Origin of the sequence: Salinicola aestuarinus, from assembly GCF_003206645.1 — a bacterium.
Classification (GTDB): Bacteria; Pseudomonadota; Gammaproteobacteria; order Pseudomonadales; family Halomonadaceae; genus Salinicola; species Salinicola aestuarinus.
Map to the genome: position 1 here is coordinate 575,367 of NZ_PZJP01000008.1, position 57,671 is coordinate 633,037.

Sequence of the window (57,671 nt, forward strand, 5' to 3'; positions counted from 1 at the left end):
GCAGCGCCAGTTGCAGCAACGAACCTCGTTCGATCGTGAGCGCCTGGGATGAGGCCGCCGGCGGCAGGCATTGCGCGTCGCTCTGCATCGCGAGCGCGAAATCCAGCCGATTATGCGTCACCAGAAGCGCCGGCTTGATCGGCAGCTCCAACGTGAAGCGCTCCCCCGGGTCGTGTTCCAGCATCAGGCTTCTCAGCGGTTCGCCATTGAGGGAGATATTCAGGCGTTGCCGCGCGCCCGCAGCGGAATCGGACATGCGCATTTGCAGCATCAGTGTCGCCTGCGTCGCCAGCTCATCCTCGCGCAGGGAGAACGGCACGCCAGCACGCGCGCGAGCGCCGCTCAGAACGATGTTCTTGCCGCCGGTGAGTTGGCCCAGCGTGGCGCTCTCCCACTGTTCACCGCTTATCCCGGGGCGAGAGTCCGCTTCCGTCGCGTTGGCACGGTTCGCCTCGAACGTGGCCGCCGGCGCAAAGGAGAGCTTGCCATCGGCGTCGATCGTCGGCTGCGGGAGCGGGCCTTCCTGACTCAACGCCGTGTGCGCCGTCAGCAGCAGTGCCGCCGCGAGCGCGAGCACCGCCAGTACCCGCCCGGCAACCCAGTAGGAGCCCGACGAATGGCTATCGCGCGAGGTCTCGCTCCGGCGCTGCTGCCAGGAGGTAAAGAACAGTCCGAACACCGAGCGGACGACCCACCACAGCGAACGTAGCGGATGGTCGACCTGATCCCGTCGTGGCAACCAGGCATCGGCGCGTCCCATGACGGCGTGAACCAGTTGGCGCCGCTGCCCGACATCCAGCCGACCGAAGCGCAAGCGCACCTGGCGTCCCTCGCGGTGAATCTCGCTCACCGGGTAACTGGTCAACTGACCGCCCTGATCCAGTTCGATCCACTCGATCGGCTGGCCATCGACAGCGGCCGCCAGTTCCACCAGCGCCCCCCCCATCGATAGATTTCGCGTGACCGCAGTGTCGGCATGGCCATCCGTGCGGTAGGCCACCGTCGGCAGCTCGGCACCGACGCGCACACTGGCCCGGACCTGTCGCGACTCTCTCGCCACGGCGATGGCCGCCAGCAGCATCAGTAGACTGAAACTGGCCCAGAAGAGGTTCAGCAACATCACATTGCGCTCGATGCCGAACGGCTCGTTCCAGACCAGGCGCACCGCGCCCCAGACGATGGCGACGACGAGCAGGCCAGCCACGATCAGATGAGGTCGCACGATCCTGAAATCGAAGAACCCTTCGGGAAGCAAGCCGCCCTTGTCGGTCACGTTGAACTTTCCGCGATTCGGGCTGATGAGCGTCGTCAGCGTGGTCTTGACCAGATGGAACGACAGCACCGTTTCGTAGATCTCGGCCCAGAAGCTGAATCGGTAGCGCCCCTGCAACAGCGAGTTGAGTGCCAGCGTGTGAGCCAGATGGGGCAAGGCGTAGACGAAGATCATGCCGGCGGACGCGGCGATGATGTTCTGACCCGTCAGTAGATACGCCAGCGGCGCGGTCAGAAACACGATACGCGGCAGCGCGAACTGAAAGTGCAGGATGGCGTTGAGGTAGCAGAGTCGCTGCATCAGCGACAGTCCCCGCCCGAACAATGGGTTGTCGAGCCGCAGAATCTGCGTCATGCCGCGCGCCCAGCGCATCCGCTGGCCGACATGCAGCGACAGGCGCTCGGTGGCCAGGCCAGCCGCCAACGGCACGCCCAGAAAGGCGGTATTCCATCCAAGCCGCTGCAGCTTGAGTGCCGTGTGAGCGTCTTCGGTCACCGTTTCGACCGCGAAACCACCGATCGCCTCCAGCGCCGAGCGTCGAATCACCGCACAGGAGCCGCAGAAGAATGTCGCATTCCAGTAGTCGTTGCCCTTCTGGATCAGACCGTAGAACAGCTCGTCCTCGGTGGGCATGCGATGGCCAACGCTGAGATTGCGCTCGAACGGATCGGGGGAATAGAAGTGGTGTGGCGTCTGGACCAGCGCCAGATTGTCGTCCGCGATGAAGCTACCGACGGTCATCTGCAGGAAGCCTCGCGTCGCGACATGGTCGCAGTCGAAGATGCAGATCAAGTCACCCTGGGTCAGCGTCATGGCGTGATTCAGGTTGCCGGCCTTGGCGTGCTGGTTGTCGGAACGCGTGATGTATCCCACGCCGGCTGCCGCCGCGAAGGCCGCGAATGCCTCCCGCCGCCCGTCGTCGAGCAGGTAGATATTGAGCTTGTCGCTCGGGTAGTCCAGGTTCTGCGCCGCCAGCACCGTATCCTGCACGATCTGCAGGCTTTCGTTGTACGTCGGGATATAGACATCAACGCTAGGCCAGGTGCGGGTGTCTGCCGGCATTGGCACCACCTTGCGCTCCAGCGGCCAGATGTTCTGCACGTAACCCAGAATCAAGATGACCCAGGCGTAGAGTTCCGCGGCGAAAAGCCCATACCCCAGCGCCGCTTCCAGCCAGCTCTGGAAGACCAGGGTTTCGGTCGCCCGCCAGTAGAGATAGCGGGTCGAGATCGCCGCCGACAGCAGAATCAAAAAGATGGCGATCGGCTTGGACCGCGCGCGCAGGCGCAGCAGCACCAGCATCGCTACCACCGTGATCAGCCCGAACATTCCTTGGTGGGTCAGCGACATCGGTGTGGTCACGGTGAGCGTGACGATCGCCAACGTCACCAGCACGACCACGGAGGTGATCACTGCGGTCAGACGTGATGTCGCCTTGCGATCGGTCTTTGGCGAGGCGGATTGGGCGTCAGCGTTCGAAGCCGGACGAGAGGAGCGGTTGAACATGATTAGGGCCACTTCGCATGGGTCGACGCGACACCGCCTGGCGTGAGCCCCGCTGCGGGTCTGGCCGTCGTATCGATACCGGCGAAGCGCAGCGGAAACTGCTGCGCCAGGGTACGGGCCGCTTTCTCGATATCCCGCGCGGCGGCGCTGAACGGCGCCTGTTCGAATAGACTGCGCTGTTCCGCCAGCGCTTCGGCCAGGGACTCGTCACGATGCACCGCCCCGACCACCAACGGTGCCAACCGTTTCAGCATCAACTCCACGATTTCCCGCTTCAGTCGCGAGCGGGTATCGATCTGATTGATCAGGTAACCCAGACGCCCCTGCTCGCTGGCCTGGCGAAGACTGCCCGGCTGGCTCTCCAGACGTGGCATCAACGCGACGGAGCCGGCATCCGCCATCAAGACCAACAGATTGAGGTCGGCGTCGTCGATCAAAGGCGACACCTCGCAAAGCGGAAAGACGTTCGCATCCACGACCACCAACGTATTGGGCGTCTGAGACAACGTGCGCAATCGGTGCGAGAGTTCGCCGGGTCGGCGCTGCATGTCAGCAAAACCGCTCAAGCGTGCGTCGGAGGCGTTACCGAACGGCAGAATGTCCACGCCATCCGATAGCCGTGTAACCAGCTGACGCCACTCCACGTCGGCATCGAACCGGTCGATCAGACCTTGGGGATCATTGAGAGGCAGCTGGAAATGCAGTCGAAGCGCATTCTGCGGATCCAGATCCACCAGCACGACCTGATAGCCCAGGTGCTCCAACGCCATGCCCAGGTTTGCGCACAGCGTGGTGCACCCAACGCCTCCCTTGGGAGACAGCAAATTGATCAAGGCCATGGAGACACCCTCTGCAACACGCTGGATAGCGGTAATTCAGACGATGACGTCTCCAGCGACGCATCGTCCTGTCCGGGTCGTTCAGGGGACCTCGCCCCAGGGTCTCCGGCGTGCAGCGATAACCGAAAAGGCGGCGCGTCGGGGCCACCTTCGCCCTCGATCAACGGCCGGGCACCTTCCCTCGCCAGGGCGGCGCCGGCCATCGCCGCGGCGTCGGGGGCGCCATTCATGACCGCGTGGGACTGATGGCCACGAGGTGCAAACGAGGGGACCACGAAGGCGTCGTCGCGAGCGGACCGACAGTGCGTCGCCGCGACGGCGGCTTCGACTGGATTCGGGACGGCCGAACCCGACAAGGGGGAAAGAGCGTCGTTAGCGGTCGCGACCGCCCGCAGCAGACGCCATGGGGAGGTGTGATGCGCCTCGCCAGCGCGGTCGCTGGAGAAATCCTGGTAGGTCGCACCGTCGATGCCAACAGTGGCCAGAAGCGCCGAAACATCATGGGGGAGTGTCACGAGAGAACCCTGCGTCGAATCATCGTCCTGCCGCCACGACAGCCCTATGAAACCGGATGTTTGTAGCGATTCTAAAACGGCACACTAACACACTTTGTTACTTACAGTAACAAAAAAGATGGCGGCCAACGCTGAAAACTGCTAGGCGATCTCTCATGCCGGCGCGCCCCCCCCCTAGGTTCCCCTCTCCCCGGCCGACACGGCTCCACGCCGAATGAGGGGACGAGACAGAGGTCATCGTTTTCATGAATCCGGTGTTACGGGCTTTCCTTGGCGCATTAACACGCTGGTTCTCAGTCGACTGACTGAGAGCAATGACCTCGCCGTCACAAGCCACACCATCGACGGCGCCACCGGTTTCCGAACCGGTGGCGACGCGTGTTTCAAGATCGTGTTGACACGTTGCGCGCCCGAAAGGCGCTGGGTAGGATGAATGATCTTCGCACGAGCCGGCCAAGCCGGTGCGGGCGCCACGAATGCTGAGCCTTGCCGCCGCGTTCGCGGCGCCCTTTTCGTTGGTGCTTCCTCGAATCGGACGTCTCGCGCCCTGCCCTTTCCGGCCGGTGTTCGCGTCACCCGATTCGTTTTTCCGTTCTGCCACGACGTCACAGGACTGCCGAATGAGCGCACGCCACTTTCTGACCCTGCTGGATCTCTCCGCCGACGAACTCGCCTACCTGATTCAGCGCGGCATCACGATCAAGAACCGTCTCAAGACCCAGGGTCCCACCTACACGCCGCTGGCCAACCGAACGCTGGCGATGATCTTCGAGAAATCCTCGACGCGCACCCGGGTCTCGTTCGAGACGGCGATGACTCAGTTTGGCGGCCACGCGCTGTTTCTCTCGCCGCGGGATACGCAGCTTGGCCGCGGCGAACCGATCGCTGACACGTCACGCGTACTCTCTGAGATGGTCGACGCGGTCATGATCCGCACCTTCTCGCATGAAGGATTAGAGACCTTCGCCGCGGCCAGCAGCGTGCCGGTCATCAATGCGCTCACCGACGACTACCATCCTTGCCAGCTGCTGGCCGACGTCATGACCTGGACCGAGTGCCGCGGTTCGGTGGCGGGCAAGACCGCGGTATGGATCGGTGATGGCAATAACATGTGCCACTCCTGGATCAACGCCGCGCTGCGCTTCGGCTTCAACCTGCGGATCTGCTGCCCGGAAGGCTATGACCCCCGCGCGGATATCGTTGAAGCGGCGGGCGAGCGCGTCACCATCCTGCGCGATCCGGTCGAGGCCTGCACCGGCGCGGACCTGATCACCACTGACGTCTGGGCATCGATGGGCCAGGAAGAAGAGCAGGCCAAGCGCGAGCGGGACTTCGACGGGTTTCAGGTCACCGAGGCACTGCTCGATCGAGCCAATGCCGACGCGCTCTTTCTGCACTGCCTGCCAGCGCACCGCGGCGAGGAGATCAGCGAGACGCTGCTCGAGGACCCGCGTGCCGTGGTTTGGCAGGAAGCAGGCAATCGGCTGCATGCACAGAAGGCGCTGATCGAGTTTCTACTGCTGGGCAAGGTCGACTGACGCCCAATCAGCGAGTCGTCTCACAGCGCGGCCGCTTCGGCGGCCGCCTTGTCTGGCTAGCGTCCTCGGCCAGGGTGACTCATCGGCGTGAGCGCCAAAGACCAATGCCCGCCGCCAACAGCGCCAGCCCCCCTACGACCGCGAGCACGCGCCCGACATTCCCCTCCAGCGCCGCCTCTCCCAGCGTGACGAACGCCACCGCATAGGGCAGCGTTGTCACCAGCGCCACCCCCAGATAGACACCGAGAGGCACTCCCGCGGCCCCAAGGGCATAGTGCTTGAGGAACATCGGCACCCCCGGCACGAGCTTGATCAGCAGCGTGATGCGCCAGGCGTGACGCCGATCGGTATCGAGGTGGGCCAGTCCGGGGAAGCGTCGATCGAGGGTGTCGCGAAAATAGCCTCGCAGTCGGCCGCGGGCGACCGCATAGCACAGCAGCAGATGGCAGAGAACGGCCGTCAGACCTAGCCCCAAACCGTCCCCGACGCCAAAACGTAGCCCCGCCACGACATAGAATGGCGTCATCGGCACGCCCACGGCGGGCAGCAGCGCCATCGCCAGCCAGAAGACGATCGGATCGAGGCGATCGAGTCGCGCCCAGACCGACGCATCCAGCGCAACGGCGACCGCCAGCAGTAGACAGCAGAGGACGCCACCCAACCCACCGAGAAGACAGCGTGGTAGCGGGAAGAATCGACATCGAAGCGCGCGAGTAAGGGCCATACCCGCAGGAGAACCGATCTTCGTGACCGGATGATGAAAGGACTGACTACGCCGAACAGGCGACCGCTGCCCCGGGCGCGACCGGGGCAGCGACACACGACTAGAGGTTGTCGAGCCCCTTTTCGGCCATCGCGACGGCACGGAACAGCGCGCGCCGCTTGTTGAGCGTCTCGTGCCATTCGTCGTCGGGGTCGGAGTCAGCGACGATGCCGCCGCCGGCCTGCACGTGCAGCTCGCCGTCCTTCAGCACGGCGGTGCGGATGGCGATCGCCATGTCCATGTTGCCGTGCCAGGAGAGATAGCCCACGGCCCCGGAATAGACGCCGCGCTTGACCGGCTCGAGCTCATCGATCACTTCCAGCGCGCGGATCTTCGGGGCGCCGGAGAGCGTCCCTGCCGGGAACGTCGCACGCAGCACGTCCATCGCCGACATGCCCGGCTGGAGCTTGCCGGTGACGTTGGAGACGATATGCATCACGTGAGAGTAACGCTCGATCGCCATCTGATCGGTGACGTCCACCGTCCCGGGCTGGCTGATCCGACCGATGTCGTTGCGCCCCAGGTCGATCAGCATCAGGTGCTCGGCGAGCTCCTTGGGATCGCCCAGCAGCTCCTCCTCCAGCGCCTTGTCCTGCTCGGGCGTGGCGCCGCGAACCCGGGTGCCGGCAATCGGACGAACCGTGACTTCGTCACCCTCGACCCGGGTCAGGATCTCTGGCGACGAGCCGATGACATGATGGTCGTCAAGATTCAGGAAGAACATGTAGGGCGACGGGTTGAGACTTCTCAGCGCGCGATAGAGATCCAGCGGCGGCGCCTGATACGGAATCGACATCCGCTGGGACGGCACGCACTGCATGAGATCTCCCGCCAGCACGTACTCCTTGATCCGCGCCACCGCCTCCTTGTAGCCCTGTTCGCTGAAGCTGGCATGGAAATCGTCTTCGACGACATCGCCCCGACCAGTCCCCGGACTGACCGTGTTGAGCGTCGAGCTGCGCAGCTTCACCTCAAGCGCCTCCAACCGCTCCACCGCCGTGGCATAGGCCTGTTCGGTGCTCGGGTCGGCGTGGGTCAGGAGCTGGAGCCGGCCGGAAAGATTGTCGAAAACGACCAGGTCGTCGCAGACCATCAGCAAGATGTCCGGCACCCCGATCGGATCGGGCTTGTCCGCGGCTTGCGCGGTCCGCAGGCGCGGCTCGATATAGCGGATGGTGTCATAGCCGAAATAGCCGACGAGACCGCCGTCGAAGCGTGGCTGATCGTCGAGATCCGGCACTTTGAAACGGGCATGGAAGCGCTCGATCCAGGCGAGCGGATCCTCGACTTCCGTGGCTCCCTGCTGCTCGCCGTCGACGATGTGCTGAACGGTGAATCCGCGCACCTCGATCCGCTCGCGGCACGGCAGCCCGATGATCGAGTAGCGCCCCCACTTCTCTCCACCCTGCACCGACTCCAGCAGAAAGGTCCAGGGGGCATCGGCAAGCTTGAGGTATGTCGAGAGCGGCGTGTCGAGGTCGGCCAGCACCTCGCGGGTGACCGGGATACGGTTGTAGCCGGCGTTGGCCAGCGCGTCGAACTGCTCGGAGGTCATCATGGGACCCATCTCCAGAAAGTGAACGTCAGCGGTCGAAGGTCGAAAAACTCGGGCTGAAGGTCACCATCGCCAACGCTTATCGTCGCGGTTGATTACGCGGGAGAGGAGAAAGCGCTGAATATCCGGTCGCATGTCGAGGCTCGGCTAAGGAGAGAAACGCGTGGGTAGGAAAGCGAAGCCGGCCCCGGCGGGCCGGCTCGGAAGACCCTAAACGAGTTCCCGAAGCGATTCAACCAGACAGTCCGGGCCACTCGCGGCCACCGGCTCGCCATGGTTGTAGCCATACGGCACCGCCAGCGTGCGAAAGCCGGCCCGCCGCCCCGCCTCGATATCGTGGCGCGAATCTCCCACCATCAGACAGGCTGCCGGCGCGACGTCGAAGCGCGCCGCCAGATGCAGCAGCGGCATGGGATGCGGCTTCTTTTCCGGCAGCGAGTCACCGCCGAGGGTAGCGACGAAATACTGATCGAGCCCCAGCGACTCGAGAATCGGGGCGATGAACGCCCGTGGCTTATTGGTAATGAGGCAAAGGCTGAGATTGCGCTGGGAGAGCGCCTCGAGCCCCTCCATTACACCGGGGTATAGCCGCGTCCTGTGACAGGGCGCCTCAGCGTAGTGGCTCAGAAAACGCGCGAGGGCGGCATCGATCGTCGAGGTTTCCGGGTCACGGCCCAGGGCAAATGCCAGCGCCCGTTCAACCAGCTTGCGCGACCCGTTGCCCACCCAGTCACGCACCCGCGCCTCCCCCGCCGACGAGAGACCGTGCTCCTCGAGCGTGGCATCCAGTGCGGCGGCGAGATCCGGCACCGAATCAATCAGCGTGCCGTCGAGGTCGAAGGCGACGAGGCGGATGCCGTCGAGCGAAGGGTGCATCGGTGACTCCTGGGCCGGGGATGGACAGTGGCTTCGAGGTGGGTCAAGCGCATCGACCGCGCCGCGAGCCTATCACGTCCGGGCATCGTCGGGCCGCGAGCCGGATGCCAAGCCAGCGCGAGCGGCGTATCCTAGCGCTAAGACTTTTGTCGTATCGGCAACCCTGGCGTCTCGACGCTGCCACCGCGGCGCGATTCAGCGTGCCGAGACCCTCGCCATACGACCCGCTGACAGGTTTCCCGATATCCGCTCTAACGACAACACTATCTTCGCTCTCACCAAGGACAACACCCCCCCATGACCGAACCTCGTATCGTCGTCGTCGGCGGCGGCGCCGGCGGGCTCGAACTCGCCACCCGTCTCGGAGAGAAACTCGGCAAGCGCAAACGTGCCGACGTCGTGCTGGTCGACCGCAACTCTACGCATATCTGGAAACCCCTGCTGCACGAGATCGCCACCGGCGCGCTCGATTCCGGCCTCGACGAGGTCTCCTATCAGGGGCACTCCAAGCACCACGGCTACCGCTTTCAACGCGGCAGCCTCAGCACCATCGATCGCGAGGCTCGCACGATCACGCTGGAGCCGATCCACGATAGCGAGGGTGAAGTCGTGCTGCCCGCGCGCCAGATCGACTACGACTACCTGGTGCTCTCGGTCGGCAGCGTCTCCAACGACTTCGGGACGCCGGGGGTTGCCGAGCAGTGCCATTTCATCGATAGCCCGCAGCAGGCGGAGCATTTTCGCCGCCACATGCTCGACACTTTTTTGCGCTACAGCGACCCCGAACGACGCACACATCCCAAGCTCTCGGTGGGACTGGTCGGTGCCGGCGCCACAGGCGTGGAGCTCGCCGCGGAGCTCTTCGGGGCCTCGCGCATGCTTCACAGCTATGGCTTCACTGCACTCGACAGCACCAAGCTCGAAGTGCATCTAATCGAAGCCGCGCCACGCATCCTGCCGGCCCTTCCCGAGCGCATCAGTCGCGCCGTCCACGGGGAACTCGAGCGCCTCGGCGTCAAGATCCACGTCGACACGCGGATCACCGAAGCCAACGACGATGGGTTCATCACCGCCGACGGCACGTCGCTTCATACCGATCTCAGCGTCTGGGCCGCCGGCATTCGCGCCCCCGCGTTCCTGTCGGAGCTCGGCATCACCACCGAGCGCAATCATCAGATCACCGTCTCGTCGACGCTACAGAGCGTCGACGACGAGCGCATCTTCGCCTTCGGCGACTGCGCGGCCTGCCCGCTGAGCCCGGATGATGACAAGCGAGTACCGCCGCGCGCCCAGGCGGCAAACCAGCAGGCGAGCCTCTGCTACCGCAACCTGCGGGCCGCGATGGAGAACAAGCCGCTCAAGCCGTTCACCTATCGTGACCGTGGCTCGCTGATCTCGCTGGCGCACTTCGACGCCGTCGGCAGTCTGATGCGCGGCGCCTCGGCGCGCAGCCTGTTCATCGAGGGGCGACTGGCGAGGATGTTCTACGCTTCGCTCTATCGCATGCATCAGATGGCGATTCACGGCATCTTTCGCACCGGGATGACGATGGTGGTCGACCGTCTCAACCGCTACCTGCGACCCAAGATGAAACTGCACTGAGCGAAATCCCGCAGCCGGGAGGGAGTCAGAATGGAACGTTTCTACAACGCTGCCGCCGACGTCGTCGACGACACCCTGCAGACGGCGGCGGCGACCGCCCCGCTTCGCATCGCCGATCCGCAGAGCGGACTGCGGGTCCTGATTCGCCGGGATTGGGACAGGGCCGATCACGGCGCGCGCCAGGTCGCGGTGCTCTCCGGGGGCGGGGCCGGCCACGAGCCGGCTCACGCCGGCTACATCGGTGACGGCATGCTGACCGGCGCCATCTCCGGCAATCTGTTCGCCTCCCCCAGCGTGGAGGCGGTACTGGCGGCCATCCGCGAGGTCTGCGGCACCGCGGGCTGCCTGCTGGTGGTCAAGAACTACACCGGTGATCGACTCAACTTCGGTCTGGCTGCCGAGCGTGCCCGCAGTGAAGACCTGAACGTCGCCATGGTCATCGTTGCCGACGATGTCGCCATCCACGATGCGCCGCAGCCCCGTGGCATCGCCGGGACCGTCCTGGTCCACAAACTGGCCGGCTATCTGGCCAGTCGCCAGGTCCCGCTCGACGAGATACGGACCCAGGCCGAATCCCTGTGCAAGCGCATAGGCTCCCTAGGCATGGCGCTGCGCCCCGCCACGCAACCGGGACAATCCGCGGTGATGCGATCACCGGAACTCGGGATCGGCATTCACAACGAAACCGGCACCCGTGAAGTCACCCCTGGCAGCGCCGAGGATGCCATGACCGAGGTCCTGACGCCGCTGCGCAACGCGATGCGCGACCGCGGCGGTCACGACGGGGATACGCGGTGGATCGCGATGCTCAACGATCTCGGTAGCTGTTCGACGCAGGAGATGGGCGTGCTCGCCGCCAGCCTGCTGCGCCAGCTCGGCCAGGCATCGGTGTCGCATCTCATCGGCCCCGCCCCATTGATGACCTCGCTCGACATGCACGGCTTCTCGGTGACGCTGGTGCCCGCCGACGACGCCCTCATCGAGGCGCTGGCCGCCCCGACAACGGCGCCGGGCTGGTGTGGCCTCAAACCCGTCGTTGCGCCCACCACATTCACGCCTGACACACATCGAGAAAGTGAGGCGCTGAGCGAGTCGGCACCGCAGAATCCGGCGGTTACTGCACGGGTGAAGGCGGCAATCACCGCGCTGCGCGAGGCCCGAGACACGCTCGACGCGCTCGATGCCAAAAGTGGCGATGGAGATGCCGGCACCAGCATGGCAAGCGGTGCGGACTCGATCGCCGCGGCGCTCGACGCCAGGCGACTCGACACACAGGCGCTGCCGTCGCTGTTCGCCGGTATCGGCCAGTTGCTGTCTCGTGACATGGGAGGCTCGAGTGGCGTGCTGCTGTCGATCCTCTTCACTGCCACCAGCGCCGGTCTCGCCCGCGGCGGCGACCTGCCCGACGCTCTTGTCGAGGGTGTGGCCAAGCTCCAGGCCTACGGTGGCGCAAAGCCTGGGGATCGCACCCTGCTCGACGCCCTGGTGCCCGCCGTGGAGGCGCTGGCACGTGACGAGACGCTCGCCGATGCCGCCGCCGCGGCTCGGGCCGGCGCCGACGCAACGGCCGAACTGACCCGTGCCCACGCCGGTCGCTCCGCCTACGTGCCCGAGAGCGCGTTGGCAGGTGTCATCGACCCTGGCGCCGAAGCCGTGGCCAGAGTGCTCGACGCGCTGGCGGCTGCCCCGCGCTGAGCCCCGCCGCGCGTCGGGCGATTCGCCGCGTCGAATGGCACTCAATCGAGAATCGGCGCCGGCCACCAATCCGGCAGCAGCGCCATGGCCTTCGCCTGGGTGAAGCGATCGTCGAGTAAATGGATCACGCCTTCGTCGCTGCCGGTGCGGATCACCCGGCCGGCGGCCTGTACCACCTTCTGCAGGCCCGGATAGTAGTAGGCGTAGTCGTAGCCCCTGCCGTAGAGCGCCTGCAGTCGTGCGCGCATCTGTTCGTTGACCGGGTTGACCTGGGGCAGTCCCAGGGTGGCGACGAACGCGCCGATCAGCCGATCCCCGGGCAGGTCGATGCCTTCCCCGAAAATGCCGCCCAGCACAGCGAATCCGACCCCTTCTCCACCGCACTCGAACCTCGCCAGGAAGCCCTCGCGGGCCGCATCGTCCATGCGTGCGGCCTGACACCACTGTGGCAACTCGGGATGGCGTTCAGCCAGGCGTTCGGCGACCTGCTGCAGATACGCAAAACTCGAAAAGAACGCCAGATAATTGCCCCGCCGGGCGTGAAACTGCGCCGAGATGCGATCGGCGATCGGCGTCAGCGAGGCGTCACGGTCGGCGTAGCGGGTCGACAGCCGGGAGGCCGCCCGCACTTCAAGCTGGGAGTCACAAAACGGCGATGCCAGCGGCAGCCATGGCGTGTCGTCGGGCAGGCCGAGCAGGTCGCGATAGTAGGCTTCCGGCGTCAGCGTCGCCGAGAAGAGCGTGCCCCCGTGGGCCGCCGCGAAGCGAGGCGCCAGGAACGGCGCGGGGACCACGTTGCGCAGTGTGACCCGCGCCCCGGCGTGGCGCTGCCGGCCCCGGGGCGCCTGACGCTCGACGTCGCAGAGCGAGTGATCGCCAAAGGTCTCGGCTACCCGACAAAAGTGCTGCGCCTCGAAACAGAAGGTCTGCAGATCACTCTCCAGCGCGATGGGCTGTTCCGCCTGATACTCGACAATCGCCGACACCGCCTGGGTCAGCGCGCTGATGAACTTGCCCGGCAGCGTCTCCAGCACGCGGTACGCCGCATCGCTCTCGTCGGCGAGCGCCTGCCACAGCGTGGCGACCCGTCCGAGCGGTCGCTTCAACGGCCCGGGGAGGGTCGGTTTCAGCCGCCGAAACGCTGCGTGATCCAGCGAAGCGCTGTACATCCCGCGGCCGCGCTCCACCAGATTGTGTGCCTCGTCCACCAGTATCCCGACCTGCCAGGCAAGCTCGCGGGTGAGCGCATAGAGCATGGCGTGGAAGTCGAACCAGTAGTTGACGTCGGCAATCACCACGTCTGCCCAGCGCGCCATCTCCTGGCCCAGATAATAGGGGCAGATCTCATGCGCGAGCGCGATATCGCGCAGCGCCGGACGGTCGAGCCAGCGCTGCGCTGCCGCAGCCGTCCGCGCCGCCGGCAGCCGATCGTAGAACCCCGTCGCCAGCGGACAGGACTCCCCGTGGCAGGCCTTGTCCGGATGCTCGCAGGCTTTCTCGCGCGCGCTGAGAGTGAGCACACGAAGCGGCACCGCCGCCGCGCCCTCCCCCGACTGCCTGACTGCCGCCTCGTCGACCTCGACCGGCGACGCCATCGGGTTCGGCTCGCAAGCCGGCGTCGCCCCCAGGTGTGTCAACGCCTCCAGGGCGAGGCGCTGGCCGGTGTTGCGCGCCGTGAGAAAGAAGAGCTTGTCGAGCGGCTGGCCCGGCATCGCCTTGAGCATGGGAAAGAGCGTGCCCAGCGTCTTGCCGATACCGGTGGGCGCCTGCAGCATCAGCCAGCGGCGAGTGTGCACGGCCTTGTAGACCGACTCCGCCAGCGGGCGCTGCCCTTCCCGAAACCCGGCGAAAGGAAAGCGCAACGCTGCCAGCGCCTCGTCACGTTGGCGTCGGTGGGCAAGCTCCTGCTGGGCCCAGGCGAGAAAGGCCTGACACTGACACTCGAAGGCGTCACGCAGCGCCTCGGCACTGCAGCGCTCGCTCAGCGGGGTCTCGCGCTGCGTGACGATATCGAAATAGACCAGCGTCACCGTCAATTGATCGAGTCCGCGCGCCTGGCACAGCAGGTGGCCGTAGACCTTGGCCTGCGCCCAGTGCAATGCGCGCTGGTTGCCCGGCTGGCGCGAAAGATCATCGCGGTGCGTCTTGACCTCTTCGAGCCGATTGCCGACCGGGTCGAAACCATCGGCGCGACCGCGAACGCTTAACTGGCGATACTCCCCGGTCAGCACGACCTCACTCTCGTAACTGTCCCCACGACGCGAGGCCACCACCCGGTGGCCGGCAATTCCTTCCTGGGCCGAGGGTGACGGCGTAAAACGCAGGTCGAGGTCGCCGGTCTTGGCCGCAAACTCGCAGAGCGCGCGGACGGCGATGCGATAACTCATGCCGGCCCGCCGGGACTGTTAGTCTGCGCGACGCCGGCGTCGCGTGCCGCTTCGGATACCGGCTGCCAGCGCACGTAGCAGACGCTCACCGGCATGGCGTGCTCGGCGCAGAAGGCGAGCCAGCGCTTCTGGTTGTCCTGCAGGCGATCTCCGGGGCCCTTGACCTCGATCATCCGGTACTTCTGCGCCTGCGGATCGAATTGAATGAGATCCGGCATGCCGGCACGGTTGGCGCGAACGTCGTTGAGCAACCGCTCGAACCAGTGCCGGAGGTGGTGCGGCGGGATACAGTCGAGGGCGAGTTCCAGCGTCTCGCGGCGGATGGCCTCCCAGAAGACGAACGGCGACTGCATGCCGAACTTCGTATCGAACCGCGCCAGAATCACCTCGCGGTACGCCCCCGAAGTCAGCAGCGCAAAGCAGCTTTCGAATGCCTCGGCGCGCCGGGCCCGGAAGTCGTCGTCATGCAGGTCCGCCGGCGCCGAGTGGAACGGGTGGAAGAAGGCCCCCGGCAGCGGCGCAAAGATCGCCGGCCAACAGAGCAGGCCGAAGAGCGCATTCACCAGCGCGTTCTCGACGTAGAGCACCGGGGCCTCGGCGGTGGAGAGATGCTCGGCGACCGCCCGCTCGACGCTGCGCGCCCGCGGCAGTTCGAGGTCGATGCGCTCTGGCTCGACGAAGGCTGCCTCGTCCCTCGCGGGCCGCCCCAGCTTGCGCGCCAGGCGCTGATGTAGCCGGGCCAGGCGCTGCGCCTCGGCATCGCGAAGCGGCATGGCAAGCGCCAGCTCGGCGGCATCGAAAGCGGCGTCGTACCGGGTGAGTCGCTCCAGCACCCGGACTTCACGGACGCGAGCGTAGTGCGTCGGGCTATTGGCGTAGAGCGCAAGCGATGCCTCGAGTTCGTCGTCGCGCTCCAGCCGGTAGGCGATCTTGTCGATCAGTCGCGCTCGGCGACGCTCGAGCCAGGGGTTGGCGAATGCCGCCAGCGGTAGATCCGGCGTCAGCGTCGTTAACGGTTCCTCCCTCTCGAACCGGGTGCGCAGTCGATGAAGACGATGATAGCTCTCCAGCTCGTCGCGTTCGGAGAAGGCCCGCGACCCGGCACCCAGGGTGACCGCCTCGAAGCGGTAGACGCCGAGATCGGCAAGGACGAACTCCGACCACTGCTGGCGCAGGTTGCCGAAGAACATCAAGCGGAAGCGCTCGGCCATCTCGTCCACCATCAGCCGATAGTGCCGATCACCGAGCGTCGGCAGCCAGTGTGCCAGCGGGCGCGGCGTGAAATCCCCGGCACCGAGTTGCGCCAGCCACTCTCCCTTGCCGGCGCTGCGTGACAGCTCCTCACCGGCGAAGACGCCGTCGAGTCCGGCGCGCAGTTCCGGTTTGGTGGTCAGCGCGAACAGCGCTTCCAGGGTCAGCGGCGGGTCCGCCTGGACGAACCCCGCGGCCATCAGGGGCGCGACGGCAGCCGACGTCTCGCCGATCTCGGGATAGACCAGACGACTGTCGCGAAAGTCCTCCCCCTTGCGCATCACCATGCGCACCAGCAGCGCCTGCGATGCCTCGGGCAGCGCGGCAAAGTCGGTGAGGAAAGCGGTCTCCACCTCGCTCAGCAGATCCGCGTAGCGCGTCTCGAGCCAGGCGAGTACGCGACGAAAATTGACCAGATAGTAGAGCGGGTCGTCGAGGACGGGCCGAGTCATGCATTGCCACCGGTGCTGGGGAGACGAGCGTCGAGACATCACGCGGCCGCGTCGCGCGGCCACGTTGACTGGGCAAGTATACAGGGAATGCCAGAGGTGACCGAAGACACGACGGCGGCCGGAGCCGCGGGAGGCCATCGCCCGGAAAGCCCCGGGAGGGGCACGGGATTCTCGGCCCTGCGTCTGCAGGCGGCTCAGAGCGTGGCTTTCAGCTCCTGCCATAGCTGCCGGTAGGCGAGCGTGGCGCGGCTTCGCGGGGCGAGGTCGGCGAGCGGTCGGCACTCGAGGCTCATGCGCTCCACGTCGCTGGCGTAGGGAATCCAGCTCTGCATGGCAGGCGCGATGGCCGCCGGCGGCGTCTCCAGCCACTCCCGGTGGAGCTTGCGGCGGCGATCGACCAGGTTGAAGAACGGCGCGACTCGCTGACGCTGACGCTTGCCGAGATCGAGATGATCCATCATCCGCGAGAAAGCCTGCACCGAGAGCGGGCTGGGAATGGTCGGCACCAGAATACGATCGGCGGCGCGCACCAGCTGGTCGGAGAGCGTCGACAGCCCCGGCGGACAATCGAGTATCAGCAGCGCGTACTCTTCACTGAACGGCGCGATAAGCCGCTTGAGGTGCTTGTCGCCGCCGCTGGCACTATCGAGAAGTCGGTCCAGCTCGCGCATGCGAAGGTCGGCGGGCAGCAGGTCGAGTCGCTCCCAGGCGGTGTGCTGTACCTCCTCCCCCAGCGGTGACTTGCCGGCAAGCAGCTTCTTCACCTTGCGCCCCAGCCCGTTTTCGCCACCGAGCACCCAGGTCGAAGCCCCTTGGGCGTCGAGGTCCCAGACCAGTACCGGCATACCGTCACGGTTGGCCTCGCGGGCGAGATTGACCGCAGCGGACGTCTTGCCCACCCCGCCTTTCAAATTGTGTAGCGCGACCACTTTCATCAACCCACTCCTCGACAGTCCGGTGGCGCGGAGTCTACGCGTCGCGGTCTCCGGCGTTGGTGACATTCCGATGACAACCGCCGATCGTCGCGACCTCACTCAAGGTAACGCGTTCGGCCAGCCAGCGGCGTTTGGCCGGCGCGCTCAAGCGCTTGATCGACGCCTCGAGGCGTAGTGCATCGCCGTGTTCGCCCACGTACTCGGCGTGACGCAGGGTCAACGGCCCCTTGCCGCGCAGCGCCCGCGCGCCCCGCCCGCGGGCGTGCTGATCGATTCGCCTGGCGACATCGGTGGAGATCCCGGTGTAGAGGGCGCCGCTGGCGGTCTCGACGAGATAGAGATACCAGCGGCGCGCGGCGATGCCGTGATCGTCGGCGGTGCCCATCAGGCGCCAGCGAGCTCGCCGCGCAGCCGCTGGATGACGCCATCGTAGCGGTTGGCCTCTTCCGGGTTGCGCGCCTTGAAGATGGCCGAGCCGGAGACGAAGGTGTCCGCCCCTGCCCTGGCGATCTCGGCAATGTTCTCAACGCCCACGCCACCGTCGATCTCAAGGCGGATCGGCAGTCCGCTCGCGTCGATTCGCCGACGCGCCTCTCTGAGCTTGTCCAGCGCGGCCGGGATGAACGACTGCCCGCCGAACCCGGGGTTAACGCTCATGATCAGGATCATGTCGACCTTGTCCATGACGTAGTCGAGATAGCTCAGCGGCGTGGCCGGGTTGAAGACCAGCCCCGCCTTCACGCCCTGGCTACGAATGAGCTGCAACGAACGGTCGACGTGTTCCGAGGCTTCCGGGTGAAACGTGACGTAGCCGGCGCCGGCGTCGATGAAGTCACCGATCAGACGATCCACCGGCTTGACCATCAGATGGCAGTCGATGGGCGCGGTCACACCGTGCTTGCGCAGCGCCTCGCAGACCATCGGCCCGATCGTGAGATTGGGCACGTAATGGTTGTCCATGACGTCGAAATGGACCATGTCCGCGCCGGCAGCGAGCACATCGTCGACCTCCTGGCCGAGGCAGGCGAAGTTGGCGGAAAGAATGGAGGGGGCAATCTTGAAGTCCGGCATGACAACGCGTCCTTGGAGTGCGGAAAGACTGTCTGCATTCTAACGCAAGCACGCGAACTGTCGCGGGCGGGTCTCCAGCACCGCTGAACCGGATGCCACACTTCGTGCCCCGTCGCGCGTTTCGCCTTGATACACAGCCGGCGGAAGCACGTAGCCATTGGCCGTTGAACGACGACGCCCCGCCGGTCGGGGGACCGGCGGGGCGTCGTTGGGTCGTTGGCGCCAGGCAACGCGCCTGTCGCTCGTTCGGCGGGGGTCCGAAGCCTAGGGCACGAAATCCGGCGCGCTGGTCTCGCGATCGTCGGGGAGCGTCTTGCGCACGTCGGCGACCTGATCGGCGCTCACCGCATCGGCGTGATTGCCCCAGCCGCCGCGCACGAACGTCGCAAGCTCCGCGACCTCGGCATCAGAAAGCCGCCACGCGAAGTCCGGCATCGCCAGCGCTTCCGGCTTGGCCGGCGTCGACGGGAGCCGGGCGCCTTCCAGAATCACACGAAGCAGCCCCGTGGGATCGTCGGCGTTGACCAGCTCGTTACCCACCAGCGACGGAAACACCTTCGGCGCGCCCTCACCACTGACGGTGTGGCAGGCGTTGCAGTTGTCGAGATAGAGCCTGGCACCCAGGGCCCCTTCGACATCGGCGGCCGCCAGCTTCTGCTCCGTCTGCGCCGGCGTGGTGTCGCTCGTCGCACTTTCGTCGTTGCGCTCTCGCGGCAGCGATTTCAGGTACGCGGCGATCGCCTGCAGATCGTCATCGGTCAGATGGGAGGTGCTGTTGGCCACCACCGAGGTCATCTCGCCGACCACCGCATCGTGGTCGTTACGCCCGGTGGCCAGATACTCGACGATGGCCGCCTGACTCCAGCCCTGAAGCCCCTCGTCGCCCTCACCGCCGCCGCGCAGATTGGGGGCCCACCAGCCATCCAGCGTTTCGCCGGCAAGAAACGCCTCGCCACTGTCGTCCTGCGCCTTCTCCTGAAAGAACAGTCCGCGAGGCGTATGGCAGCTGCCGCAGTGGCCAAGCCCCTGAACCAGATAGGCGCCCCGGGCAATCTGTGCGCCCTGCCCCTCGCGGGGTTGGAAGGCATCGGTATCGGCGAACAGCCAGTTCCAGAGACCGATGCCCCAGCGCTGGTTGAAGGGAAAGCCGAGATCGCTCTCCGCCGGCGTCTCGTTGACCGGGTCCACACCCTGCATGAAATAGGCGTAGAGCGCGTCGATGTCGTCGTCGCTGAGCTTGGCGTAGGCGGTATAGGGCATTGCCGGATAGAGGTTGGCGCCATCGGCACGCTCGCCTTCACGCAGGGCCGCGGCAAAGTCGTCCCGGCTGTAGTCGCCGATACCCGCGTCCGGGTCCGGCGTGATATTGGTCGAGACGATGGTGCCGAAGGGGCTGTCGATCTCCAGGCCCCCGGCAAACGGCTGACCGCCGGGCGCGGTGTGACACGCCACACAGTCGCCGGCACGGGCAAGGTAGGCGCCGCGCGCCACGTCACCCTGTGCGTCAGGACTGGCGGTCGCCGCCAGCGCCATTCCGGTCGTGGTCATTAGCCCCAGGCCCGCGAGCGCGATGAAACCGTGTCGATACAGCATGATCGCTCTCCTCAGGCTTGAACCAGCGGTCCGGGGTTTTTCAGGTACTGCTCGCGAATCGCCTTGGCCGCCCAGTACGTCAGTGCGCCGACGAGTCCGGTGGGGTTGTACTGGAGATTCTGCGGAAAGGCACTGGCCCCCATGACGAAGACGTTATGGACGTCCCAGCTCTGTAGATAGCGATTGAGCACGCTGGTGCTGGGGTCGCTGCCCATGATGGCGCCGCCCACGTTGTGCGTCGTCTGGTAGGGGCGAACGTCGTAGTGGGAGTCGAAGTCCTTGAACGACAGTTTGTAGTCGTCCGGCGCCAGCGCGCGGGAGAGGGTATCGATCTTCTGCTTCATGAACTGCGTCATGCGCACGTCGTTGTCCTTCCAGTCGAAGGTCATGCGCATCAGGGGCCGGCCGTGGTCATCGGTATAGGTCGGGTCGAGATCGAGATAGCAGTCGCGGTAGGCCATGTTGCTGCCGTGCGAACCTATGGTCATGGTATGGCCATAGGTCTGCTGCACCGCCTCTTTCCACTCGGCTCCCCATTGGGGGGCGCCGCCAGGCAGCGGCATATTGCGAATCGGCTGACCGTTGGTCATCGCGGCATTGAAGTAGGAGCCCCCGATGAAGCCCTCCCTGGCGAAATCGATCTGCTCGACCCCAAAGTCGTTGAGCGTTTCACCGTTGGCACCGGCACCGATGAACGGGTTGAACGCCTTGTCCTGAAAGTAAAGCGTCGCCCCGCCATTCATCTGGTACGCGTAATTCTTGCCCACGACCCCGTCGCCACTGATCGGGTTGTAGGGCTCGCCAATTCCCGAGAGCAGCAGCAGATGGACGTTGTGCAGCGAATAGGCGCCCATGATCACCAGATCCGCCGGCTGGAAGACCTCATCGCCGTTCTCGTCGATGTAGGTGACCCCGGTGGCCGTCTTGCCGTCCTCCGCCAGTTCGACCTTCATCACCTCGCAGTTGGCGCGGTAGCTGAAGTTCTCCCGGCGCTTGAGCGCGCCCAGCACGCAGGTCTGCGGCGAGGACTTGGAGCCATTGAGACAGCCGTAGCGCTCACAGAAGCCACAGTAGTTGCAGGGCGCAAGCTGCATGCCGTAGGGGTTGGTATACGCCTCGGAGGCGTTGGCCGCTGGCAGCGGGAACGGATGGAGCCCCTGGGCCTTGGCGACATCGCGAAACATCGAGTCGTTGAGCGTGCGCGCCATCGGCGGCATCGGGTACTCATCGGAACGCCAACCCTCGAAAGGGTTGCCGCCGGCTTGAATCTCACCGTTGAGATTGCCCGCCTTGCCGGCGATGCCGGCGACCTTTTCGAAAAAGTCGAAATGCGGCTCGAGCTCATCGTAGGAAACGCCGAAGTCCTGGATCGTCATGTCGTCCGGGATGATGTCGGCGCCGAAGGTCTCCTCGACATAGCTCTTGAGGCGCAACTCCTGCGGCTGCGGCCGCCAGGTGTGGCCGTTCCAGTGAGTACCGGCACCGCCCACGCCGTTGCCGGGCAGAAAGGAGCCGAGCGAACGATACGGCAGCGCGCTGTCACGCACCCCGTGGCGCACGGTCACGGTGCTCTTCGCCGGGCGCTGCATCAGCTGGTAACGCACACCGTAGGTGAGCTCGTCGGCCATTTTCGGATAGGCGAATTCGGGCACGGTGTCCTGGTCTGGACCTCGCTCGAGGGCCAATACGTTAAGGCCCTCCTCGGTCAGCTCCATGCCCATGATCGAGTTGGTCCAGCCCAGGCCAATCATGACCACGTCAACATGCGGTTGGGTCTTCGCCATGATTATCCTCTCTCCCCGGTCAGACTGACGGGGCCTAGCGGGTAGGCCCTGTCGTGTTGATCCACCCACTCTCGGTACGCGGCACGCGCCCCAGGAAAACCGATGAATTTCCAGGCGGCCATGTGCTTGTTGCCGCCGTGAATCGGATCGGCGAAGTACCCTTCCTTGGTGTTCTGCAGAAGAAAGGCGAAAAACTGCGACGCCGAGACCTCGTCGAATTCGAGCGCCCCTTGCTCGAGCTGCGTCAGCACTCGGTCCTGCCCGGCGGCGTCGAGGCCGCGGAAATCCTCACCGAGGGCGTCCTGGCAATGACGACGCGTTGCCGCGATCCCCTTGCGGTAGACCTCGCGTGGCGTCAACGACGACTGATAGCCGAACAGCGGTGACGCGTCTTCAGTGAAGGGCCCCTTCATGTACCAGTCGGCGGCATGACCAAACTTGCCCTCCATCTGCTTGTCGATGAAGATCGGTACATTGGTCTCCAGCGCCCCGGGGCCTGCGCCGTCACTGGGAATCAGTCGATCACAGGCGGCCATCACGAACTGCCACTCCTCGGCGTCGAAGAATGTTGGCGTGTAGTCGGCGAGGTTGGGAGGGGGTTCGTCGGCGGCGGCGGTCAGGGATACACCGCTGCCCACCGTCACCGCCGGGATCATCATCAAAGACCCTTTGATGAAGTCACGGCGTGACGCATTCTCGAGCTTTGCGCTCATGATTATCTCCTTCACGATCCGGGTGAAGCACAGCGTGGGCGCCCGCTCGAAGGCAGGCTTTGTTGTTGGCCGATGCGGGCGGGAACTCGCGCCGGTCACGCCAGCGCCAAAAGACGTAGCTCGGCGTCATTGGTTTAGATGACTAGGACAAATTACCACGCACGCTTTTGATTAGCGCACCAACTAAAGCCGTATTTACGTCGGGCGCCCAATGCGTTAATGAGGAAATTCAATTCCTTGGCAGTTATGGCATCGCTCGATCACGGGAATGACACACGCTGACGACCTCCACGCGCTAGCATCGCGTCGCGTCGGCAACCCACGACAACTCCGCCAGAGGTCCGCCATGTCACGTCGATCAGGCTCTTCCCGCCCCGCCAGGGTTCACCGGCGCTGCGTGCTTACCGCGCTCGGATCGACACTGATCGCGCTCGGTGCGCTGATCAGCCAACCCGCCAGTGCCCAGTCGGCGATTCTCGAGGGCGAGCGCTTTCATCCCGAAACCGGTGAGCACGGTATGGTCGCGACCAGCCACTATCTCGCGTCACAGATCGCCCACAACGTTCTCGCCGACGGCGGTAACGCCGTGGATGCGGCAGTCACGGCGGGGTTCGCGCTGGCGGTGACGCAACCCCGCTCGGGCAACATCGGCGGCGGTGGCTTCATGCTGGTCTCGGACGAGGAAAGCGGAGAGGTCGTCGCCATCGACTACCGCGAAAAAGCCCCTGCGGCGGCCTATGAGACGATGTTTCAGAACGACGCCGGCGAGGCGGTGAGCGAGCTTTCCCGTTTTACTCATAACGCCGCCGGCGTGCCCGGTACGGTCGCGGGTCTGGCGCTGGCGCTCGACGAGTACGGCACGCTGAGTCTGGCCGAAGCGCTGGCGCCAGCGATTCGGCTCGCCGAGGAGGGGTTCATCGTGCCGCCGCGGTTCGCCCAGGGGCTCGAAGCCTCCCGCGACCGGCTGGGGGCGTGGCCGTCGAGCCGTGCGGTGTTCTACAAGCCGGACGGCTCGACCTATCAAGCGGGGGAGCGCTTTCGCCAGCCGGACCTCGCCGCTACCTTGAAGCGCATCGCCGCCGAGGGCCCGCGAGAGTTCTACGAGGGTGAGACGGCGCAGCTGATCGCCGCGGAAATGGCCCGCCACGGCGGGTTGATGACGGCGGCGGACCTTGCCGAGTACGAACCGACGATTCGAGAGCCGGTTCACGGCCGCTATCGCGGGTTTGATGTCTACGCCATGAGCCCGCCCTCTTCCGGCGGCGCCCACATCGTGCAGATGCTCAATATCCTCGAGGGCTTCGATATCAACGCGATGGGCTTCAATTCGGCGCGCACGATCCACCTGATGAGCGAGGCGATGAAGCGCGCCTACGCCGACCGCGCCGAGTATCTCGGCGACACCGATTTCGTCGAGGTGCCGCTGGCGGAAATCACCTCACCCGCCTACGCCAACGAACGTCGCGCCGAGATCGATCTCGACCAGGCCACGCCCAGCGACGAGATCACCGCGGGCGACCCGAAGGCCGTCGATCTGCCCTACGAATCCAACGAAACCACCCACTTCTCCATCGCCGATGACAACGGCCTTGCCGTCTCCAACACCTACACAATCAATTTCAGCTACGGCTCCGGCATCGTGGTCGACGGCGCCGGCTTTCTGCTCAACAACGAGATGGATGACTTCTCCGCCAAGCCGGGCACGCCCAACGCCTACGGGCTGATCGGGGGCGAGGCGAACCGGATCGAACCCAACAAGCGCATGCTCTCCTCGATGACGCCAACCATCGTCAAAAAGAATGGCAAAAACTTCCTGGTGACCGGCAGCCCCGGCGGGTCACGAATCATCACCACGACGCTGCAGGTGGTGATGAACGTGATCGACCACGGCATGAACATTCAGAGCGCCGTCAGCGCGCCACGCATTCATGACCAGTGGCTGCCGGCGGAGATCCGTATCGAGGATGGGCTCAGTCCCGACACCATTGCGCTGCTGGAAGCGATGGGGCATCGCATCAGCCTGCAGGACGCAATGGGCGCGGCGCAGTCGATTCTGATCGAGGAGGACGGCACTTTTACCGGCGGCGCCGATCCACGGCGCTCGACCTCCTCTGCGATGGGCCTGTAAGCCGAATCGTCTCTCGCTCGCCGTTACCCGAGCGCCACGTTGCTAGTAGGAGCCGTCATGTCCGCCGACTCGATTGTCCGCCAGAGCCTGTTCACACTCGCCGCAACCGCACTGGGGTTCCTACTGCTCACAAGTCGCGCCGAGGCGCAGGTCGTGCGGGCGCTCGACGTGACCAGCCACACATTGATCCATGAGCAGTTATCGGGGCGTGAAACGGACCACTTCCGGCTGAAGGGCCGTGAGGGCCAGACACTCTCGGTCGACCTAGAAGCCGACAACGGCGGTGCCTACTTCAACATTTGGCCAGAGGCGGCGGACACGGCACTGTTCGCCGGAATGCAGGAGGGCAATGTTGCCGATGTTCACCTACCGGCGGACGGGGACTACCGCATCGATGTCTTCCTGGTACGGGCGGCGGCGCGACGCGACGAGAAGGCGCGCTACAGCCTGGCCGTCGCGCTCGGCCCGCCGGATTTTGCCGATGGCCTGGCCGGCGGGCCGGATGCCTGGCGCGTGACGCTGGCTGACAGCGAGGGTCGTCTCAACGTCCGGCAGGGCCCGGGGCGTCGGTATCCCAGCGTTGGCGTGCTTGCCAACGGCGAGACGCTCGAGAACCAGGGTTGCCGCCTGAGCGGTGAGCAGCGCTGGTGCCTGATCCGAGCGGCCAACACCGGGCAACGGGGCTGGGTCGCCGGCCACTACCTGTCGGAAGCGCCGCCCATTCAGCATCCGACGGCACCGCTGCCCGCTCGGGCCGACGGCAGCCGACCTTTCGATGCCATGGGCGAGCTCGATTGCCGGTTCGAGAGCGAGTGGGCCCGGTGTCCGTTTGGCGTGATTCGCGATGGCCCCGGCAACGCCGGCGTCTGGATCACGCTGCCGAACGGCGAGACGCGCCACGTTCTGTTCGAGGACAGCACGGTCGTCGCCGTCAGCGGCGGCGAGCCAAGCGACTATCAGGCGATGCAGAGCGACGATGACCACATCATTCGCCATGGCGATGAGCGCTACCGCATTCCGTTCGCGGTCGTCGACGGCGGCTGATGCCGATTCTGCTCATCGCCATCGCCGAGTGGTTCGCCACCGCGCTCTGGTTCACGCCCAACGCCGTCATCGGCGCGCTTCAGACCTCGCTCGGAATCACCCCGACGGATCTCGGCTGGCTCACCGGCGGCGTGCAGCTAGGCTTTCTCCTCGGCACGCTAACGCTCGCCTTGAGCGGTATCGCCGATCGCGTCCCGGCGAGCCGACTCTTTGCGCTCGCCTGCCTGATCGGCGCCGGCGCCAACGCCGCGCTGACGTTCGCCGATAGCCTCGTTGTCGCCACCCTCTGGCGGGTCGTCACCGGATGCTGTCTCGCCGGCATCTATCCCATCGGGATGAAGCTGATGGTTCGCTGGGTACCCGAAAGCACCGGGCTGGCCCTCTCCTGGCTGGTCGGCATGCTGGTGCTGGGCACGGCGATGCCGCATCTCCTCGCCGCGCTCGACTGGGGTGGCGACTACCGGTCGACGCTTTGGCTCGCCTCGCTGATGGCACTGGTCGCCGGCGGCGTGATCCTGCGACTGGGCGAGCCATCGGCGAGTCCCATTGCCGCCCAGCCGGCGTCCAGCGACACCTCGACACCGAGCGAGAGGCCGCCATCACGCGCCGCCGGCTTTCGCCTGGGCGGGCTCGACGCCTTTCGCGTCCCTGCCTTCCGACGCGCGGCGGGGGCGTACTTTGGCCACATGTGGGAGCTCTACACGCTATGGGCGCTGCTGCCGCTGCTGCTGGCCCAGGCGATGCCTGCGCTCGGCACACGGGAAACGGCGCTGACTGCCTTCGCGCTGATCGCCGTGGGGGCGCCGGGATGCTGGATCGGCGGCTGGGCCAGCCAGCATCTCGGCAGTCAACGTATCGCCCGCATCGGGCTGGCCGGATCGGCGGGCTGCGCCGCGCTCTTCCCCTGGTTTGCCGAGGTTCTCGCGCCGGCGGCGCTGGTCGCCTGGATGGCCCTCTGGAGCCTGCTCGCGGTGATCGACTCGCCACACTTCTCGGCGCTGTCGGCGCGCGCCTGCCCACCCCCGCTGCTGGGTAGCGCGCTGACCCTGCAGAACGCCATCGGCTTCGGTGTCTCGGCGGTGTCGCTGGGCCTGCTCGTCCCCGCCCTGCCTGCGCTCGAGGCGCAGATCGCCTGGCTGCTGCTACCCGGCCCCCTCGTCGGGCTGTGGGCGCTGCGTCGGCGCGAGGCCGACGCTCATCGAAGCGCCTAGCGCGGGTTGCCGACCTGGCCTGCGCTCTCAACATATTCTAAATGAGTATAAACAGCCGCATTGTCATTACTCTTTTGCTTATCTAGCCTTGCCAAGCAACGACATAAATCGAGCAAGGGACATTGACATGAACTGGGACACGAACTGGCGCGCCGCTTCTCGCCACGTCTTTCTGGCTACGGCACTTGGCGCCGCGGCGCTGTCGAGCTTGCCCGCCCAGGCTCAGGACGACGAGCCGCGGGAGCTGCTCAACGCCTCCTACGATATCGCTCGTGAACTCTTCGCCGCCGTCAATCCGAAGTTCATCGCCTGGTGGGAAGCGCAGCACGACGAAACCGTCGCCGTGAACCAGTCTCATGGCGGCTCCTCGACTCAGGCTCGCTCGATCATGCAGGGGCTGCGAGCCGACCTCGTGACCTTCAACCAGGTAACCGACGTGAACGTGCTGGCGGACGCCGGCCTCGTCGCCGAGGACTGGCAGGACCAGTATCCCAACAACGCGTCCCCCTACTACTCGACCACCGCCTTTCTGGTGCGCAAGGGCAACCCGAAGGAGATCGAGAACTGGGACGATCTCACTCGCGACGATGTCGCATTGATCTTTCCCAACCCCAAGACCTCGGGCAACGGCCGCTATACCTATCTCGCCGCCTGGGGTTACGCCGATCAGACCTTTGACGGCGACGAGGATCAGATCGAGTCCTACATGAAGCAGTTCCTCGGCAACGTCGAAGTGTTCGACACCGGCGGTCGCGGCGCGACGACGACCTTCGTCGAGCGCAATATCGGTGACGTGCTGATCACCTTCGAATCCGAGGTCAACAACATCCGCCAGGAGTATGGCGAGGACGACTACGAAGTCGTGGTACCGCCGGTCAGCATCCTGGCCGAGTTCCCCGTCGCCGTGGTCGATGAGTACGCCGAACGTAACGGCAACGCCGACCTGGCCCACGGCTACCTTGACTATCTCTACACCCCGGAAGCACAGCAACTGCTCGCCGACTTCAACTACCGCGTCAACGACGAGGAAGTCGCCGCCGAGAACAGCGACCGCTTCCCCGAAACCGAACTGCTGCGCGTGGAAGACGTCTTCGGCGGCTGGCCAGAGGCGATGGAGACGCACTTCGCCAGCGGCGGTGAACTGGATCAGCTCCAGCGCCGATGATTGCGAAAATCCTGACTCGGGGGCATCAGCGCCGGGTATTGCCAGGCTTCGGCCTGTCGCTCGGCGTCTCGCTGACCTTCGTCTCGCTAGTCCTGCTGCTGCCCTTGACCAGTCTGGTCGGGCAGCTTTCGACGTTGAGCCTTTCGCAGTACGTGTTCCTGATCACCGATCCGCGCGTGATGGCAAGCTACGGCGTGACCCTGCTGGCGGCGGCGGTGGCGGCGCTCTTCAACGCCGTCTTCGGCCTGTTGATGGCGTGGGTACTGGTGCGCTACGAGTTTCCGGGTAAGCGGCTGGTGGATGCGCTGATGGATCTGCCGTTCGCGCTGCCCACCGCGGTCGCCGGCGTGACACTTGCCACGCTCTACTCCAGCAGTGGCTGGATGGGTGGGCTATTGGCCCCCCTGGGCATCGACATCGCCTACACCTGGGTCGGCATCGCGCTCGCCATGGCGTTCACTTCGATCCCCTTCGTCGTGAGAACGGTGCAACCGGTGCTGGAGGATCTACCGGCAGAGGTCGACGAGGCCGCGGTGACGCTCGGTGCCGCGGATGGCCATGCCTTTCGGCGGGTGCTGCTGCCCTATCTCTGGCCGGCGCTGGTGACCGGTACCGGCCTCGCCTTCGTGCGCTCGCTGGGTGAATTCGGCGCGGTGATCTTCATCGCCGGGGGCAAGCCCTACGAAACCGAAATCACCTCGCTGATGATCTTCGTCAAGCTGCAGGAGTACGACTACGCCGGGGCATCCGCGGTCGCTTCCATCGTGCTGGCCACCTCACTGATGCTGCTGCTGATCATCAATCTATGGCAGGGGCGCTTCATCAAACGACTGCACGGAGGGCGCCCCTGATGGTCCGTATCGGTGACGCCCCGGGCGTGCGACGAACGCTGATCGTTGCCGCCCTCGTGTTGTCCGCGCTCTTTCTGCTGCTGCCGCTGGTGGCGATCTTCGCACAGGCCCTGATGAGCGGCCTCGATGTCTACTGGCAGAACCTCAGCGACCAGTACACGCTGGCGGCGATCGGGCTGACGCTGCTGGTGACGCTGCTGACCGTGCCGGTCAATCTGGTCTTCGGTGTCTTTCTCGCCTGGCTGGTGACCCGCTTTACCTTCCCGGGGCGGCGGTTGCTGCAGACGCTGATCGACATCCCGTTCGCGGTCTCACCGGTGGTCGCCGGGCTGGTCTATCTGTTGCTCTACGGGCGCAACGGCTGGCTCGGCGGCTGGCTCGACGCCCACGACATCCAGATCATGTTCGCGTGGCCGGGCATCGTGCTGGTGACGATCTTCGTGACCTGCCCCTTCGTCGCCCGCGAGCTGATTCCGCTGATGCAGGCGCAGGGCGCGCGCGAGGAAGAGGCTGCCGTCACCCTCGGCGCCTCCGGCTGGACCATCTTTCGACGGGTGACGCTGCCCAAGATCCGCCATGCGCTGCTCTACGGCGTTATCCTCACCAACGCCCGTGCCGTCGGCGAGTTCGGCGCGGTGTCGGTGGTGGCCGGCGCAATCCGTGGCCAGACCAACACCCTGCCGCTGCAGGTCGAGCAGCTCTATCAGGATTACAATACCGTCGGCGCTTTCACCAGCGCCTCGTTACTGGCCATGCTGGCGCTGTTGACCCTTGCCGCCAAGGCCGCACTCGAATGGCGCGCTGCGCGCCGGGAGACCGCGACATGAACATTCGGATCGCAGGCGTCGACAAGCGTTACGGCCGCGCCCGTGCCCTGGAGCCGATCGATCTCGATATCCAGGATGGTGAGCTGATCGGTCTGCTGGGGCCGTCGGGCTCCGGCAAGACGACGCTATTGCGCATCGTTGCCGGACTCGAGCAGGCCGACAGCGGTTCGATTCATTTCGGGGAACGCGACGTAACGCAGGTGCACGTCCGCGACCGACGCATCGGCTTCGTGTTCCAGCACTACGCCCTCTTTCGTCACATGAGCGTGTTCGACAACGTGGCGTTCGGGCTCAACGCCCTGCCCCGCCGCGAGCGCCCTTCCAGTGACCAGATTCGAAGCCGGGTCATGCAGCTACTCGAGATGGTGCGACTGACCGACTTTGCCTCACGCTACCCGGCTCAGCTCTCCGGCGGCCAGCAGCAGCGTGTCTCGCTGGCCCGGGCACTGGCGCTCAAGCCCGATGTCCTGCTACTCGACGAGCCGTTCGGCGCGCTGGATGCCAAGGTGCGCCAGGAGCTTCGTCGCTGGTTGCGCCACCTCCATGGTGAACTCGGCTTCACCAGCCTCTTCGTGACCCACGATCAGGAGGAGGCACTGGAGCTCTCGGATCGCGTGGTCGTGATGAGCGACGGTCGCGTCGAGCAGATCGCGACGCCGGACACGCTCTATCGCCGTCCCAGCAACCGCTTCGTGTTCGAGTTTCTCGGCGAGGTCAATCGGCTCGAGGGTGACGTCGCCCGTGGCGTGCTGACCTGCGGCGATGCCCGTCTATCGGTGCCGGGGATCGACGACGGACGCCATGAGCTGCTGCTGCGCCCTCACGAGATTCGCCTGAGTGACCAGCCGAGCCATGGCGCGCATCTGCCGGTAAGCGTCAGCGCCGTGGTACCGGTGGGCGCCGAAGTGCGCCTTGAGCTTGAAGCCGACTGGCTCGGCGAGCCGTGGCAGGCCAGCGTGGGACATGCCGAGTTCGATCGCCTGGACATCCGTCGAGGGCGACGACTCTACGCCGTCGTCAGCCAGATTCATCGCTTCGATGCGTCGAGACCGCAGACACTGATGCTGGAACCTGCCATCTAACGCCCGGGCGTTACGAAACGTGGCGCGCGGCGTCTATACTGTCCGCGTTCGTTTCATCGACTCGAGAGGTGGGTTACATGCGTCAAGTTTTTTCCCGGCGTCAACGGCTTATGCTCAAGGGCCTGGCGGTGGCCGCGACTCTGGCGTTGCTGACCGCCTGCGCGCAGAGCCCGCAGATTCTGTCCGTGACCCCCAAGGCGAGCGGCGGCTACCCCCGCGCCGGCAATGGCCAGGCGGTCACGCTGAACGTGGTCGACGGCCGCGACAGTAGCGTGATCGGCACCCGCGCCGGGATTGCCTCGGCGACCTCGACCATTACGGTCGAGGCCAACGATGTCATCCCCAAACTACAGGCCCAGGCGGAGGGGGCACTGCGCAGCATGGGCTTCAATCCCACCACGCAGGCAGACGGAGGGCCGACGCTTACGCTGACACTCGACGAGCTAGACTATGCCCGCGGCAGCGCCGATCAGCCCGTACTGCGCGCCTCCGAGCTGCAGGCGATCATGGAAGCGCGAGTGGAGAACGGTGGCGATACTTATACCGGGCGCTACACCGCAAAACGCAAGCAGAGCTACGCGTTCAAGCCGGACTGGGACACCAACAACCGGATGGTCAGCGAACTGCTCGGCAACGCGCTCGATCGGACCTTCCGCGACCCGCAGATCGGCAATCTGCTCGCGCGCTGAGCCATTGCCCGGCGTTATCAACGCCAGAACCAACGAGACCGCCCGTGGCCATGGCCACGGGCGGTCTCGTTTCCAGCCGGCGCCTGGTCACAGCCTTGGTAGGCTCTACCACGATGCGCCCGCCCCTCAGTGACCGTGGCTAGCCGGCGTCTCGCGGCCCCCGGCGTAACAGTCGCCAGACACTCTCTTCCACGCCGTCATCAGCCGCCTCGCCCCGATCGAGGCAAGTCACCTCGAAGTTCGGCGCCAACAGCCGTTCGACCTCGGCGGCATCGACGCTGAACGGGGGCCCACGCTCGGGATCGCCGTGAGTCAGCGTGATCAGAAGCCCCACGCGACCGGGCTCGATTAGCTGCGCCAGATGCAGCGCATAGCGCTGACGGGCCGGCGCCGGCAGTGCGATCAGCGCGGCCCGGTCGTAAAAGGCGCCAAACGGCACGGTCGGCTCGAGGTCGAAGTGAAAGAAGTCTCCGCACCAGATCTCGACGGCATCTTGTCTGACGCAAGCAAAGTCATCGGTCTCCCACCGTGTCACAGGCTCGGACGACTGCGCCACGAACTGCTCCACGGCCAGCGACGAGAGTTCGACACCCGTGACCGCATGACCCCGTGCCGCGAGCCAGCGCAGGTCCGGTGACTTGCCGCAGAGCGGCACCAGCACCCGAGCGTCTTCAGCGACCCTTAACGTCGGCCACTCGGCGACCAGGGCCGGGTGCGGCGTCTCGCGGTGAAAGCCGATCCGCCCCTGGCGCCAGCGTTCGAGCCAATCGATCTCCGTCATCAACTTAAAACCAGCGGTCGCGCTTGCGCCGGCGCTTGGGCAGGTGCGGCACCAGCAGGCCGAGTATCAGTCCGGCACCGGCAACCCCGCCCCCGTACAGGAAATAGCGCATCAGCAGGTCTTCCTCCTGGGTGTCCAGCCGCGCCTGCATCTCGCGCATGCGCGCCTCGGCGTGGGAATAGGCGTCGTTGAGCTGGCCGTTATTCGCCTGCAGCTCGTCGACCTGGGTCTGGCGGCTTTCCAGCTCCTGGCGCAGGTCCGCGACGCGCTGATTCCACTCGTCATCGATCCCGTCGAGACGCTCGGTGAGCTCGTCGACCCGCTGCTGCAGATCGGGGACGCGCGTCTGCGCACTGGGCTTTGACTGCACGTAACGCGACTGAATCCACACCGTGTCGCCGTCAGGCCCCCGGACGCGGGAGTAGTCGCCCTGGGTCTCCAGCACGGTGATCGGCTGGCCACTCTGCAGCGTTCCCACGATACGGTAGCCGTCGGTGGGACCGCTGCGGACAAAGGTCGGGAGGTCGTCGCTGACCCAGTGGTCGCTGTCGGTGGCACTCTGACCGGCATCCTGCGCCAGTACCGGAAGGGAGAAGAGCATCGCGCTGAACGCACAGCCCATCGCAAGTTTTCGCATCTTGAACCTATCGTCGTAATTCTGGTGGTTAAAACGGTGACGGTTTTGCGTATCGAATCGCCGGCGCGACTCCGGCGGTCGCGACGCGCAGCGCGACGATGAGAACGCCTCAAGCATCCTGCGAGAGGGTCAAAACAAGAATCCACACTTTCTGTGGATAACCGTTGGGACAACTTGAGAAGCGATGACGCGACTTCCGGCTATCCCAGCGCTGACGACAAATTGATGAAAATCTGACCAGCCGATCAGCCATCATCCCTTGGCGGCCACGCCATCGGGCGCGGAAACTCGGCGACGTTGCCCTCGGCCTTGACCGCTTTGACCGCCCCGCCGTGGTCGACTTCGTCGATCCGCACGATGGCGCTGTAGGGGATGTAGCTGCGGCTGACACCCTCGAAGGTACGGCGCAGCTTCTCGGCCCCCGGATCGACCACTACCTTGGATTGATCTTCGAAGACGAAGGTCTCGACCTCGATGAATCCCCACAGATCGCTTTGGAAGATATCCCGGGCGTAGAGTTCCCACACTTCGCCCTGATTGTGGAACACCACCCGATAGATCGACTTGGACGACATAGACTCGCGTTTCTCCACAAACTCGCCGCGACGGTCCCCTCTTGGCAGCCGGCCAGGAGGGCCACCGGCCGCGGCGGCAAATAGGCGCAAGGGTATCACAGCCGCCGCGCCTTGCGAGCGCCACGGGTTGGCCGGCGAGGCCCGGCGCCCGTATAATGCGGCGTTCTTCAAATCGGCGTCTCGGTCCCGCAGTCGGGCCCGCCGCCGCGTCGACAATGACGCATCTCTTTTCACTACCCACGGGGCATCGGTGACGCGCGCATGGCCGCAACGCAACCAGTGACGAAAAAGCTCTTCATCAAGACCCATGGCTGTCAGATGAACGAGTACGACTCCTCCCGCATGGCGGACCTGCTCGGCGAGTCGCATCGTCTCGAAATCACTCACGACGAGACCGACGCCGACGTCATCCTGCTTAACACCTGCTCGATTCGCGAGAAGGCGCAGGAGAAAGTCTTCCATCAGCTCGGCCGCTGGAAAAAGCTGAAGGCGGCCAAGCCCGATCTGGTGATCGGTGTCGGCGGCTGCGTGGCGAGCCAGGAAGGCGAGAACATCCGCAAGCGCGCGCCTCACGTCGACATGGTCTTCGGCCCGCAGACACTGCACCGGCTGCCGACGATGCTCGACGCTCGCGCCAAGAGCGCCACGCCGATCCAGGCGGTGGACGTGACCTTCCCGGAGATCGAGAAGTTCGATCATCTGCCCAAGCCGAAATCCGATGGCGCCACTGCCTTCGTCTCGGTCATGGAAGGCTGCTCGAAGTACTGTACGTTCTGCGTGGTGCCCTACACCCGCGGCGAAGAGGTCTCGCGCCCCTTCGAGTCGGTGATGGAGGAGGTGGTCCATCTCGCCGAGCAGGGCGTGCGCGAGATCAACCTGCTGGGGCAGAACGTCAACGCCTACCGCGGGCTCGACGAGGGCGGCGACGAGATCGACCTTGCCGAGCTGATCGCCTGTGTGGCGGCGGTCGACGGCATCGACCGCATCCGTTTCACCACCTCTCATCCGGTCGAATTCACCGATAGCCTGATCGAGGCCTACGGCGAAATCCCGGAGCTGGTGAGCCATCTGCATCTCCCGGTTCAATCCGGCTCCGACCGCATTCTTTCGGCGATGAAACGCGGACACGGCCGTGACATGTACATCGAGAAGCTCGAGCGCATCCGCGCCCTGCGCCCGGACATCAGCTTCTCGTCGGACTTCATCATCGGCTTCCCCGGCGAGACCGACGAAGACTTCGAGCAAACGATGGATTTGATCCATCGAATCGGTTTCGACGCCTCGTTCAGCTTCATCTACTCCAAGCGCCCCGGCACGCCGGCCTCCTCGCTCGAGGACGACACCCCGGAGGCGACCAAGAAGCAGCGCCTGGCGATTCTGCAGGAGCGTCTCAACCAGCAGACGCAGCAGATCAGCCGACGCATGGTTGGCAACACCGAACGCATTCTGGTCACCGGCTTCTCGCCCAAGGATCCCGGCGAGCTCTCCGGGCGCACCGAGAATAACCGCGTGGTCAACTTCCGCGCCGAGGAACCGACGGCACTGATCGGCTACTTCGTCGACGTCGAAATCACCGAGGCGTTCCCGAACTCGCTGCGGGGCCAGCTGCTCTCCAACGCCCGCTATTGAGCGCGACGCGCTGATTCCACGCTGTTCAGGTCCTCACCCTGACCGGGCTTGCCGGGCCGGCGCCGAGACATCGGCGTCCACGCCCGGTTGAGTTATGCCTCTGTGCCCCCACTCAGTGATGACAGAACCGACCGCCGAGGATCGCGCGACGACACGGGCGAATCGCCGCGCAGCGCGGCATTCGTCCATGGTGGCGTTGCCCCGAGCCAAAGCGGCGAAGTAAGCTGACGACTTTCCTTTTCCTTATCCACGGATCTCTCTGCGTTGACCCAAGACCAGCACTCCGACAACCGCGTCATCTCGCTGACACTGGAACCCAACGACCCCAGACGTCTGGCCAACCTCAGCGGGCAGCGTGACGAACACCTGAAGCTGATCGAATCCCGCCTCGGCGTCACCCTGCGCAACCGCGGCAATACCTTCCAGCTTGCCGGGCCCGATGCGGCGGTCAAGGCCGCTGCCAACCTGCTCGAGCACCTCTATCGCGAGACTGCCGCCGAAGAGCTGGAACCGGATACGGTGCATCTCTTCCTGCAGGAGTCCGGCGTCCAGGCACTCGAGGAGGAGACCGGCGACGAGGAGGCCGGCGGGGTGATCATTCGCACGCCGAAAGTGCTGATCAAGCCGCGCGGTATCAACCAGCAGGGTTATGTCGCGAGCATCCGTCGCCACGACATCAACTTCGGTGTGGGCCCGGCCGGGACCGGCAAGACCTATCTCGCCGTCGCCGCCGCGGTCGAAGCGCTCAACCGTCAGGAAGTCCGACGTATTCTGCTGGTGCGCCCGGCGGTCGAGGCCGGGGAGAAACTCGGTTTTCTTCCGGGGGATCTGGCGCAGAAGATCGATCCTTACCTGCGCCCGCTCTACGATGCGCTCTACGAAATGCTCGGGTTCGAGCAGGTCAACAAGCTCATCGAGCGTCAGGTGATCGAGATCGCGCCGCTCGCCTACATGCGCGGACGCACGCTCAACAACGCCTTCATCATTCTCGACGAGAGCCAGAACACCACGCGCGAACAGATGAAGATGTTCCTGACACGTATCGGCTTCGGCTCGACGGCGGTGATTACCGGCGACGCGACACAGGTCGACCTGCCTCGCGGCTCGAGCTCCGGCCTGATTCACGTGCTCGAGGTGCTGCGGGGCACCAACGGGATCGGGGTGACCCAGTTCGCGCCCAAGGATGTCGTGCGCCACCCGCTGGTGCAGCGCATCATCGAGGCCTACGACCACTTCGAAGCGACCGAAGAAGCCGAGCAGCGCAAGCGCCGGGAGGAGCGTCGCCAGGCGCGTCTCGACGCCCAGGCCCCCCGAGCCACCGACGGCGAAGCCGGCACCGGCGCCGACAATAGCGAGCCGAGTGGCTCATGAGCACCGATGCCAAGGTCACGGCGGCGGTCGAGATCGACCGTCAGGTCGCGCTCGATGAGGGCGATATCGAGGCGCTGCCGACGCTTGTCGATCTGGAACGCTGGGTCGGCGTCGTGCTCGCCGCCCACGACGAAGCGCGGACGGAGCTCACCGTGCGCTTCGTCGAGCGCGACGAGAGCCAGGCACTCAACCGCGACTATCGCGGCAAGGACAAGCCCACCAATGTGCTGTCGTTTCCCTTCGAAGCGCCCCCCGGCATCGAACTGCCGCTGCTGGGCGACCTCGTCATCTGCCACGAGGTGGTGGTGCAGGAAGCCGGCGATCAGCACAAGGCGACAGCCGATCACTACGCCCATCTGGTAATGCACGGCTGCTTGCATTTGCTCGGCTACGATCATATAGAAGAGGAAGAAGCCGACGCGATGGAAGCGCTCGAGCGAGAACTCCTCGCCCGCTTTGCCATCGCCGACCCTTACCGGCCGCCGGCCTGATCGCCGATACCTATGACCGACTCATTCGCTCCCATGCCCAACGCCACATTCGTGACCGCTTCAACATCCACAGCGGTGACCTCGCCCTCGTCCGGTCAATCCGGCAACGAGGCCGGCGCCTCCCCGGCGCCACTGCCCGAATCTCCCGACGAACCTCCGCCGAGTCCCTCCCGGACCGCCGGCGGCCCGACCGATGCCTCTCATCCCGCGACGCCATTCGGTCGCACAGGCCATCATCGACTTTCCTTCCGTGCGTCATCCGAGGACAAGAGACTCCACTCATGAGCGACGACCGATCGAGTAGCCAGGGCAGCCGTTCCTGGCTCGAAAAGTTGATCAGCACTTTCTCCAGCGATTTCGACGAACCCAGCTCCCGCGAGGAGCTCCTCACCTTTCTGCGTGAGGCCGGCCCGAAGCTCAATCTCGATCAGGACGCCCTGACGATCATCGAGGGCGCATTCCAGATCAGCGATCAGCAGGTGCGCGAGGTGATGATTCCTCGCTCCCAGGTCACCGCCATCCAGGTCGAGGAGCGCCCCGAGGACTGCCTCCCCATCATTCTGGAGACGGCGCACTCGCGCTATCCGGTGATGGGCGACAACCTCGATGACGTGCTCGGCATTCTCCTGGTCAAGGACCTGCTGCCGCTGCTCAAGCACACGCCCAACGAGCGTGCTGCGTTCTCGCTCAACGACGTGCTGCGGCCGGCGATGTTCGTGCCCGAATCCAAGCGGCTCAACAGCCTGCTCAAGGAGTTTCGCGACACCCACAACCACATGGCAGTGGTGGTCGACGAGTACGGCGGCACGGCGGGCATCGTGACCATCGAGGACATTCTCGAGCAGATCGTCGGCGACATCGAAGACGAGCACGATACCGATGAAGAAGAGGACATCCGCAACCTCGGCGATGGCACCTACGCGGTGCGTGCGCTGACGCCGATCGAGGACTTCAACGAGGCGTTCGACACCCAGTACTCCGATGAGGAGTTCGACACCGTCGGCGGCCTGATCATGCAGCGCTTCGGCCACCTGCCGCGGCGCAACGAGCACGCCGATCTGGGCGCCTGGCGCTTCACCGTCCTGAGCGCCGACAACCGACGCATCCGTCTGCTGCAGGCCAAGCCCGTCCCCGCCGAAGCCGAGCAGGAGAGCCCGTCGCGACTTGAGAACTGAGCACGGCCCCGGTGCGCCGGTACCAGCAGGCGCCCGGCCGTTAGACGACCGGGGCCTGCCGTCTGATCCCCTGCGCATTCCCGAGGCATCTCTGATATAAGGGCACTTTTCTTCGAGGAGTGCCCCATGCCCCGCGCCAAGCCATTGATCTCCGTCTACCGCCCCTGGCCGGGCTATCTCGCGGCACTGGTCGCCGGCGGCTTCGCCACGCTCTCCTTCGCGCCCTTTCATCTCTGGTGGCTGGCACCGCTCGCCGTGGCACTGATGTACGTCGATCAGCACCGGTTGAGCGTCGCCCAGGCCAGCCTGCGAGGCTGGCTCTTTGGTGTCGGCCTCTTCGGCACCGGCACCAGCTGGGTCTACATCTCGATTCACGACTACGGCTACACCGGTGTCCCGCTGGCGCTCTTCCTCACGGCGCTGTTCGTCATCACGCTGGCGCTGTTTCCGGCGCTGATCTTCGGGCTCTACCGCCGCTTCACCTCGCCACGCCTGGCGTTTCTGAGCTTCGCTGGCGTGTGGGTCGTGGGCGAAGCGTTTCGCAGCTGGGCGTTCACCGGCTTTCCCTGGCTGCTGCTGGGGAGTGCTCAGGTCGATTCACCGCTGGCGCCCTGGGCACCGATCGGCGGGGTCTATCTGCTCTCGCTGATCGTCGCCCTGACCGGCACCCTGCTGGTCGAGTTCTGCCGACGGCGCTGGTGGGCCGCTGCTCCCGTCGCCGCGCTCTGGCTGGCGCCGCTGCTGCTGCCGAACCACTGGACCCAGCAGGCGGCAGACCCCCTGCGCTTCGCGCTGCTTCAGGGCAATCTGCCTCAACTGGCGAAGTGGAGCCCCGAGGGCCAGCGCAACGCCGTCAACACCTATAGTCGACTGACCCGCGAGCTACCCGATGACGCCAGCGTCGTCGTGTGGCCGGAGACGGCGCTACCGATGTTCGAGCGCCAGGCGCAGCCCTATCTCGAGCGGCTGCAGGCGACGCTGCCGAGCGAGACAGCGCTGCTCAGCGGCATCGTCCAGCGCGACGCTAGCGGCGACTACTACAATGCCATCGTTGGCGTCGGCGAGGTGCGAGGGGCCTACCGCAAGTCCCATCTGGTCCCCTTCGGCGAGTTCCTGCCGCTGGACTTCGTACTGCGCGACGTCATCGACTTTTTCAATCTGCCGATGTCGGACTTCAGCGCCGGTGCCGACTCGCAGCCGCCGATCCTGACCCACGGCATCGCCATCGGCAGCGCCATCTGCTATGAAATCGTCTATCCGGATCTGGTCGCCGAGCGCGCCCGCGGGGCCAACTTGCTGCTGACGGTCTCCAACGATACCTGGTTCGGCCGCTCCATCGGCCCGCTCCAGCATCTGCAGATGGCCCGACTTCGCGCGCTGGAGAACGGCCGCTATGTCGTCCGCGCCACCAGCAACGGTGTCACCGCGATCATCGATGCGCAGGGCAACCTGCGTGAGCAGGCACCGCAGTTCGAGACGGCGAGCGTGGTCGGTGATGTCGTTCCGATGACCGGACTGACGCCGTTCACTCGCACCGGCAGCTGGCCGGCATGGCTGCTGGCCATACTGATGCTGGCGCCCGGTGTCGCCAGCCAGGCCCGCCAGCGTAAGGCATAACCCGAGAATCAGGTTGCTCGGGGGCGTTGTCGGCGACGCCATTTGTCAAAATGCGACGCGGCTTTAACGCCGCGCTCGTCCGACGCCGGCGGTGCTTGTCAGTCGTCGCCGGATAGCGTTGGATGAGGGCATTCATTCGCTGCAACGAGTGCCCCATGACGCCCACGCTGGTCAGTCAAGACGACATCCGCACCGCCTTCTCCGAGGCGATGTCGACGATGTATCGCCAGGAAGTTCCACAGTACGCCACCCTTCTCGAGCTCGTCGCCGACATCAATCGGCGTACGCTCATCGCCGACACCGATCTCGCCGAGCGCCTCGCTGCCGGCTCGGAGACCGAGCGACTCGGTGTCGAGCGTCACGGGGCGATTCGCGTGGGGACCGCCGAAGAGCTCGCCACGCTCAAGCGGGTCTTCGCGCTCATGGGGATGTTCCCGGTCGGTTACTACGACCTGTCGCAGGCCGGCGTGCCGGTTCACTCCACGGCATTTCGCCCGGTCGACGAGGCGGCGCTGGCGCGCAACCCGTTTCGCGTCTTCACCTCGCTGCTGCGTCTCGAGCTGATCGAGGATGACGACCTGCGCCGGCAAGCGGCATCGATTCTGGCCCAGCGCGACATCTTCACGCCGGGCGCCTGGGAGCTGATTGCCCTTGGCGAGCGTCAGGGTGGCTTAGACCGCGACCAGGCCGAACGCTTCGTCGCCGAGATTCTCGAGACCTTTCGCTGGCACCAGGACGCCACCGTCGATCACGACACCTACCAGGCACTCCACGACGCGCACCGGCTGATCGCCGACGTGGTCTGCTTTCGTGGACCCCACATCAATCATCTGACGCCTCGCACGCTGGACATCGACGCCGCCCAAGCCGCCATGCCCGACTACGGCATTGCGCCGAAGGCGGTGATCGAGGGACCGCCGCCCCGGCGCTGCCCGATCCTGCTGCGTCAGACCAGTTTCAAGGCGCTGGAGGAGTCGGTGCGCTTCGCCGAACTTGCCGAAGGGCGCCACACCGCGCGCTTCGGCGAGATCGAGCAACGCGGCGTCGCGCTCACCCCCGAGGGCCGCGAGCGCTACGACACGCTGCTCGCCCACGCCCGCGAACTGCCCAAGGCGCCGGATAACGCCACGCACCAACGCCAGCTCGGCGAGGTCTTCGCCTCGCTGCCGGACGATTACGATACACTCCGCCGCGAGGGGCTCGCCTACTTCCGCTACGCCGTGACCGAGAGGGGGCGCGAGCGCCTGGCGGCGCAGGAGTCGCACCCCCGCGACGTTGACTCACTGATCGATCAGGGCTGGATTGCAGCAACGCCGATCACCTACGAGGATTTCCTCCCCGTGAGTGCCGCGGGCATCTTCCAGTCGAACCTCGGCGATACCCAGCATCAGGCCTACGCCAGTGAGTCGAATCGCAGCGCCTTCGAGCTGGCTCTCGGCCGACCGGTGCTCGACGAATTCGCGCTCTACGCGGAGCTGGAGACGGACTCTCTCGACCGGGTGCGCCAGCAGCTCGGCCTCTGACCGCTGCTCAACGTCGACACGCCCTCTCGGGCCGTGTCGCAATCAACATCACGTGTGTCGCCCGCGCCCATCGTCGCGGGCGATGACTTCGTAGACTGGCAGGCCAACGTCCCGTTCGAGGAGAGCCTGCATGCCCGCATCCAACGACAACAACAACAATACCGCGTCGCCTGGACCTGCCACCTCACCGAGCGTCGATCTGGCGACGCTGCGCAAGGTGATTGCGGCGTCGGCGATCGGCAATTTCGTCGAGTGGTTCGATTTCGCGGTCTACGGCTTTCTGGCGGTGGTCATCGCGGAACACTTCTTTCCCCAGGGGGACCCGGCGCTGGCGTTGCTGCAGACCTTCGCCGTCTTCGCGGTGGCGTTCGCCCTGCGCCCGCTGGGTGGCATCTTCTTCGGCATGCTGGGTGACAAGATTGGCCGCAAGCGGGTGCTCTCGATGACGGTGCTGCTGATGGCGGGATCGACGACGCTCATCGGCGTGCTGCCCACCTATCACAGTGTCGGCCTGCTCGCCCCGCTCGCGCTCGCGCTGGCGCGCTGCATTCAGGGTTTCTCCGCCGGCGGCGAATATGCCGGTGCCTGTGCCTTCGTCATGGAGCACGCCCCGCGTGATCGCAAGGCGCGCTACGGCAGCTTCGTGCCGGTCTCGACCTTCGTGGCCTTCGCCTCGGCGGCGGCACTGGCCTACGCGGTCAGCGCGATTCTCTCGGAAGCGGCGCTGGCAAGCTGGGGCTGGCGCATCCCGTTTCTGGTCGCCGCCCCCCTGGGCCTGGTCGGGCTCTACATGCGCTTGAACCTGGACGAATCGCCGGCGTTTCAAGCGCTCAAGCAGCGTCAGGAAGTTCCCCACTCGCCGCTGGGCGAGACGCTGCGTACCCATGGCCGGACCATCCTCTACCTCGGCGCCTTCATCTCGGCGACCGCCCTGTCGTTCTACATGTTCACTACCTACTTCACGACCTACATGCAGGTGGTGGGCGGTGCGACCCAGGCCACCGCGCTGCTGGCGAGCCTCGGCGCGCTGGTCTTTGCGGCGCTGCTCTGTCCGCTGATTGGCCGCTACGCCGACCGCGTCGGCCGACGCCGCACGATTCTGACCGCCGGCGGCTGTCTCATCCTCGCGGTGTTCCCCGCCTACACGCTCGCCGGCAGTGGCGAATGGCTGCCATCGATGTTGGGCGCCGCACTGATGGCGGTTGGCGCGGTGATCTGCAACGTGGTCACGGCGGTATTGCTCTCCGAGCAGTTCCCGACCCGAGTGCGCTACACAAGCTCTGCGCTCTGCTACAACGTGGCCTACACGATCTTCGGGGGCACCGCGCCGCTAGTGGCGACCTGGCTGATCAGCCGCACCGGTCTGGATCTCGCCCCGGCGCTCTACCTGATCGCGATCACCCTGCTGGCGATGTGGGGCGGCATGAAACTGCCGGAAACCGCCGACCGCTCGCTGGACGCCGACGAGACGGCGTGGGCCCATTCGGAGCCCCACGCCGCCCAGCCGGCAGTCTCGTGATCAGCCAACTTAGGCCCGGGGCCATGGCCGGCCCCGTCTAGGGGCCCTGACGAGAGTGACGTCCTGATACGACGACGCCGGCGAAGCGATTCGCCGGCGTGATCATTGCCAAGCGCTGTGCGCCACCGCGCCAGCGGACTCCGCGTATCGTTCAGACGTCGGGGGCGGCCTGCGGTCGAGGCGCACCAGAGTCGCGACGGAAATAGCGGTGGCCGCACTCATGGCAGGCATCGAGTCGGGCGACGCGATCGAAGACCAGCGAATTGGCACAGTGAACGCAGCTCATGCGCCCCGGTAGCGCCACCTCGCCGGCAACGTAGTCCGCGCGGGCGGCTTCCAGGTCCTCCTCGAAGCGCTCGCGGTCGATGGTGGTCCGATCGGCAATCGACAGCAGCGCTTCGCTCACGCGGCGCGAAACGAAACCCAGGTCAATCCCCAGCCAGCTCGCAACGCCCTCGCCACCGCGGGCCAGGAACTGGCGAAAATCGCGCATGTCGCGCTCGACCCAGGCCCGGAGCAGTGCCGCTTCATCCTTGGTGTACTCTTCGAATTCCGACTCGAAGGCCACCGCCTCGTCGAGCTCCTGCTGGAAGCTATCCCAGGAGAGTTCGCCGGCGCCGTCTCGCAGGCGCGTCAGCACCCGCTCGTAGGATTCGCTCAACCGGGAGCGCGTCTCGGGCTCTGACTGTTGTTCGTCCATGACTTCCCCCTCGTTCATTGCCATACGGCTCGCCCGGCGAACCGGCGAGCCCCTACCTGCCACTGCGGGTCTGGGGTATGCTTGTGAGCCGAAAAATGACCGCCGACCCCGCAGTCGTCACCGCTTCGAGTATAGCCATTCGCGGGGACTCTGGCGCTTCTCACACGCTGAATGCAAGGTGTTTGACCGAACCGATGGACGCACAGTACAACCCCCACGCGATCGAATCCGCTGCTCAGCAGTACTGGGACACCCACGAAAGCTTCCGGGCCGTGGAGGACGCCTCGCGAGAGAAGTTCTACTGCCTGTCGATGTTCCCCTACCCCAGCGGCAAGCTGCACATGGGCCATGTGCGCAACTACACCATCGGCGACGTGGTGACACGTTTCCAGCGCATGCAGGGCAAGAACGTGCTTCAGCCCATGGGCTGGGACGCCTTCGGCATGCCCGCCGAAAACGCCGCGATTAAGAATCGTGTCGCGCCGGACAAGTGGACCCGCGACAACATCGGCTACATGCGCGGCCAGCTCAAATCGCTGGGCTTCGCCTATGACTGGAGTCGTGAATTCGCGACCTGCGATGTCGACTACTACCGCTGGGAGCAGTGGTTCTTCGCCAAGCTCGTCGAGAAGGGCGTGGTCTACAAGAAGATGTCGACGGTCAACTGGGACCCGGTGGATCAGACCGTGCTCGCCAACGAGCAGGTGATCGACGGTCGCGGCTGGCGCTCCGGCGCTCGCGTCGAGCGCAAGGAGATCCCGCTGTGGTTCTTGAAGATCACCGACTATGCCGAAGAGCTGCTCGCCGATCTCGACAAGGTCGATTGGCCCGAGCAGGTCAAGACGATGCAGCGCAACTGGATCGGCAAGTCCCGCGGTGTCGAACTGAGCTTCGACGTTCAGGGTGAGCACGCCGACAGCGACGACGCGCGCCTGGACGTTTACACCACCCGGCCGGATACCCTTTACGGGGTGACCTACGTCGCCGTCGCCGCCGGCCACCCGCTGGCAAAACGAGCTGCCGAGTCCGACGCCGAGCTTGCCGAGTTTCTGCTCGAGTGCCAGCAAGGCGGCAACTCCGAGGCGGAACTGGCGACCATGGAAAAACGTGGCCGCGATACCGGCTTTCGTGCCATCCATCCGCTCACCGGTGATGAAGTGCCGATCTTCGTCGCCAACTTCGTGCTCATGGAGTACGGCACCGGCGCTGTCATGGCGGTGCCCGCCCACGACCAGCGTGACTGGGAATTCGCGACCCGCTATGCGCTGCCGATCCAGCCGGTGATCAGCGACGCCGAGGGTAACGTGCCGGATCTCAGCGCCGGCGCGTATACCGAGCACGGCCAACTGATCAATTCCGGCGAGTTCGACGGCCTCGCTTTCGAGGGCGCTTTCGATGCCATCGCCGCCGCACTCGAGGACAAGGGCCGCGGCCGGATCAAGATCAACTTCCGCCTGCGTGACTGGGGCGTCGCCCGCCAGCGCTACTGGGGCGCGCCGATCCCGGTCAAGTATGGCCCCGAGGGCGAGACCGTCGCCCTCACCGACGAGGAGCTGCCGGTCGCCCTGCCGCAGGAGGTCGAAGTCGACGCGTCCGGCTCGCCGCTCAAGAAGATGCCCGAGTTCTACGACCTCGGCGACGGCTGGGTCCGCGAGACCGATACCTTCGATACCTTCATGGAGTCCTCCTGGTACTACGCGCGTTTCTGCTGCGCGGACAATCCGGAGGCGATGCTCGATGAACGTGCCAACCACTGGCTGCCGGTGGATCTTTACATCGGCGGTATCGAGCACGCCATTCTGCACCTGCTCTACGCCCGCTTCTTCCACAAGCTGATGCGCGACGAGGGCCTGGTCACCAGCGACGAGCCGTTCCAGCGCCTGCTGACCCAGGGCATGGTGATTGCCGAGACCTTCTATCGCGACGAGGCGAACGGCGGCAAGGAGTGGTTCAACCCGGCCGACGTCACCGTCGAGCGCGACGACAAGGGCCGTCCGCTCAGCGCCAAGCTCGCCGAGGACGGCAAGCCCGTGGTGATGGGCGGCATCGAGAAGATGTCGAAGTCGAAGAACAACGGTGTCGACCCGCAGTCGATGATCGATCGCTTCGGCGCCGACACCGTGCGTCTGTTCGTGATGTTCGCCGCGCCGCCGGAGCAGTCGCTCGAGTGGTCCGATGCCGGCGTCGAAGGCGCACACCGCTTCCTCAAGCGTCTGTGGCGTCTTGTGGCCGAGCACGTCAATGCCGGCGCACCGGGCCCGCTGGACGTCGCGGCACTCGACGACGCCCAGGCCGATCTGCGACGCAAGACGCACCAGACCATCGCCAAGGCAGGCGACGACATTGGCCGGCGTACCACTTTCAATACCGCCATTGCCGCGGTCATGGAACTCACCAATGCGCTGGGTCGCTTCGACGATACCTCGCCGTCAGGACTGGCCGTCGCCCGCGAGGCGATCGAGGCCTGCGTGCTGCTGCTCGCCCCGATCACCCCGCACGCCTGCCACACCCTGTGGCAGTCACTGGGTCATGACACCCCGGTGATCGATGCCGAGTGGCCCCAGGTCGACGAAGGCGCGCTGGCCCAGGAGACGCTCGAGCTGGCCGTGCAGGTCAACGGTAAACTGCGCGCTCGACTCGACGTCGCGGCCGATGCCGACAAGGCAGCCATCGAAGCGCAGGCGATGGCCGCAGAGAACGTTCAGCGCCACGTCGAGGGCAAGACAGTGCGCAAAGTGATCGTGGTCCCCGGCAAACTGGTCAACATCGTCGCCAACTGACGCGATCCGACCGGGGCCGCACACCTGCCCTACCCGCCTGGTCGGCCCTCAGCCGACGAGGCGGCTCATAGCATTCGAGATCGACTCACGGCGCCGTACACCGGCGCCGTTTTCTGACAAGGAGCTTTCCATGACCCGTCGTCCCGTTCTCATCGGTCTGATGGCGATTGCGCTGACCACGTTGGCTGGCTGCGGCTTCCAGCTTCGCGGACTCAACCAGCCGGTGCTCGGTCTCTCGGAGGTCGCGCTGAGCACCAACGTTTCACCGTTCAGCGAAACCGTGCGCCGAGCCATCGAGCGGACCGATACCGAGATCGTCGATAGCGCCGATCTGCGTATCAACCTCGGCGACGAGCGTATCAGCGAAACCCGACTCACCCTGGCGGATTCGGGCAGTCGCGAGACGCGGCTGGTGCTGACCGCGCCCTACTCGGTCCAGCGCACCTCGGATGGCGCCTACCTGCTCAATCAGGAGCAGCTAGACGTCTCGACCAACACGCTGATCTCCACCGACGACATCTACTCCCGCGATGAGCTGCGTGACGAGGCGATTCAACGCCTGCGCCGCGATGCCGCCGAGCAGCTGATCACCCGACTCGCCACCCTCGAGACGCCATGAAGGTCTTTCCCGACAAGTTGGAAGCGTCGCTGGCCAAACGCCTGCCACCGGTGGTGATCGTCTCCGGCGACGAACCGCTGATCCATATGGAGGCCTGCGACAGTGTGCGTCGGGTCGCCCGGGAGCGCGGCATCGAGGAGCGCGAGGTACTCCACGTGGAGTCGGGCTTTCAGTGGACCCAGTTGCTGGAGTCGGCGTCGAGCCTGTCGCTGTTCGCCTCGCGCAAGCTGATCGAGGTACGCCTCGGCGGCCAGTCGCCCGGGCAGGATGGCGGCAAGGCGCTGGAAGCCTACGCCGAGCAGGCGAGCGGTAGCGACAACGTCCTGCTGCTCTCGAGCCAGCGGCTCGACCGTAAATCGCAGTCGAGCAAGTGGTTCAAGGCGCTCGACAAGCTGGGGCTCTTTGTCCCGGTGTGGCCAGTGGATCATCAGCGGCTGGTCTACTGGATGCGCGATCGTGCCAATGTCCACGGCCTCAATCTCGACTGGGAGGCGGCCAGACTGCTGGGCGAACGCACCGAGGGCAATCTGCTCGCCGCGGATCAGGAGCTCAAAAAACTGGCGCTCCTGATGCCGCCCAACGCACGGCTCGACGTCGACACCATCGCCAGCGGCGTCGAAAGCAGCGCCCGCTACGACGTCTTCGCGCTCACCGATGCCTGCCTCCGCGGCGAGCGCGAACGGGTCGTGCGCATCGTCACCGGGCTTCGCCAGGAGGGTGTCGAGGCGCCGGTGGTGCTATGGGCGCTGACGCGGGAGCTACGCACCTTGCTGTCGATCTTCCAGCATCTCGATCAGGGACAAAGCCTCGAGCACGCCTGCAAGGCGCAGCGGCCGATGATCCCCGAGAAGCGCCGTCCGGGCTATCAGCAGGCGCTGAATCGCCTGCCGCAGCGCCGCCTGCACAAGCTGCTGATGTTCTCCCAGCGAATCGATCTCGCCGTAAAAGGCGCGGTCGCCCTGCCGCTGTGGGACGCCCTTGGCGACCTGGCGCTGACGCTCGCCGGCGGGCGTGGCCTGCTTGCCGAAATGGCCTACGCCTACCGCACCACCTGAACCGACGGACCCGCGCCGCGCGTAAGCGGGATCGAGCCAGACGGTCCGCTCGGACCCGCAGGGCGCGGTGCCTGTCGTTACCACTCACTGCCTGCAAGCGTTGATCGTATGACTCGTTCCCCCAATCCTGCCGCGTCGCCCCCGGCATCTCGCTCCTACAGCCCTGCCCTGCCGCTCGTCCTGGCCATGACCATGGCGCTCGGCCCGCTGGCGATCGATGCCTATCTGCCCGCCTTTCCCCAGATGGCCCGGGAGCTCGGTGTCGGCGTCAGCGATGTCTCGCGAAGCCTGTCGATCTACATTTTCGCCCTGGCACTGGGCCAGCTGGTCGGCGGGCCGCTGTCGGATCAGTGGAAACGCAGCCGAGTAATGATGGCGGGTCTTGCTATCTTTGCGCTGGCCTCGCTCGCGATCACTCAGGTCGAATCACTGAATTCCCTGCTCGTCCTGCGCGCCGTGCAGGCCTTCGGCAGCGGCTGGGTCATGGTGCTGATTCCCGCCCTGGTGAGGGATCGCGTTCACGGCCAGGAGGCTGCGAAGCTCTTCAGCATGATCGGCCTGATCATGGTCGTGGCCCCGGGAATCGCCCCCAGCCTGGGCACGGTGCTTCTGAGCCTCGGTGGCTGGCACGGCATCTTTGCGTTTCTCGCAGTCTACGCGCTCTGTCTGATGCCGCTGCAGGCGCGGGTGGTGCTGCGCACCCCGCCCGTCGAGGCCGACGCGACGCCGCGCCCCTCGGGTGGCCACGAAAACTCGCTACTCGCGCGCTACCGCAGTGTGCTGACGACCCGCCCGGCGCTGCCCCACCTGGCGCTGCAGGCCTTCGCGTTCTCGGTGATGATGCTCTTCATCACCCATGCCTCCTTCATCTACCAGCGTCACTTCGACCGCTCGGAGAGCGTCTTTTCGCTGCTTTTCGGCGCCAACATCGTGATGATGCTGGTGGTCAACCTGACCAATCGGGCGCTGCTCAACCGCTTCGCCTCGCGTCAGATTCTGGTTGCCTGCCTCAGTTTGCAGTTCATCGGTGTGGTCCTGCTCTGCCTGGCGACGGTGCTAAACGTCTCGGTCTGGCTCTTCCTGCCGGCGATGATGATGACCATTGGCGCCCAGGGCGGCATCGCGCCGAACAATCAGGCCTGCTACATGGAATATTTCGGACGTAACGGCGGTACCGCGGCGTCGCTCATGGGGGCGACGCAGTTCGGCATCGCCGGGACCCTGAGTGCCCTTTCGACGTTACTGCCGGAAACGCTAGGCTTTGTGATTGGAGCGATGTTCACCTGTTCGCTGATCTGCATCGGCGTCGTCGTCCTTGCGCTTCGCCCCGGGCGCCGACGAACCGCATAGGCCTCTCCACTCAGCGTGCCCGATAGCGCGACCGCGACGAAAAAGGCCCCACCCCGGGACACACTCCGGAGTGGGGCCTTGCGGATCATCCAGGCCGTTGACCTTCCGGCCGCTAGGCGATTTCGGGGACCGGCTGATACTCGTAGCCCGCCAGTGCAACGTCATCGCTCATCACAGCAGCATCGTCGACCGGTGCGGGCGTGACGGTCTCAGCCTCGAGACTCTGCGCACGGAAGGTAGCGGCTGACGCACTGCCATCCGCCAACTCGCTCAGCGTGAAGTCGGCAATATTCATCGAGCCGCCGTTGAAGGTCAGCCGCAGTGTCTGCTCACCGGCGGCCAGGTCGAGTTCGATCCCGTCATTGGCGACGTAGTCGTTCCACCCCCCGCTGTTGATCACCGGCTGTGCCTCGGCGCTGGCATAGACGTCACCGTCGCGCTGAACGCTGGCCGTGACGCTGCGGTCGCTGAAACGCGTCGCCGCCGAGAAGGAGAGCGCGTAAGTCCCCGCCTCGGCCACGTCGAGGGTGTACTCGACCCACTCGCCGTCCTCGATATAGCCGATCGCCTCGCCGTTGCCGCGTATGTCCACGCCCTCGCCGCGGAAATCAGTGCCAAGCTGCTCTTCGCTTCCGTCGTGGTAGGCCACCTCCGGGCCCCCCTCGTCGTACATCGCCGCGCCCAGCGTGAGCTCGCCATCGACGAGCCAGGGAGTTCCCGATTCGTTGAACGCACTCTGCGCCGCCGGGGTCAGGCTGAAGGACTCAAGGTTCTGTGATCCGCCGTTGAAGGTGACACGAAGCACCTGTTCACCGGCCTCAAGCAGAACGCCCTGCTTCTCGGTCGGCAGGAACGTGCTCCAGCCGCCAGAGAAGCCCACCGACGCCGTCGTGTGCGCATAAACGCCGGCACCGCCGTCGAACGTGGCGGTGATGGTCCGCGCCCCGCCGCTCTGGCTGCCGAGGGCGGAGAGGAACGAGAGGTCGTAGACCCCGGCCTGCTCGACCTCGATGGTGTACTCGACCCACTCGCCGTCCTCGACCCAGCCGATGGCATCGCCGTCACCGCGAATGTCGACGCCGGTGTCACGAAAATCACTCCCGAGCTGCTCCTCGCTGGCGTCGCGGTAGGTCTGGAAGGGAGCACCTTCGTCGAAGTTTGCCGCCTCCACCGTCAAACCGTTCTGATCCAGTGTCCAGGGCGTCTGATCATCGGTGAACGGGGCTCGCTTGGCCGGCTGGATTCCTTCGACCAGATAGACGTTGTCGTTGTAGTCGTAGTTGATCCCGGTGTAGTCCTGCGCCAGAAAATAGACGTTGGGGATCACATCGCCGTTTTGATCGACCGCCTGGAAGGCGCGCAAGGTATAGCCACGCTCCACGCCGTCGAACTCGGCCGGCGGATTGCCACCGCCCTTGGGGTTGAGCGACGGGTCAGTGGAGAGGTTCGCCACGGAAATCCCGAAGACATCGTCTCCCAGCCAGGCGTCAGGCACCTGATTGCGTCCGAACGTCTCGCTGGCGTATTCACCATTCGCGAGCTTCGGCAGAAATGCCTGACTGAAGAGCCGGTCGTGGTTGGCCATGGAATTGGTCTGCGACTTGTCGCCCGGCGCGTGAATCGAGACCAGCGCACCGCTGGCGCCATGAAACGCGGCTATCTGGGTGATCTTGGCCTCGGTGGCGCCATCGGCGATCTGCCAGTATCGCGACAGCACTTCATTGGGGTCAGCCGCCTGATAGAGATCGAAGTTCTGCAGTACCGATTTTCCGCCACCGTCGAGCGTCGAGAGTCCTTCGATATGGTTGCCGAAGCCGAACGCGTGCCAGATCTCGTTGAGATTGGGCTCCCAGCCGCCCTCGTCCCTCGCCTGCCAGAAACCCGCCAGCTGAATGTCGGTGACCGGCTGATCGGCGTCATTCGAGGTGATGGTCATCGTCCCCTCGAAGCCTCCGTCGGCGGCATTGCTCGTCGGCGGGGTGTACGCGGCGCGGTCGAAGAACACCTCGACTTCGATCGAGCTTCCCGGCGCGAGGATCAAATCATCCAGCGCATCCGGATCGGCCAGCCGGAAGGGGCCGTCAATGGAGACATCACTGATACTGAGATCGCCACTGCCGTTGTTGGCGATCACCACCGAGCCGCTGTCCTTGTACTCCCGCGGGTCGTTGGAGACATCGTTCTGCTCCAGATAGTTGAACACCACGCGATCGGGAAAGTAGGTCGGATCCGTACTGGTGACGGCGATGCTGCCCGCCGACGTGCCCGGCAGTGGCGCATCGGCAATCTGCAGGTAGTCGATGTCCGGACCGACACCTCTCGGTGCGGTAAGGGTGATCTCGTTGTCACCGGCGGCGAGCGTGACCTGAAAGGTCTGAGTCACCCAGTCGCTCGGCACCGCGCTCAGAGCCGGGAAGTTGACCGCAGGCTGGGTCACGCCATTGACGGTGAGCCCCATGGGGCGGTCTGCCTTGCCCGCGGTGAGCGAATAGCCAACGGTCACCTCGTAGACGCCGCTGGCCGTCGTCTCCACATCCCAGGTAATCGACTGGTTGGTGTTACCGACGAAGTCGACGAAGCCGCTGCCGGAGGCGTCGCGCTCAAGATCCGACTCGGGAATGACGACGGCGCCGCCCGCGAGTGACGCGGCTTCGGCCTCGTAGCGGCCGTCGATGGCCGGCGACTCGGGCTCGTCATTCTCGCTGATCAGCACCTCGAGTTGATCGATATTGGGGCCGGCGTTGATCGCCTGGAAACGAACGCTGTTGGCGCCACTGATCAGCTCGGCAGGGATGTCGAGCGTCTGCCACGTGTTCCAGGCCGCATTGCCGGAGGAGACCCCGGTGGGCGGCGAGAAGCCGAAGGTGCCCACGCTCTCGCCATTGACGAAGACTTCGAGCGGACGGTCGGCCGCAGACCCGTTGGCGTAACGTACCCGCAGCACCGAGTCGCCGATTTGATTGGCGCCGACGTCGAAGTTGAAGGTGATGAAGTCCGCGCTGGTATTACCAAAATCCGCGTAGCCACCCACGATACCGTCGGAGTAGTCGGTATTGCCGTCGACACCGAAGGCACCGGGTCGCACCCCGTAAGGCGGATTGGTATTGGAGGGCTCGGGGTTGTCACCATCACGAATGGTGATCTCGGCCCCGCTGCCGGAAGCGATGACCGCCTGCGTCTCGTCCTCGGCCTGAATGGTGACCAGAGAGACCCACTCTCCACTGCCATCACCGGGGGCGACGATGTCACCGGGGACCGGATCGAGCCGCACGATCTGGCTCTGTCCGTTACTGCGATTGAGTGTCATGAGATAGAGCTGTCCGGTGAGCGGATTTTCGATGATGTCCAGAGGATCGACGTAGCTGATGATCTGGCCGTTGGTGTCGCGTAGAACCGTGTCCTCGGCGACATTGCCGTCCTCGTCGAGGCTGACCCAGCGGATGTCGTTACCGCCGGAATATTCAACGAACAGCAGACTCCCCATGAGCGTGGCGCCGAACACGTTGCTGACGTACTCGATCGCGCCGTTGGGAGAGCGGTTCTCGCCCAGCGAGTAGGCATCCTCGATGTCATACCCCGGATCCGGGTTCTGCCCCGCCGGGTACTCAACGACCTCGTTGGGATCGACCCCGGCGGTGGGATTGCCGCCATTGAGAATGTACTGGTCGTGCAGCGGGTTGGGATGCCCGTAGTAGCCGCCTCTTTCGACCTTGAACAGATAGTCGTCCTGCTTGCCGACGTTGGTCAGCCCTTCGTTCTGCGGTGTGCTCGGGTCGTCGGGCGTGCTGCCGCCGGAGGCGGAACCGTTGGTCGGTAGATAAAGCGAGCCGTTGGAGTGCCACACCAGGTCGTAGGCGTTACGAATGCCGGTGGCGTAGATCTTGAGCACGGCGTCATCGGCAAAGGGATCGTAGTAGTCGATCAACAGGTTGCCGTCGGCATCCTGCACCGATGCCGTCCCATTCTGGGCAAACACCAGATACTGCCCGCCGCCCATGTCGATGGGGCCGTTCTTGAGATCGTTGTCGTCATCCGCGTAACGCCCGTTGGAGCCGTCGGTGGGCAGCGGCTCCGTGGAGACGTCGAAGCCTCCCGGGGGCGCCTCGCGATAGGGGTCGATCTCGAGCACGCTGGCATTGAGCAGTCGCTCAGGACGATTGCCCCAGGCGCTATCGTCCTGACCCATGGCGGTGTTCGCGCCCTGAGAGAGGTAGAGCAGATACGGCGGCTCGTCGGGATGGGTGATCGGGTCGTAGGCGTCATTGGCCTGGAACACCACGCTATTGGTGACGTGGTCACCGTTGGAGCGTGGCAGCCCCGTGATATAGGGCTCGGCTGTCCCCGTGAACGCTGCATTGTTCTCGCCGATGGTCACTTTGCTGACCCGACCGCTGAAGTCCGGCACGCCATTGTCGCGCCCGGTCAGCGGAATCGGATCGTTGTCCGTGACCCAGAGCACGTTCGGATCCGTGGGGTCGAACGTCAGCCCGACGATACCGCGGGCCCCCGAGTCGCCCTGAAAATAGTCGAGCTCCAGCGTCTGCGGGTTGACCAGATCCCCCGTGTCCGGATCGATATCGAAGCGCTTGATCTCGCCATTCATGGTCGAGACGTAGACCTTGGTGTTGTCCGGCGACATCGTGATCGACGTGAAGAGATAGGCGCCGTCCGCCGCGCCGTCGAGCTCGAGATGCGTCGAGAAGCCGACTTCGCTATCGACCGCCGGCGGCTGAGCCCCGGTGACGAAGGTCGAAGTGAATTTCTGAAACTCACGCGTCGGCGCGTCGGAGTCGCTATTGCTGCCGCGATCCTGAAAACCGTCGATGACCAGGGTGTAGCTGGTAAATTCCTCGAGCCCGCCTTGCGGCGAAATAGTCAGCGAATCGAAGCCGCCGGTGGTGTTGATGTTGAACGCCACCTCGTTGCCGGTGACCGTCTCGAACAGCCGCACGGAGCCATCATTGAGGCTCTCCAGCAACACGCCGCCACGCCCTTCCACCACCGAGAGGCCAATGAAGAAGTCGGAGGTCGGATCGATCCCCACCGGCAGACTGCCGTCCTGCGGCTGCAGATCGAAGGCAATCTCGCGCTCCCCTACCCCCGCAACCGCTCGCGGTGAAATGAACTGGGCATAGTCCAGCGGCGCGGCACGTTCGTCGTCCGGCGTGAGGTCCGGCAGCGCCTGAATCTCGAGATACTGGATCTCGGTATTGACGCTGTTGATGCCGATGGCGTCGAGCGTCAGGCGACCGTCGACAACCTGGACCACGCGAGTGACCAGTGATGAGCGATAGCCCGCGCTATCATCGGCGGCCACGCCGTCCTCTGGAAAGTTGGCCGGGCGCTGGGAGGTGAATGGCGTATTGAACGCCTCTCCTTCGGCGTTGATCACATTGACGCTATCGTAGGCGCCGCCGCTGTCGCCGATGGAGATCGTCACCTCGTAGTAGCCATCCTCGAGCTCGATCTCCCAGCCCGCCTTGTCGGCGTAGCCGGGCTTGTCGAAACCGGCATAGGTGGCCTGGCGCGGGTCGACGTCATTCAGCGTATCGGTTCGATCGCCCAGGGCATCCGAATCGTTCCCGGCGATCGCCATGGGCGTCGTGCCATTGGCGGTACCGTCGGCGATCGACGCCTCGGTGACCCAGCCATAGGCGTAATTCACCCCCCCGATCGTCAGCGACTGCTGCCCGAAGGCAAGCCCGGTATCAGCGACGTAGCCCTCCGGGGTAGTCGCCGAATCGGGCTGAAAATTGATCCGGATGGGCGTGCGGTCGCCGGGTTCGACCACGTCGTCGGGCAGCGTATTGATTGAGACTCGATCGATGTTGGGACCGCCGTTGCCGACATTGGCCAGACGCACGGTATTGGCGCCTGCCTCGAGATCGACTTCGTAGGTCTTCTCGCTCCAGTTTTCCCAGCCAGCCGCGCCGCTGCCGGTAGACGTGAACCCGATGACCCCCTGCAGCTCGCCGTCGACGGAAACGGTCATCTGGCGCGTGTTGGGCGCGCCACTGGCGTAGCGCACGGTCAGAAGATAGGTACCCGCTTCATTGACGGAGACTTCAAACCCGGCAGCGTCACCTGGCTGCCCCCCCATGTCGAGATAGCCGGTGCCGGTGTAATCGCCCCACAACCCGTCGCTCCCCGCCGCCGGGTTGGACTCGGGATTGAGCGCATCCCGCACCACCGTATCGGCTTCCGAAGTGCCGTCATCCGGCGTCAATGCTTCACCCTGAATCTCGAAGACCAGAGAGGGATCGACGGGTAGCGCGCTGGCATAATCGAAGAGAATCTGGTCGATATTGGGCCCGTTGGGCATGCCGCCCTCATCGGTCGTCGGGAGGGTGATCTTGACGTCGGTGCCGCCGTAGCGAAGCGGCAGCGACACGGTCACTTCACCCCATTGGTTCCAGCCGCCGGTAGGGGGGAAGGAGAGCAGCGTCGTCGCCCCTTCCCCGCTGCCAACGATCATCGGACGATCGCCGGTGCCGCCGTTGGCGTAGCGGATGGTGGCCGTGTAGAGGCCGGAGGCACTGGGTTGGGTATGAAAAACGAGGGCATCGCCGGGATCCGAACCGATATCCACATAGCCGCCGTTGATTGCGCCGGCACGCACATTGCCGGCGGCGTCGGGATGGTCGGCGTCGACCACACGGGTCAACGCCGGTTCGTCGCTGGCGCCGAAATCCAGGATGGTCACGAGCGCCGGATCTTCCGCCTGGATCACGAAACTCGACGCCAGCGCGCCGAGATCGACGGGAGAGAGCGAGAGGCTATCGATATTGGGGCCATCCGCCATCAGGTTCTCGAGCCGAATGCGCTGCGTGCCCACTTCCAGCGTCAGCGACACTGTCGCGTGCTCCCAGGCCTGCCAGCCCGCGTTACCGCTGCCGGTATGGGGGAAATCCAGGGTGCCCTGTACGTCCTCACCGACCCTTACCGCCATCGGTCGCCCCATGCCACTCGGTCCGCTGCTGGCATAGCGCACATCGAGTTGATAGGTGCCGGCCGTTTCGACGGTGACATCGAAGTAGGTCGCGTCCCCCATCTGCCTGCCCATATCCAGATACCCCTCCCCGCTGTGTCCGTTCCAGAGCCCGTCGGCCCCGGCACCGGGGTTGCTTTCGGGATGGCTCGCGTCGCGCACGACGGTGTAGGCCAGAGAGGCGCCGTCATCGATCGACAGCGACGTGCCCTGAAGACCAAACACGCCGCTATGCCATCCCTCCGCGGGCACGATTTCCAGCGCCTGGACCTGCGAGCCCTGACTGAGCTCACTGCCCTGTGCGTCGAAGGGCCTGAACGTCAAACCCGCAACTCCCGCTGCGAGATCCGCCAGCGTGAACCGAAAAGGCGCACCCTCACTCGTCTGGGCACTGGCGTTGCCCTCGGCATCGACGATCTCGAGCGCGACGCTGGCCGTCGTGGCGGCCTCGAACCCACCGCTGCTTTGCGGCGAAACCTCAAGACGGTAGCGGTCGTCGAGTCGCCCGCCGGACAAAGCATCACCGGGCTCGAGCGTCTCGACGATCGCGCCGGTTTGGGTATCAACAATGGCAAGCGTGAACATGGATTCGGCCCCTGGACGGAATGGTAGTGTGAGCGCGTCCGTGGCAGACCGAGGAGGCACTGCCCGACGCGATGTCGGCGTCTTGCTGGCGTAGCGGAAATTTCAGTCGTGGCGATCCCATCACCCGGCGTCACGCAGAGGCGGCGCGAGCGATTTGACTAAAGTCTTGTTTGACGGAAATTAGCGTGTCTCGATATCGCCGGGAAGTTGAAACTTCTACCACTGGGAATTGAATTTGAGGACTTCTCGAGGGTCACAACGGAGACACTTTCACCGTTTTATTCGCGTTTTCATTGCCTTAAAAAAAACTCTCGAAGCGAACGCCATTTCGGACGTTACACAAGTTTTCAAAAAACTCTTTACTCCGCGGTTATAACCAAAATGAGACTCCATCTAAATCGGTAGTTTTGTCATCCTCGAAAACATTGCAAAGCCCATTTTCGTCACTACCCCGCCAGGCGAAAGCGTTATTGCGTTTTTTTAAAAACCCGAAAGACCATTGATTATTATCGACTTACAGAGATCGATTCGATGTTGTCCGATGATTTATTCGGCCTGTCGGCGTCATGAACAGTGCTTGCAAATTTCTTCACAATCCGCGCATTCTTGCCCCCCACAATTGCCGCAGGAAGAGACCCTTCCTTCGCTCGCAAACCTGAGGGCGCGGACATGAACGAGACTCAGCCGGAACTGAAAAAAGCGTTGATCGAGTGTCGGCGATCTTTTCTCTTTATTCTGCTCTTCAGCTTTTTCATCAACCTGTTGATGCTGGCGCCGTCGATTTACATGCTGCAGGTTTACGACCGCGTCATTACAACGCAGAGCACAGAAACATTGCTCATGCTCACGCTGGTGGTGGTCTATCTCTTTGCCATCATGGGCTGTCTCGACGGGGTGCGGTCGCGCATGCTGGTACGCATCAGTAACCGGT

At 65.0% G+C, this 57,671-nt stretch carries 41 protein-coding genes (2 of these 41 cut by a window edge); 23 read left to right on the forward strand and 18 right to left on the reverse strand.

Annotation, left to right across the window (positions count from 1 at the left end; genetic code table 11):
- Positions 1-2,779, reverse strand: the 5' portion of a protein-coding gene (bcsA, locus tag DOM41_RS14560; protein ID WP_110687564.1) for a UDP-forming cellulose synthase catalytic subunit. 1,817 nt of this gene lie to the left of the window's left edge; 2,779 of the gene's 4,596 nt are visible here — the first part of the coding sequence; its start codon is at positions 2,777-2,779; its stop codon lies beyond the left edge, outside the window.
- A gap of 2 nt (positions 2,780-2,781) precedes the next feature.
- Positions 2,782-3,618 (reverse strand): cellulose biosynthesis protein BcsQ, encoded by an 837-nt coding sequence (gene bcsQ / locus DOM41_RS14565; RefSeq protein WP_110687565.1) that lies wholly within the window; start codon positions 3,616-3,618, stop codon positions 2,782-2,784.
- 1,135 nt (positions 3,619-4,753) lie between these two features.
- Between bcsQ and argF the strand changes: the two genes are divergently transcribed.
- The gene (argF, locus tag DOM41_RS14570; protein ID WP_110687566.1) at positions 4,754-5,671 is read left to right on the forward strand and encodes an ornithine carbamoyltransferase; all 918 of its coding nucleotides are present in this window, start codon (positions 4,754-4,756) and stop codon (positions 5,669-5,671) included.
- A 79-nt stretch (positions 5,672-5,750) separates the two neighbouring features.
- Here the strand turns inward: argF and DOM41_RS14575 are convergent, their stop codons facing one another.
- The 3 genes from DOM41_RS14575 to DOM41_RS14585 all read right to left on the reverse strand — a co-directional run bounded on the left by DOM41_RS14575 (position 5,751) and on the right by DOM41_RS14585 (position 8,865).
- The gene (locus tag DOM41_RS14575; RefSeq protein WP_110687567.1) at positions 5,751-6,395 is read right to left on the reverse strand and encodes a TVP38/TMEM64 family protein; all 645 of its coding nucleotides are present in this window, start codon (positions 6,393-6,395) and stop codon (positions 5,751-5,753) included.
- A 100-nt stretch (positions 6,396-6,495) separates the two neighbouring features.
- On the reverse strand, positions 6,496-7,989 hold the full coding sequence (trpE, locus tag DOM41_RS14580; RefSeq protein ID WP_110687662.1) for an anthranilate synthase component I: 1,494 nt from the start codon (positions 7,987-7,989) through the stop codon (positions 6,496-6,498).
- A gap of 210 nt (positions 7,990-8,199) precedes the next feature.
- Positions 8,200-8,865 carry a phosphoglycolate phosphatase gene (locus tag DOM41_RS14585; RefSeq protein ID WP_110687568.1) on the reverse strand — a complete coding sequence of 222 codons (666 nt, stop codon included), beginning with the start codon at positions 8,863-8,865 and terminating at the stop codon, positions 8,200-8,202.
- Between the two features lie 297 nt (positions 8,866-9,162).
- Here DOM41_RS14585 and DOM41_RS14590 point away from each other — a divergent pair, with 297 nt between their 5' ends.
- Positions 9,163-10,467 (forward strand): NAD(P)/FAD-dependent oxidoreductase, encoded by a 1,305-nt coding sequence (locus tag DOM41_RS14590; protein WP_110687569.1) that lies wholly within the window; start codon positions 9,163-9,165, stop codon positions 10,465-10,467.
- Positions 10,468-10,497: 30 nt separating this feature from the next.
- On the forward strand, positions 10,498-12,162 hold the full coding sequence (locus tag DOM41_RS14595; protein ID WP_110687570.1) for a dihydroxyacetone kinase subunit DhaK: 1,665 nt from the start codon (positions 10,498-10,500) through the stop codon (positions 12,160-12,162).
- A 41-nt stretch (positions 12,163-12,203) separates the two neighbouring features.
- On the opposite strand, the gene DOM41_RS14600 is transcribed toward DOM41_RS14595, so the two are convergent.
- The 8 genes from DOM41_RS14600 to DOM41_RS14635 all read right to left on the reverse strand — a co-directional run bounded on the left by DOM41_RS14600 (position 12,204) and on the right by DOM41_RS14635 (position 22,348).
- Positions 12,204-14,549 (reverse strand): ATP-dependent DNA helicase, encoded by a 2,346-nt coding sequence (locus tag DOM41_RS14600; RefSeq protein WP_110687571.1) that lies wholly within the window; start codon positions 14,547-14,549, stop codon positions 12,204-12,206.
- Entirely contained in the window at positions 14,546-16,252 is a 1,707-nt protein-coding gene (locus DOM41_RS14605) for a VRR-NUC domain-containing protein (RefSeq protein WP_110687572.1), read from the reverse strand. Before DOM41_RS14605 ends, DOM41_RS14600 begins: the two co-directional genes overlap by 4 nt.
- A 194-nt stretch (positions 16,253-16,446) precedes the next feature.
- Positions 16,447-17,187: a ParA family protein gene (locus tag DOM41_RS14610; RefSeq protein WP_110687573.1), complete on the reverse strand. Its 741-nt coding sequence runs from the start codon at positions 17,185-17,187 to the stop codon at positions 16,447-16,449.
- Positions 17,188-17,221: 34 nt separating this feature from the next.
- Entirely contained in the window at positions 17,222-17,572 is a 351-nt protein-coding gene (locus tag DOM41_RS14615; protein WP_110687574.1) for a GIY-YIG nuclease family protein, read from the reverse strand.
- Positions 17,572-18,258 carry a ribulose-phosphate 3-epimerase gene (gene rpe, locus DOM41_RS14620; protein ID WP_110687575.1) on the reverse strand — a complete coding sequence of 229 codons (687 nt, stop codon included), beginning with the start codon at positions 18,256-18,258 and terminating at the stop codon, positions 17,572-17,574. Before rpe ends, DOM41_RS14615 begins: the two co-directional genes overlap by 1 nt.
- Positions 18,259-18,522: 264 nt before the next feature.
- Positions 18,523-19,851 (reverse strand): cytochrome c, encoded by a 1,329-nt coding sequence (locus DOM41_RS14625; protein ID WP_245391858.1) that lies wholly within the window; start codon positions 19,849-19,851, stop codon positions 18,523-18,525.
- 11 nt (positions 19,852-19,862) lie between these two features.
- Positions 19,863-21,635, reverse strand: a complete 1,773-nt coding sequence (locus DOM41_RS14630) for a GMC family oxidoreductase (protein WP_110687576.1) — start codon at positions 21,633-21,635, stop codon at positions 19,863-19,865.
- Between the two features lie 2 nt (positions 21,636-21,637).
- Positions 21,638-22,348 (reverse strand): gluconate 2-dehydrogenase subunit 3 family protein, encoded by a 711-nt coding sequence (locus tag DOM41_RS14635; protein ID WP_110687577.1) that lies wholly within the window; start codon positions 22,346-22,348, stop codon positions 21,638-21,640.
- Between the two features lie 346 nt (positions 22,349-22,694).
- Here DOM41_RS14635 and ggt point away from each other — a divergent pair, with 346 nt between their 5' ends.
- The 8 genes from ggt to DOM41_RS14675 all read left to right on the forward strand — a co-directional run bounded on the left by ggt (position 22,695) and on the right by DOM41_RS14675 (position 31,345).
- Entirely contained in the window at positions 22,695-24,476 is a 1,782-nt protein-coding gene (ggt, locus tag DOM41_RS14640) for a gamma-glutamyltransferase (protein ID WP_110687578.1), read from the forward strand.
- A gap of 57 nt (positions 24,477-24,533) precedes the next feature.
- On the forward strand, positions 24,534-25,520 hold the full coding sequence (locus DOM41_RS14645) for an SH3 domain-containing protein (protein ID WP_110687579.1): 987 nt from the start codon (positions 24,534-24,536) through the stop codon (positions 25,518-25,520).
- Complete coding sequence (locus tag DOM41_RS14650; RefSeq protein WP_110687580.1) at positions 25,520-26,731, forward strand: MFS transporter; 1,212 nt, start codon at positions 25,520-25,522, stop codon at positions 26,729-26,731. Before DOM41_RS14645 ends, DOM41_RS14650 begins: the two co-directional genes overlap by 1 nt.
- Before the next feature lie 127 nt (positions 26,732-26,858).
- Positions 26,859-27,896: a thiosulfate ABC transporter substrate-binding protein CysP gene (gene cysP, locus DOM41_RS14655; protein ID WP_110687581.1), complete on the forward strand. Its 1,038-nt coding sequence runs from the start codon at positions 26,859-26,861 to the stop codon at positions 27,894-27,896.
- The gene (gene cysT / locus DOM41_RS14660; protein ID WP_188112408.1) at positions 27,893-28,747 is read left to right on the forward strand and encodes a sulfate ABC transporter permease subunit CysT; all 855 of its coding nucleotides are present in this window, start codon (positions 27,893-27,895) and stop codon (positions 28,745-28,747) included. Before cysP ends, cysT begins: the two co-directional genes overlap by 4 nt.
- Positions 28,747-29,574 (forward strand): sulfate ABC transporter permease subunit CysW, encoded by an 828-nt coding sequence (gene cysW / locus DOM41_RS14665; protein ID WP_110687582.1) that lies wholly within the window; start codon positions 28,747-28,749, stop codon positions 29,572-29,574. Before cysT ends, cysW begins: the two co-directional genes overlap by 1 nt.
- Positions 29,571-30,656, forward strand: a complete 1,086-nt coding sequence (locus tag DOM41_RS14670; RefSeq protein WP_110687583.1) for a sulfate/molybdate ABC transporter ATP-binding protein — start codon at positions 29,571-29,573, stop codon at positions 30,654-30,656. Before cysW ends, DOM41_RS14670 begins: the two co-directional genes overlap by 4 nt.
- A gap of 77 nt (positions 30,657-30,733) precedes the next feature.
- Complete coding sequence (locus tag DOM41_RS14675; RefSeq protein ID WP_110687584.1) at positions 30,734-31,345, forward strand: YajG family lipoprotein; 612 nt, start codon at positions 30,734-30,736, stop codon at positions 31,343-31,345.
- Between the two features lie 139 nt (positions 31,346-31,484).
- Here DOM41_RS14675 and DOM41_RS14680 read toward each other — a convergent pair whose 3' ends face one another.
- The 3 genes from DOM41_RS14680 to DOM41_RS14690 all read right to left on the reverse strand — a co-directional run bounded on the left by DOM41_RS14680 (position 31,485) and on the right by DOM41_RS14690 (position 33,338).
- Positions 31,485-32,126: a class I SAM-dependent methyltransferase gene (locus DOM41_RS14680; RefSeq protein ID WP_110687585.1), complete on the reverse strand. Its 642-nt coding sequence runs from the start codon at positions 32,124-32,126 to the stop codon at positions 31,485-31,487.
- Between the two features lie 4 nt (positions 32,127-32,130).
- Complete coding sequence (locus tag DOM41_RS14685) at positions 32,131-32,763, reverse strand: TIGR04211 family SH3 domain-containing protein (protein ID WP_245391859.1); 633 nt, start codon at positions 32,761-32,763, stop codon at positions 32,131-32,133.
- Positions 32,764-33,008: 245 nt separating this feature from the next.
- On the reverse strand, positions 33,009-33,338 hold the full coding sequence (locus DOM41_RS14690) for a DUF1820 family protein (RefSeq protein ID WP_110687586.1): 330 nt from the start codon (positions 33,336-33,338) through the stop codon (positions 33,009-33,011).
- 279 nt (positions 33,339-33,617) lie between these two features.
- Here DOM41_RS14690 and miaB point away from each other — a divergent pair, with 279 nt between their 5' ends.
- The 7 genes from miaB (at position 33,618) to DOM41_RS14725 (ending at position 42,663) form a co-directional block, all read left to right on the forward strand.
- A complete protein-coding gene (gene miaB / locus DOM41_RS14695) occupies positions 33,618-34,967 on the forward strand; it encodes a tRNA (N6-isopentenyl adenosine(37)-C2)-methylthiotransferase MiaB (protein WP_110687666.1) in 1,350 nt (449 codons plus the stop codon).
- A gap of 264 nt (positions 34,968-35,231) precedes the next feature.
- Positions 35,232-36,338, forward strand: coding sequence for a PhoH family protein (locus tag DOM41_RS14700; RefSeq protein ID WP_110687587.1), 1,107 nt, complete (start codon positions 35,232-35,234; stop codon positions 36,336-36,338).
- Positions 36,335-36,829, forward strand: a complete 495-nt coding sequence (gene ybeY, locus DOM41_RS14705) for an rRNA maturation RNase YbeY (protein WP_110687588.1) — start codon at positions 36,335-36,337, stop codon at positions 36,827-36,829. The genes DOM41_RS14700 and ybeY overlap by 4 nt, the downstream gene beginning before the upstream one ends.
- Before the next feature lie 281 nt (positions 36,830-37,110).
- A complete protein-coding gene (locus DOM41_RS14710; RefSeq protein WP_110687589.1) occupies positions 37,111-38,004 on the forward strand; it encodes a CorC family transporter in 894 nt (297 codons plus the stop codon).
- Between the two features lie 126 nt (positions 38,005-38,130).
- Entirely contained in the window at positions 38,131-39,621 is a 1,491-nt protein-coding gene (gene lnt, locus DOM41_RS14715) for an apolipoprotein N-acyltransferase (RefSeq protein ID WP_110687590.1), read from the forward strand.
- Positions 39,622-39,776: 155 nt separating this feature from the next.
- Entirely contained in the window at positions 39,777-41,144 is a 1,368-nt protein-coding gene (gene hglS / locus DOM41_RS14720; protein ID WP_110687591.1) for a 2-oxoadipate dioxygenase/decarboxylase HglS, read from the forward strand.
- 130 nt (positions 41,145-41,274) lie between these two features.
- Positions 41,275-42,663: an MFS transporter gene (locus tag DOM41_RS14725; protein ID WP_110687592.1), complete on the forward strand. Its 1,389-nt coding sequence runs from the start codon at positions 41,275-41,277 to the stop codon at positions 42,661-42,663.
- Between the two features lie 151 nt (positions 42,664-42,814).
- On the opposite strand, the gene DOM41_RS14730 is transcribed toward DOM41_RS14725, so the two are convergent.
- Complete coding sequence (locus DOM41_RS14730; RefSeq protein ID WP_110687593.1) at positions 42,815-43,363, reverse strand: zinc ribbon-containing protein; 549 nt, start codon at positions 43,361-43,363, stop codon at positions 42,815-42,817.
- Positions 43,364-43,557: 194 nt separating this feature from the next.
- Between DOM41_RS14730 and leuS the strand changes: the two genes are divergently transcribed.
- The 4 genes from leuS to DOM41_RS14750 all read left to right on the forward strand — a co-directional run bounded on the left by leuS (position 43,558) and on the right by DOM41_RS14750 (position 49,167).
- On the forward strand, positions 43,558-46,143 hold the full coding sequence (gene leuS / locus DOM41_RS14735) for a leucine--tRNA ligase (protein WP_110687594.1): 2,586 nt from the start codon (positions 43,558-43,560) through the stop codon (positions 46,141-46,143).
- Between the two features lie 130 nt (positions 46,144-46,273).
- A complete protein-coding gene (locus DOM41_RS14740; protein WP_110687595.1) occupies positions 46,274-46,762 on the forward strand; it encodes an LPS-assembly lipoprotein LptE in 489 nt (162 codons plus the stop codon).
- Complete coding sequence (gene holA / locus DOM41_RS14745) at positions 46,759-47,817, forward strand: DNA polymerase III subunit delta (protein WP_110687596.1); 1,059 nt, start codon at positions 46,759-46,761, stop codon at positions 47,815-47,817. The genes DOM41_RS14740 and holA overlap by 4 nt, the downstream gene beginning before the upstream one ends.
- A gap of 108 nt (positions 47,818-47,925) precedes the next feature.
- Complete coding sequence (locus DOM41_RS14750) at positions 47,926-49,167, forward strand: multidrug effflux MFS transporter (RefSeq protein WP_110687597.1); 1,242 nt, start codon at positions 47,926-47,928, stop codon at positions 49,165-49,167.
- A gap of 112 nt (positions 49,168-49,279) precedes the next feature.
- Here DOM41_RS14750 and DOM41_RS14755 read toward each other — a convergent pair whose 3' ends face one another.
- Positions 49,280-56,740, reverse strand: a complete 7,461-nt coding sequence (locus tag DOM41_RS14755) for a carbohydrate-binding protein (RefSeq protein ID WP_110687598.1) — start codon at positions 56,738-56,740, stop codon at positions 49,280-49,282.
- A 669-nt stretch (positions 56,741-57,409) separates the two neighbouring features.
- Between DOM41_RS14755 and DOM41_RS14760 the strand changes: the two genes are divergently transcribed.
- Positions 57,410-57,671, forward strand: partial view of a type I secretion system permease/ATPase gene (locus tag DOM41_RS14760; protein ID WP_110687599.1) — the beginning only. 1,505 nt of this gene lie beyond the right edge of the window; 262 of the gene's 1,767 nt are visible here — the first part of the coding sequence; the start codon lies at positions 57,410-57,412; its stop codon lies off the right edge, out of view.

Coding starts and splice junctions, on each gene's coding strand:
- DOM41_RS14590 (WP_110687569.1), top strand. CDS start 9,163: ATGACCGAACCTCGTATCGTCGTCGTCGGCGGCGGCGCCGGCGGGCTC.
- leuS (WP_110687594.1), top strand. CDS start 43,558: ATGGACGCACAGTACAACCCCCACGCGATCGAATCCGCTGCTCAGCAG.
- DOM41_RS14585 (WP_110687568.1), bottom strand. CDS start 8,865: ATGCACCCTTCGCTCGACGGCATCCGCCTCGTCGCCTTCGACCTCGAC.
- DOM41_RS14575 (WP_110687567.1), bottom strand. CDS start 6,395: ATGGCCCTTACTCGCGCGCTTCGATGTCGATTCTTCCCGCTACCACGC.
- rpe (WP_110687575.1), bottom strand. CDS start 18,258: ATGCCGGACTTCAAGATTGCCCCCTCCATTCTTTCCGCCAACTTCGCC.
- DOM41_RS14675 (WP_110687584.1), top strand. CDS start 30,734: ATGCGTCAAGTTTTTTCCCGGCGTCAACGGCTTATGCTCAAGGGCCTG.
- hglS (WP_110687591.1), top strand. CDS start 39,777: ATGACGCCCACGCTGGTCAGTCAAGACGACATCCGCACCGCCTTCTCC.
- DOM41_RS14615 (WP_110687574.1), bottom strand. CDS start 17,572: ATGGGCACCGCCGACGATCACGGCATCGCCGCGCGCCGCTGGTATCTC.
- DOM41_RS14600 (WP_110687571.1), bottom strand. CDS start 14,549: ATGAGTTATCGCATCGCCGTCCGCGCGCTCTGCGAGTTTGCGGCCAAG.
- DOM41_RS14740 (WP_110687595.1), top strand. CDS start 46,274: ATGACCCGTCGTCCCGTTCTCATCGGTCTGATGGCGATTGCGCTGACC.
- DOM41_RS14725 (WP_110687592.1), top strand. CDS start 41,275: ATGCCCGCATCCAACGACAACAACAACAATACCGCGTCGCCTGGACCT.
- bcsQ (WP_110687565.1), bottom strand. CDS start 3,618: ATGGCCTTGATCAATTTGCTGTCTCCCAAGGGAGGCGTTGGGTGCACC.
- DOM41_RS14710 (WP_110687589.1), top strand. CDS start 37,111: ATGAGCGACGACCGATCGAGTAGCCAGGGCAGCCGTTCCTGGCTCGAA.
- DOM41_RS14730 (WP_110687593.1), bottom strand. CDS start 43,363: ATGGACGAACAACAGTCAGAGCCCGAGACGCGCTCCCGGTTGAGCGAA.
- trpE (WP_110687662.1), bottom strand. CDS start 7,989: ATGACCTCCGAGCAGTTCGACGCGCTGGCCAACGCCGGCTACAACCGT.
- DOM41_RS14685 (WP_245391859.1), bottom strand. CDS start 32,763: ATGCGAAAACTTGCGATGGGCTGTGCGTTCAGCGCGATGCTCTTCTCC.
- lnt (WP_110687590.1), top strand. CDS start 38,131: ATGCCCCGCGCCAAGCCATTGATCTCCGTCTACCGCCCCTGGCCGGGC.
- DOM41_RS14595 (WP_110687570.1), top strand. CDS start 10,498: ATGGAACGTTTCTACAACGCTGCCGCCGACGTCGTCGACGACACCCTG.
- cysP (WP_110687581.1), top strand. CDS start 26,859: ATGAACTGGGACACGAACTGGCGCGCCGCTTCTCGCCACGTCTTTCTG.
- DOM41_RS14605 (WP_110687572.1), bottom strand. CDS start 16,252: ATGACTCGGCCCGTCCTCGACGACCCGCTCTACTATCTGGTCAATTTT.
- DOM41_RS14645 (WP_110687579.1), top strand. CDS start 24,534: ATGTCCGCCGACTCGATTGTCCGCCAGAGCCTGTTCACACTCGCCGCA.
- DOM41_RS14680 (WP_110687585.1), bottom strand. CDS start 32,126: ATGACGGAGATCGATTGGCTCGAACGCTGGCGCCAGGGGCGGATCGGC.
- DOM41_RS14635 (WP_110687577.1), bottom strand. CDS start 22,348: ATGAGCGCAAAGCTCGAGAATGCGTCACGCCGTGACTTCATCAAAGGG.
- argF (WP_110687566.1), top strand. CDS start 4,754: ATGAGCGCACGCCACTTTCTGACCCTGCTGGATCTCTCCGCCGACGAA.
- DOM41_RS14650 (WP_110687580.1), top strand. CDS start 25,520: ATGCCGATTCTGCTCATCGCCATCGCCGAGTGGTTCGCCACCGCGCTC.
- holA (WP_110687596.1), top strand. CDS start 46,759: ATGAAGGTCTTTCCCGACAAGTTGGAAGCGTCGCTGGCCAAACGCCTG.
- DOM41_RS14630 (WP_110687576.1), bottom strand. CDS start 21,635: ATGGCGAAGACCCAACCGCATGTTGACGTGGTCATGATTGGCCTGGGC.
- DOM41_RS14670 (WP_110687583.1), top strand. CDS start 29,571: ATGAACATTCGGATCGCAGGCGTCGACAAGCGTTACGGCCGCGCCCGT.
- DOM41_RS14610 (WP_110687573.1), bottom strand. CDS start 17,187: ATGAAAGTGGTCGCGCTACACAATTTGAAAGGCGGGGTGGGCAAGACG.
- DOM41_RS14750 (WP_110687597.1), top strand. CDS start 47,926: ATGACTCGTTCCCCCAATCCTGCCGCGTCGCCCCCGGCATCTCGCTCC.
- DOM41_RS14755 (WP_110687598.1), bottom strand. CDS start 56,740: ATGTTCACGCTTGCCATTGTTGATACCCAAACCGGCGCGATCGTCGAG.
- DOM41_RS14690 (WP_110687586.1), bottom strand. CDS start 33,338: ATGTCGTCCAAGTCGATCTATCGGGTGGTGTTCCACAATCAGGGCGAA.
- cysT (WP_188112408.1), top strand. CDS start 27,893: ATGATTGCGAAAATCCTGACTCGGGGGCATCAGCGCCGGGTATTGCCA.
- ggt (WP_110687578.1), top strand. CDS start 22,695: ATGTCACGTCGATCAGGCTCTTCCCGCCCCGCCAGGGTTCACCGGCGC.
- cysW (WP_110687582.1), top strand. CDS start 28,747: ATGGTCCGTATCGGTGACGCCCCGGGCGTGCGACGAACGCTGATCGTT.
- ybeY (WP_110687588.1), top strand. CDS start 36,335: ATGAGCACCGATGCCAAGGTCACGGCGGCGGTCGAGATCGACCGTCAG.
- DOM41_RS14625 (WP_245391858.1), bottom strand. CDS start 19,851: ATGCTGTATCGACACGGTTTCATCGCGCTCGCGGGCCTGGGGCTAATG.